General features: G+C 67.5%; 47 protein-coding genes and 2 riboswitches (2 of these 49 cut by a window edge). Of the genes, 25 read left to right on the top strand and 22 right to left on the bottom strand.

Annotation, left to right across the window (positions count from 1 at the left end; genetic code table 11):
* A protein-coding gene (locus tag ASD37_RS22400) for a sigma-70 family RNA polymerase sigma factor (RefSeq protein ID WP_056556670.1) crosses the window boundary here: on the bottom strand, positions 1-267 show its 5' portion. Its footprint begins 642 nt before the window's first position; the window shows 267 of its 909 coding nt (coding positions 1-267); its start codon is at positions 265-267; its stop codon lies beyond the left edge, outside the window.
* Positions 268-448: 181 nt separating this feature from the next.
* Here ASD37_RS22400 and ASD37_RS22405 point away from each other — a divergent pair, with 181 nt between their 5' ends.
* The 6 genes from ASD37_RS22405 (at position 449) to ASD37_RS22430 (ending at position 9,376) form a co-directional block, all read left to right on the top strand.
* Positions 449-2,155 (top strand): APC family permease, encoded by a 1,707-nt coding sequence (locus tag ASD37_RS22405; RefSeq protein WP_056556673.1) that lies wholly within the window; start codon positions 449-451, stop codon positions 2,153-2,155.
* Positions 2,156-2,215: 60 nt separating this feature from the next.
* Positions 2,216-3,727: an APC family permease gene (locus ASD37_RS22410; protein WP_056556676.1), complete on the top strand. Its 1,512-nt coding sequence runs from the start codon at positions 2,216-2,218 to the stop codon at positions 3,725-3,727.
* 26 nt (positions 3,728-3,753) lie between these two features.
* The gene (locus ASD37_RS22415) at positions 3,754-4,614 is read left to right on the top strand and encodes a universal stress protein (protein WP_056556679.1); all 861 of its coding nucleotides are present in this window, start codon (positions 3,754-3,756) and stop codon (positions 4,612-4,614) included.
* 64 nt (positions 4,615-4,678) lie between these two features.
* Positions 4,679-4,790, top strand: a riboswitch (TPP riboswitch).
* The gene (locus tag ASD37_RS22420) at positions 4,786-6,195 is read left to right on the top strand and encodes a cytosine permease (RefSeq protein ID WP_056556681.1); all 1,410 of its coding nucleotides are present in this window, start codon (positions 4,786-4,788) and stop codon (positions 6,193-6,195) included. Its footprint overlaps the riboswitch before it by 5 nt.
* Positions 6,196-6,399: 204 nt before the next feature.
* On the top strand, positions 6,400-6,891 hold the full coding sequence (locus ASD37_RS22425; RefSeq protein ID WP_156721026.1) for a hypothetical protein: 492 nt from the start codon (positions 6,400-6,402) through the stop codon (positions 6,889-6,891).
* 163 nt (positions 6,892-7,054) lie between these two features.
* The gene (locus ASD37_RS22430) at positions 7,055-9,376 is read left to right on the top strand and encodes an FdhF/YdeP family oxidoreductase (RefSeq protein ID WP_056556687.1); all 2,322 of its coding nucleotides are present in this window, start codon (positions 7,055-7,057) and stop codon (positions 9,374-9,376) included.
* Between the two features lie 3 nt (positions 9,377-9,379).
* Here ASD37_RS22430 and ASD37_RS22435 read toward each other — a convergent pair whose 3' ends face one another.
* Positions 9,380-10,309, bottom strand: a complete 930-nt coding sequence (locus ASD37_RS22435) for a histone deacetylase family protein (RefSeq protein WP_056556690.1) — start codon at positions 10,307-10,309, stop codon at positions 9,380-9,382.
* A 291-nt stretch (positions 10,310-10,600) separates the two neighbouring features.
* Here ASD37_RS22435 and ASD37_RS22440 point away from each other — a divergent pair, with 291 nt between their 5' ends.
* From ASD37_RS22440 to gcl, 3 genes are read left to right on the top strand one after another with little or no spacing between them, the layout of a single operon-like run.
* Positions 10,601-11,506 carry a hydroxypyruvate isomerase family protein gene (locus ASD37_RS22440; protein WP_235568507.1) on the top strand — a complete coding sequence of 302 codons (906 nt, stop codon included), beginning with the start codon at positions 10,601-10,603 and terminating at the stop codon, positions 11,504-11,506.
* Complete coding sequence (locus ASD37_RS22445) at positions 11,503-12,396, top strand: 2-hydroxy-3-oxopropionate reductase (RefSeq protein ID WP_056556696.1); 894 nt, start codon at positions 11,503-11,505, stop codon at positions 12,394-12,396. The genes ASD37_RS22440 and ASD37_RS22445 overlap by 4 nt, the downstream gene beginning before the upstream one ends.
* Before the next feature lie 5 nt (positions 12,397-12,401).
* Positions 12,402-14,186 carry a glyoxylate carboligase gene (gene gcl, locus ASD37_RS22450; RefSeq protein ID WP_370073086.1) on the top strand — a complete coding sequence of 595 codons (1,785 nt, stop codon included), beginning with the start codon at positions 12,402-12,404 and terminating at the stop codon, positions 14,184-14,186.
* Positions 14,187-14,213: 27 nt separating this feature from the next.
* Here gcl and ASD37_RS22455 read toward each other — a convergent pair whose 3' ends face one another.
* The 3 genes from ASD37_RS22455 to frc (ASD37_RS22465) all read right to left on the bottom strand — a co-directional run bounded on the left by ASD37_RS22455 (position 14,214) and on the right by frc (ASD37_RS22465) (position 18,107).
* A complete protein-coding gene (locus ASD37_RS22455) occupies positions 14,214-14,987 on the bottom strand; it encodes an IclR family transcriptional regulator (protein ID WP_056556703.1) in 774 nt (257 codons plus the stop codon).
* Between the two features lie 153 nt (positions 14,988-15,140).
* Positions 15,141-16,529 (bottom strand): OFA family MFS transporter, encoded by a 1,389-nt coding sequence (locus tag ASD37_RS22460; protein ID WP_056556706.1) that lies wholly within the window; start codon positions 16,527-16,529, stop codon positions 15,141-15,143.
* A 294-nt stretch (positions 16,530-16,823) separates the two neighbouring features.
* A complete protein-coding gene (gene frc, locus ASD37_RS22465) occupies positions 16,824-18,107 on the bottom strand; it encodes a formyl-CoA transferase (RefSeq protein ID WP_056557518.1) in 1,284 nt (427 codons plus the stop codon).
* Between the two features lie 582 nt (positions 18,108-18,689).
* On the opposite strand from frc (ASD37_RS22465), the gene ASD37_RS22470 reads away from it, so the two are divergent.
* Positions 18,690-20,093 carry an OFA family MFS transporter gene (locus ASD37_RS22470; protein ID WP_056557520.1) on the top strand — a complete coding sequence of 468 codons (1,404 nt, stop codon included), beginning with the start codon at positions 18,690-18,692 and terminating at the stop codon, positions 20,091-20,093.
* A 162-nt stretch (positions 20,094-20,255) separates the two neighbouring features.
* Positions 20,256-21,023, top strand: a complete 768-nt coding sequence (locus ASD37_RS22475; protein ID WP_304438727.1) for a GntR family transcriptional regulator — start codon at positions 20,256-20,258, stop codon at positions 21,021-21,023.
* 7 nt (positions 21,024-21,030) lie between these two features.
* Here the strand turns inward: ASD37_RS22475 and fdhD are convergent, their stop codons facing one another.
* Positions 21,031-21,897 carry a formate dehydrogenase accessory sulfurtransferase FdhD gene (gene fdhD, locus ASD37_RS22480; RefSeq protein ID WP_056556709.1) on the bottom strand — a complete coding sequence of 289 codons (867 nt, stop codon included), beginning with the start codon at positions 21,895-21,897 and terminating at the stop codon, positions 21,031-21,033.
* Positions 21,898-22,014: 117 nt separating this feature from the next.
* Here fdhD and ASD37_RS22485 point away from each other — a divergent pair, with 117 nt between their 5' ends.
* Both ASD37_RS22485 and ASD37_RS22490 read left to right on the top strand, forming a co-directional pair.
* Positions 22,015-23,364, top strand: coding sequence for an OFA family MFS transporter (locus tag ASD37_RS22485; protein WP_056556713.1), 1,350 nt, complete (start codon positions 22,015-22,017; stop codon positions 23,362-23,364).
* A 28-nt stretch (positions 23,365-23,392) separates the two neighbouring features.
* On the top strand, positions 23,393-23,722 hold the full coding sequence (locus ASD37_RS22490; protein ID WP_056556715.1) for a hypothetical protein: 330 nt from the start codon (positions 23,393-23,395) through the stop codon (positions 23,720-23,722).
* Between the two features lie 17 nt (positions 23,723-23,739).
* On the opposite strand, the gene ASD37_RS22495 is transcribed toward ASD37_RS22490, so the two are convergent.
* From ASD37_RS22495 to ASD37_RS22525, 7 genes are all read right to left on the bottom strand, one after another.
* On the bottom strand, positions 23,740-23,952 hold the full coding sequence (locus ASD37_RS22495; RefSeq protein ID WP_056557524.1) for a formate dehydrogenase subunit delta: 213 nt from the start codon (positions 23,950-23,952) through the stop codon (positions 23,740-23,742).
* Between the two features lie 10 nt (positions 23,953-23,962).
* Positions 23,963-26,788: a formate dehydrogenase subunit alpha gene (gene fdhF, locus ASD37_RS22500; protein ID WP_056556718.1), complete on the bottom strand. Its 2,826-nt coding sequence runs from the start codon at positions 26,786-26,788 to the stop codon at positions 23,963-23,965.
* On the bottom strand, positions 26,785-28,392 hold the full coding sequence (locus tag ASD37_RS22505) for an NADH-quinone oxidoreductase subunit NuoF (RefSeq protein WP_235568508.1): 1,608 nt from the start codon (positions 28,390-28,392) through the stop codon (positions 26,785-26,787). Before ASD37_RS22505 ends, fdhF begins: the two co-directional genes overlap by 4 nt.
* Positions 28,389-28,877 (bottom strand): formate dehydrogenase subunit gamma, encoded by a 489-nt coding sequence (locus ASD37_RS22510; protein WP_082570335.1) that lies wholly within the window; start codon positions 28,875-28,877, stop codon positions 28,389-28,391. Before ASD37_RS22510 ends, ASD37_RS22505 begins: the two co-directional genes overlap by 4 nt.
* 70 nt (positions 28,878-28,947) lie before the next feature.
* Positions 28,948-30,204 (bottom strand): formyl-CoA transferase, encoded by a 1,257-nt coding sequence (frc, locus tag ASD37_RS22515; RefSeq protein WP_056556721.1) that lies wholly within the window; start codon positions 30,202-30,204, stop codon positions 28,948-28,950.
* A 61-nt stretch (positions 30,205-30,265) separates the two neighbouring features.
* Positions 30,266-31,981, bottom strand: a complete 1,716-nt coding sequence (gene oxc / locus ASD37_RS22520; RefSeq protein ID WP_369832415.1) for an oxalyl-CoA decarboxylase — start codon at positions 31,979-31,981, stop codon at positions 30,266-30,268.
* Positions 31,982-32,144: 163 nt separating this feature from the next.
* On the bottom strand, positions 32,145-33,083 hold the full coding sequence (locus ASD37_RS22525; protein WP_056556727.1) for a LysR family transcriptional regulator: 939 nt from the start codon (positions 33,081-33,083) through the stop codon (positions 32,145-32,147).
* A 106-nt stretch (positions 33,084-33,189) separates the two neighbouring features.
* On the opposite strand from ASD37_RS22525, the gene ASD37_RS22530 reads away from it, so the two are divergent.
* Positions 33,190-33,744 (top strand): PAS domain S-box protein, encoded by a 555-nt coding sequence (locus ASD37_RS22530; RefSeq protein ID WP_156721027.1) that lies wholly within the window; start codon positions 33,190-33,192, stop codon positions 33,742-33,744.
* On the opposite strand, the gene pyk is transcribed toward ASD37_RS22530, so the two are convergent.
* Together pyk and ASD37_RS22540 are read right to left on the bottom strand one after the other, a co-directional pair.
* Positions 33,730-35,154: a pyruvate kinase gene (gene pyk / locus ASD37_RS22535; protein ID WP_056557529.1), complete on the bottom strand. Its 1,425-nt coding sequence runs from the start codon at positions 35,152-35,154 to the stop codon at positions 33,730-33,732. The two genes, ASD37_RS22530 and pyk, sit on opposite strands and share 15 nt — an antisense overlap.
* Before the next feature lie 11 nt (positions 35,155-35,165).
* The gene (locus ASD37_RS22540) at positions 35,166-36,191 is read right to left on the bottom strand and encodes a 2-dehydropantoate 2-reductase (RefSeq protein WP_056556729.1); all 1,026 of its coding nucleotides are present in this window, start codon (positions 36,189-36,191) and stop codon (positions 35,166-35,168) included.
* Positions 36,192-36,397: 206 nt separating this feature from the next.
* Between ASD37_RS22540 and ASD37_RS22545 the strand changes: the two genes are divergently transcribed.
* From ASD37_RS22545 to thiC, 4 genes are read left to right on the top strand one after another with little or no spacing between them, the layout of a single operon-like run.
* The gene (locus ASD37_RS22545; RefSeq protein WP_056556732.1) at positions 36,398-37,474 is read left to right on the top strand and encodes a Re/Si-specific NAD(P)(+) transhydrogenase subunit alpha; all 1,077 of its coding nucleotides are present in this window, start codon (positions 36,398-36,400) and stop codon (positions 37,472-37,474) included.
* A gap of 2 nt (positions 37,475-37,476) precedes the next feature.
* A complete protein-coding gene (locus ASD37_RS22550; RefSeq protein ID WP_056556735.1) occupies positions 37,477-37,800 on the top strand; it encodes an NAD(P) transhydrogenase subunit alpha in 324 nt (107 codons plus the stop codon).
* Positions 37,797-39,230 carry an NAD(P)(+) transhydrogenase (Re/Si-specific) subunit beta gene (locus ASD37_RS22555; RefSeq protein ID WP_056556739.1) on the top strand — a complete coding sequence of 478 codons (1,434 nt, stop codon included), beginning with the start codon at positions 37,797-37,799 and terminating at the stop codon, positions 39,228-39,230. Before ASD37_RS22550 ends, ASD37_RS22555 begins: the two co-directional genes overlap by 4 nt.
* Before the next feature lie 47 nt (positions 39,231-39,277).
* Positions 39,278-40,759: a phosphomethylpyrimidine synthase gene (thiC, locus tag ASD37_RS22560; RefSeq protein ID WP_082570376.1), complete on the top strand. Its 1,482-nt coding sequence runs from the start codon at positions 39,278-39,280 to the stop codon at positions 40,757-40,759.
* A gap of 9 nt (positions 40,760-40,768) precedes the next feature.
* Here thiC and ASD37_RS22565 read toward each other — a convergent pair whose 3' ends face one another.
* Positions 40,769-41,917, bottom strand: coding sequence for an FAD-dependent oxidoreductase (locus tag ASD37_RS22565; RefSeq protein WP_056556742.1), 1,149 nt, complete (start codon positions 41,915-41,917; stop codon positions 40,769-40,771).
* A gap of 26 nt (positions 41,918-41,943) precedes the next feature.
* Positions 41,944-43,419 carry a gamma-aminobutyraldehyde dehydrogenase gene (locus tag ASD37_RS22570; RefSeq protein WP_056556745.1) on the bottom strand — a complete coding sequence of 492 codons (1,476 nt, stop codon included), beginning with the start codon at positions 43,417-43,419 and terminating at the stop codon, positions 41,944-41,946.
* Positions 43,420-43,542: 123 nt separating this feature from the next.
* Here ASD37_RS22570 and ASD37_RS22575 point away from each other — a divergent pair, with 123 nt between their 5' ends.
* From ASD37_RS22575 to ASD37_RS22590, 4 genes are all read left to right on the top strand, one after another.
* Positions 43,543-44,064 carry an Lrp/AsnC family transcriptional regulator gene (locus ASD37_RS22575; RefSeq protein WP_056556748.1) on the top strand — a complete coding sequence of 174 codons (522 nt, stop codon included), beginning with the start codon at positions 43,543-43,545 and terminating at the stop codon, positions 44,062-44,064.
* On the top strand, positions 44,061-45,446 hold the full coding sequence (locus ASD37_RS22580; protein ID WP_056556752.1) for an aspartate aminotransferase family protein: 1,386 nt from the start codon (positions 44,061-44,063) through the stop codon (positions 45,444-45,446). Before ASD37_RS22575 ends, ASD37_RS22580 begins: the two co-directional genes overlap by 4 nt.
* A gap of 15 nt (positions 45,447-45,461) precedes the next feature.
* Positions 45,462-46,454 carry an SMP-30/gluconolactonase/LRE family protein gene (locus ASD37_RS22585; RefSeq protein WP_056556757.1) on the top strand — a complete coding sequence of 331 codons (993 nt, stop codon included), beginning with the start codon at positions 45,462-45,464 and terminating at the stop codon, positions 46,452-46,454.
* Positions 46,455-46,599: 145 nt separating this feature from the next.
* On the top strand, positions 46,600-47,841 hold the full coding sequence (locus tag ASD37_RS22590; protein WP_056556760.1) for a D-alanyl-D-alanine carboxypeptidase family protein: 1,242 nt from the start codon (positions 46,600-46,602) through the stop codon (positions 47,839-47,841).
* Positions 47,842-47,845: 4 nt separating this feature from the next.
* Here ASD37_RS22590 and yhjD read toward each other — a convergent pair whose 3' ends face one another.
* Genes yhjD through ASD37_RS22605 form a run of 3 tightly spaced genes read right to left on the bottom strand, consistent with a single transcriptional unit; the run spans position 47,846 to position 50,751 of the window.
* Positions 47,846-48,871 (bottom strand): inner membrane protein YhjD, encoded by a 1,026-nt coding sequence (gene yhjD / locus ASD37_RS22595; RefSeq protein WP_056556763.1) that lies wholly within the window; start codon positions 48,869-48,871, stop codon positions 47,846-47,848.
* Positions 48,872-48,888: 17 nt separating this feature from the next.
* Positions 48,889-49,905, bottom strand: coding sequence for a tryptophan--tRNA ligase (gene trpS, locus ASD37_RS22600; RefSeq protein WP_056556766.1), 1,017 nt, complete (start codon positions 49,903-49,905; stop codon positions 48,889-48,891).
* 45 nt (positions 49,906-49,950) lie between these two features.
* Positions 49,951-50,751 carry an exodeoxyribonuclease III gene (locus ASD37_RS22605; protein ID WP_056556769.1) on the bottom strand — a complete coding sequence of 267 codons (801 nt, stop codon included), beginning with the start codon at positions 50,749-50,751 and terminating at the stop codon, positions 49,951-49,953.
* A 74-nt stretch (positions 50,752-50,825) separates the two neighbouring features.
* On the opposite strand from ASD37_RS22605, the gene ASD37_RS22610 reads away from it, so the two are divergent.
* Positions 50,826-51,671 (top strand): alpha/beta fold hydrolase, encoded by an 846-nt coding sequence (locus ASD37_RS22610; protein WP_056556772.1) that lies wholly within the window; start codon positions 50,826-50,828, stop codon positions 51,669-51,671.
* 3 nt (positions 51,672-51,674) lie between these two features.
* On the opposite strand, the gene ASD37_RS22615 is transcribed toward ASD37_RS22610, so the two are convergent.
* Positions 51,675-52,892 carry an NADP-dependent isocitrate dehydrogenase gene (locus tag ASD37_RS22615; protein WP_056556776.1) on the bottom strand — a complete coding sequence of 406 codons (1,218 nt, stop codon included), beginning with the start codon at positions 52,890-52,892 and terminating at the stop codon, positions 51,675-51,677.
* Positions 52,893-52,925: 33 nt separating this feature from the next.
* Positions 52,926-55,160 (bottom strand): NADP-dependent isocitrate dehydrogenase, encoded by a 2,235-nt coding sequence (locus tag ASD37_RS22620; RefSeq protein WP_056556779.1) that lies wholly within the window; start codon positions 55,158-55,160, stop codon positions 52,926-52,928.
* Between the two features lie 150 nt (positions 55,161-55,310).
* Between ASD37_RS22620 and ASD37_RS22625 the strand changes: the two genes are divergently transcribed.
* Positions 55,311-56,369 (top strand): triacylglycerol lipase, encoded by a 1,059-nt coding sequence (locus ASD37_RS22625; RefSeq protein ID WP_056556781.1) that lies wholly within the window; start codon positions 55,311-55,313, stop codon positions 56,367-56,369.
* A gap of 44 nt (positions 56,370-56,413) precedes the next feature.
* A riboswitch (SAM riboswitch) is annotated at positions 56,414-56,533 on the top strand.
* A gap of 144 nt (positions 56,534-56,677) precedes the next feature.
* Positions 56,678-57,671, top strand: partial view of a bifunctional o-acetylhomoserine/o-acetylserine sulfhydrylase gene (locus ASD37_RS22630; protein ID WP_056556785.1) — the 5' portion only. Its footprint extends 341 nt past the window's final position; 994 of the gene's 1,335 nt are visible here — the first part of the coding sequence; its start codon is at positions 56,678-56,680; the stop codon falls past the right edge of the window.

Here is a 57,671-nt window from a genome sequence, read left to right on the forward strand (position 1 = left end):
CGGCTCGGGCAGCCACTCCCCGTAATACGCCTCGCGCCGGTGTGCGGCCGAGCGCAATCGATCCAGCCCGATCCGGCTGACCACCGTCGTCAGCCACGCCCGCAGATCGACGATCCCGTCCCGCCCCGGGCCCAGCGCCTCCCAGCGCAACCAGGCATCCTGGACCGCGTCCTCGGCATCGGCGAAGGTCCCGGTGAGCCGGTAGGCGACCGCAATCAGGTGCGAGCGCAGACGCTCGAACTCGTCGCTCCGCGGGGCGGTGGTCACCCGCTCAGCCTAGTGAGCCACGGCACAGGAGGGACCGCAGCAAACCGTTGTGAGACAGCCATTTGAAGACGAAATCCAGACTGTGAACTACCTGTGAAAACTAATTTCGTTGTCATCCAGCACTTTGACAACTAAAACCGTATTCTCCAACAGTTCGTCTTGGGTTAACGAGGGAGATGCGATGACAGCGGTCGACACGGGCAGTTCTGGCACCGCGGGGACGGTCGACAGCAAGGGCCTCAAGGGCGGATCCCTCGGACTTCTGTCCAGCATCGTGGTCGGCATGGCGTCGACCGCACCCGCCTACAGCCTCGCAGCAGTCCTCGGCTTGATCGTGGCCAGCGGTGCGGGCGTCAAGGCGGCCTCGATAGTCCTGCTGGCCTTCATCCCGATCTACCTGATCGCCGTGGCGTACCAGGAACTCAACAAGGCCGAACCCGACTGCGGCACCACCTTCACCTGGGCGTCGCGCGCGTTCGGACCGCTGATCGGCTGGATGGGCGGCTGGGGCATCATCGCCGCCGACGTCATCGTGATGGCCAACCTCGCGCAAATCGCGGGGGCGTACTCCTTCACCTTCGTCGGCGACCTCGGCTGGACGGCCGCCGCCGACCTCGCCAACAGCACCCTGTGGTCCACGGTGGCCGGGGTCATCTGGATCGCCGTGATGACCTACATCTGCTACCGCGGCATCGAGGTCTCGGCCCGCCTGCAGTACTTCCTGCTCGGCTTCGAGGTCATCATCCTCGTCGTGATCTCGATCTACGCCCTGGTCAAGGTGTACTCCAGCAATGCGCTGCCCGAGTCGATCCACCCGTCGCTGTCCTGGTTCTGGCCCGGCGGCCTGGACTTCGGCACCGTCATCGCCCCTGCCATCCTGATCGCGATCTTCATCTACTGGGGCTGGGACACCGCGGTGGCGTGCAACGAGGAGTCCGACGATCCCGGCACCACCCCCGGCAAGGCCGCCGTGCTCTCGACGTTCCTGCTGCTGGCCACCTACGCCATCGTGACCGTCGCCGCGGTGGCCTTCGCCGGCGTCGGGGAAACCGATGCCGGCCTTGGCAATCCGGACAACGCCGCCGACGTCTTCGCCGCGATCGGGCCTGCCCTGTTCGGTGACAGCGTCATCGGCCACATCGGACTGCTCGCCCTCTCGGCGACCATTCTGACCTCGGCGTCCGCGTCCACGCAGACGACGATCCTGCCGACGGCCAGGACCACGCTCTCGATGGGTGTCTACAAGGCCCTGCCGGCGTCGTTCGCGAAGATTCACCGCAAGTACCTCACCCCGACGGTCTCGACGCTGGTGATGGGCGGGGTGTCGATCTTCTTCTACGTGCTGTTCACCCTCGTCAGCAGCAGCCTGCTGCTGGCGCTGATCGGCTCGGTGGGCCTGATGATCGCCTTCTACTACGGGATGACGGGCTTCGCCTGCGTCTGGTACTACCGCAAGACGCTGACCGGATCGGCGCGCGACTTCGTCATGCGCGGGGTCGTGCCGCTGCTGGGCGCCGTCATGCTCACGGTGGTCTTTGCCTACGGCCTCATTTCCTACGCCAAGCCCGACTACCTGGTCGACGACGACGGCAACAACGTGACGATCCTCGGCTTTGGCGCGGTCGCCGTCGTCGGCATCGGGGCACTGGTGCTCGGCGTGATCATGATGTTCGTCTGGTGGGCCATGTCGCCGAGCTTCTTCAAGGGTGAAACCCTGCCGCGCCGTTCCGATCTCCTGCTCGAGCCGGCCATCGGCTCGGTCGCCCACTTCGGCCTGCCGGACTCTGGTCAGATGCCAACCGTCATCGCGCCCAATCTGTCGAACCTGCCCGCGGGCGAGCGCGCCGTCGACCCGACCACCGGTGAGGAGTTCACCAAGAGGGGCTGACCGCCCACAGGATTTGCGCAGTAACCAGCCAGGACGTTCCCAGAACCGTATATTCCTCGCATGGCTATCGCGGAACCGACGGCTGGGCCCGTCATAGGAGGCAAGGGCCTTCAGTCCGGGGCGCTCGGCCTCGTCGGCAACGTCGTGATCGGTCTCGCCGCGGTGGCGCCGGCCTACAGCCTGGCGGCGACGCTCGGGTACGTCGTGCTGGCCGTCGGGGAGAAGGCTCCCGCGATGTTCGTGCTCGCGTTCATCCCGATGCTCCTGGTCGCCTTCGGTTACAAGGAACTGTCCCAGGACACCCCCGATTGCGGCACGACGTTCACCTGGGGCACCAAGGCTTTCGGTCCCTGGATCGGTTGGATCGGCGGATGGGGCCTGGCCGTCTCGGCGATCATCGTGCTGGCCAACGTCGCCGAGGTCGCCGCGATCTACCTGTACCGGTTCCTCGGACTGGACGAACTCGCCGAAAACCTCTTGGCCAAGGTGCTTCTGGGCTCGTTCTTCATCATCTCCATGACGCTGGTCAGCGCTCGCGGCGTAGCCGTGTCAGAGAAGATGCAGAACGTCCTGATCGCCGTGCAATTCGGCGTGCTGATCTTGGTCAGCATATTCGCGCTCATCCGGGTCTTCACCGGAAATGCTGGCGCACAGGCGATCACGCCGCAATGGTCCTGGCTGTGGCCGGGTGGTCTCGACCTCTCCTCCATCGCCGCCGCGATCATCCTGTGCATCTTCATCTACTGGGGTTGGGACGCCTGCCTGGCCGTCGGCGAGGAGACCAAGGACCCCGGCAAGACACCAGGCATCGCGGCCGTCATCACCACCCTGATCCTGGTGTGCACCTACGTCCTGGTGGCCTACGCCATTCAGTCCTTCGCAGGCTTCAGCGACGTCGGCATCGGCCTGAACAACCCCAACAACACCGACGACGTCCTCACCGTTCTCGGAGAGCCGGTGGCGGGCAGCATCGTCGCCTCCCTGCTGCTACTCACGGTCGCCGTGTCGGCACTGTCCTCCACTCAGACCACCATCCTGCCGACCGCGCGCGGCACGCTGTCGATGGCGGTCTACGAGGCCATCCCCAAGCGCTTCGCGAGCGTGCACCCCAAGTACATGACGCCGGCCTTCGGAACCATCGTGATGGGTTGCGCGGCACTGTTCTTCTACCTGGTGTTGACGTTCCTCTCGGAGAACGCCCTTGCCGACTCGGTGGCATCGCTGGGGCTGGCCGTCGCGTTCTACTACGGCGTCACGGCCTACAGCTGCGTCTGGTACTTCCGCCGAACGCTCTTCACGTCGGTGCGAAACCTGTTCTTCCGCGGCATCTTTCCGCTCCTCGGCGCCATCTCGATGACGTGGGCGTTCGTGTACAGCGCGATCGAGATGATGTCACCCGACTACGGCTACACCGCGTTCGGACCGCTGGGCGGGGTCTTCGTCCTCGGCGTCGGCATGCTGGTACTCGGCATCCCGCTGATGTTGGCCTGCTTCGCGTTTGGCACCAAGCGCTTCTTCCGCGGGGAGACGCTCAACGCCTCGACCGAAGTCAAGGTCCCCGACACCTTCTGACGCACTTCGAAAGGTTGTGAACGTCAATGCACTTGACCGTGGGGTACCTGTCGACGCCGACCGGTGAGGACGGCGTCGCGCTGGCCGGCGCGCTGGCCAACACCTTCGACGCGACGGTCGACGTCGTGCTGGTCGTACGCGAGGAGTACCCCGACGGTCACCCCGGCCGGGCGGAGTACCAGCAGCTGCTGGTGCGCAAGGGCGAAGAGTGGGCCGACCAGGCCGTCGCGGCGCTCGCCAAGGTCGGCGTGACCGCCGCCTCCCACGTCCTCGTTGGCGAGTCCTACTCCGAGACGCTGATCGCGTTCGCCGAGGAGAAGCACTCCGACCTCATCGTGATCGGCGGCGCACGGGACGGCATCTTCGGCGGGCACGTCATCGGCTCGGTCGCCGGCGCGCTCCTGCACTGCTCCCCCATTCCGGTTGCGCTCGCCCCGCGCGGTTACCACGACGACCCGCCGTCCTCCATCACGTCGGTGACGGCAGCGGTCCCGACGAAGGCCGGCGACGACAATCCCCTGCCGTTCGCCATCACGCTCGCCAGCGCGGCCGGGGTGTCGATCCGCATGCTGTCGCTGGTGTCCGGCGAGAACATGGCCCACCTGGAGAGCCCGAAAGACGTTCGGCAAGCTCAAATTACGGCCGCCGAGTCGAATCTGGTCCTCGCCGCGCGGGCCTTGCCCGATGCTCCCGAGATCGAGTCCCTGGTGGCCGACGGCGCGACGCTGGAGTCGGCGCTGAAGAAGCTCAACTGGGACGACTCCGACGTGTTGGTGATCGGGTCGAGCCGGTTCGCCGCTCCCAAGCGCCTGTTCCTCGGGTCGACGGCGGCGCGCATCCTCGCCGGAGTCGACGCGCCGGTGATCGTGGTGCCCAAGGAGGAGTAGCGCCTCCCCCATGCCGACGACGGGAATCGCCAAGCACGCCCGCCGGCGATGCGCTACATTTTCGGGGCTAGAACGCGGGAGCTCGGAGATACCGGGCTGAGAGGGTGGCTGTCGAGCCACCGACCGCTTGAACCTGACCGGGTAATGCCGGCGTAGGGAGAGTGAGTTTCGATGTCCATCGTCGTACGCCGTTTGCGTCCATCCGGCCCGCGTGGTTCGGCAGGCGAGGTCCCGCCCACCCTGATCGAGCCCGCCCCCCGCGTACTGGGGGTGTTCGACCAGTTGGGTCTGTGGGGCAACCTTGGGGTGAGCCTGCTCGGATTCACCGGCGCGGCAGTCGTTCTGCAGCCTGGCGGACCCGGCACACCGCAGCTGTCGCTGATGGCGGCGCTGCTGGCCACCGTCGTCGGCACGGTGCTCGGTGCGGCCGCGATCGCGGCGTCGGCGATACCCGGTGCGCAGACCGGTGCGCCGGCGATGGTGCTGCTGCGCGGCCTGCTCGGCACGCGGGTGTCCTACCTGCCGACGGTGCTCAACATCGTGCAGATGGTCGGGTGGGGCACCTTCGAATTGGTCACCATCGCGACGGCGGCCGCCACCGTGCTCCCTGCGGTGCCGCAGTGGATATTCGTCGTCGTGGGTGGCGTCATCACGACCGGGCTGTCGCTGTATCCGCTCGGCGCGGTCCGCGTTCTCCGCAAGTACGTCACCGTCGCCGTGGTGGTCGCGTTGGCGTACTTGTTCTTTCAACTGCTGGCCAAGCCGCTGCCGCCGCTGACCGAGGGGACGTGGTCGGGGTTCAGCATCGGCATCGACACCACCGTGGCGGTGGCGGTGTCCTGGGTGCCGATGGCCGCGGACTACGCCCGGCACTCCCGCAGCTCGGCGGCGGCGTTCACCGGCGCCTTCTTCGGCTACGGCCTGACACAGATCGCCTGCTACGCGCTTGGCCTGTTGGCGCTCGTCACCGTGGCCGCCGACGGGGACCAGATCTTCGCCGCGTTCATCGCCGTCCCCCTCGGAGGGCTGGCCTTCGCCGTGCTCGCCATCCGGGAGATGGACCAGTCGTTCGCCAACGTCTACTCGGCCACCGTGTCGACGCAAAACGTGCGGCCCCGCTGGGACCGTCGCTACATCGCGGTCACGGTCGGCGTCCTCATCACCGTGCTCGCACTCGGAGTCAACATCTACGGCTACGCCAGCTTCCTGTCACTGATCGGTTCGGTGTTCGTGCCCCTGTTCGCGGTGCTCACCATCGACTACTACTGCTTCTCCGGTCGGCGTGGATGGGACCTGACGTCGGATTCGGCCTCGCGCTGGATGATGCTGGCGCCGTGGATACTGGGCTTCGTCACCTACCAACTGATCTACCCCGGCCAGGTCGACTGGTGGGCGCATGCCTGGGGCAGGCTGGCGGAGGCCATCGGCTTCGTCGCGCAGCCGTGGATGAGCGCCTCAATCTTCTCGTTCGTCGTCGCGGCCGCGCTGACCCTGGTGGTCGGCGGCGTGTCCCGGTTGGCTGGCCGACGTTCGCCGGCCCGGTCGACCGACGACGACGAATGTGACGTAACACCCATGTGAGAGATGTCGCGCTCTTGCCCCTAGCGTCGACCGGGCATGTTGCGGGAACATGGGTTTATGTATACGAGCGCCGCGGACCACGGCACCCAGCCGTCGCCGGTGACCATGACCCCCATCCGGGCGTGGGCGAAGTGTGCGTTCGGTCGTGGCCCGCTGCTTCGCGGAGCGGATCGCATACAAGCGTGGGGCCTCATCTTGGCAGTCGTGGCTATGGTCGCCGCCATCGCCCCGGCGATGTCCCTCGGTCAACTGGGGTACGCCGAGCGGGCCAAGACCATCGCCGCCGAGGCGGCCACCCGACACCAGGTCCAGGCCATCGCTCTGAGCGACAGCACCGCCGACCCGACCCAGGTCGAATCGGCCACGTCCGCGTCGTTCGTGGCGCACGTGCGCTGGACCGCCCAGAACGTCGCACACGAGGACTACTCGAAGGTCGAGCAACCCGTCAGGGCCGGACAACCGGTCCGCATCTGGCTCGACGACGCAGGCAAGGTGACCACTCCTCCGCAGACCGACGCCGACGCGCGGGTCGACTCGATGGGTACCGCCGCGATCCTCTGGCTGGGATTCGCCGCAATGATCGGCATCGCCGTGGCGATGCTCCGCACGGCCGTCGGTCGTGCCAAGGACCGCAGGTGGGACCGCGGTCTGCAGGCCCTCGTCGACGGTGGCGGATCAGCGACCCAGCGCCCCTGACGTCCACCCCCTGGCGCGACGCGTCCCGGAACCCCGCACGTCCTTCCTCAAGCCTCTCCCGTCTTGCGGTGAAGCCAGATTGCATACTGTATTTTGGTGACGGTCGCCTGGAGACGTACCCGGCGGACGCTCACCAGCAGCCCCAAGGAAGGACCCCGACGAGATGACCGCAGGCGAGGACGACCTCACCGTCAAGGCACCTCAGAAGTGGGCCACCGGAGTGCCCGCCGTGATGCACGCGCTGGAGTTCTCGCTCGGGCACACGTCGCTGCGGCGCACCGCACTCAACCTGCTGACCATCAACCAGGCCAACGGCGTCGACTGCCCTGGCTGCGCATGGCCGGAACCGAGCAAGCGACACTTCAGCGAGTACTGCGAAAACGGCGCCAAGCACGTCAACGACGAGGCGACCACGCGGCGGATCACCCGAGACTTCTTCCGTGAGCACCCCGTCTCGGTCCTCGCGACCAAGTCCGACATGTGGCTCAACGATCAGGGCCGCCTGACCGAGCCGATGGTGAAGCGCCCCGGCTCGGATCACTACGAGCCGATCGGCTGGGACGACGCATTCGACCTCCTGGCCGACGAGCTGCGTGGTCTCGACTCCCCCGACGAGTCGCTGTTCTACACCTCTGGCCGGCTGAGCAACGAGGCCGCGTTCCTGCTGCAGCTGTTCGCCCGCAGCCTCGGCACCAACAACCTCCCCGACTGCAGCAACATGTGCCACGAATCCAGCGGTTCGGGACTCGGCGAAACCCTCGGCATCGGCAAGGGCAGCGTCAGCCTCGACGACATCGAAGAATCCGATCTGATCTTCGCCGTCGGCATCAACCCCGGCACCAACATGCCGCGAATGCTCTCCTCCCTCGAGGAGACCAAGCGCAACGGCGGCCACGTCATCGCCGTCAACCCGCTCCCCGAGGCCGGGCTGATCCGCTTCAAGAACCCGCAGAAGGCCAGGGGCATCGTCGGCCGCGGGACCACGATCGCCGACCAGTTCCTGCACATCAAGCCCGGCGGCGACCTCGCCCTCTTCCAGGCGATCAACGCACTGCTTCTCGCCGCGGAGGACGCCAATCCGGGCACCGTGCTCGACCACGACTTCATCGCCAGTGACACCACCGGCTTCGCCGAGTTCGCCGAGCACACCCGTCGGATCGACTGGGAGGACATCCTTTCCGCGACCGGGCTGTCGCGCGAGGAGATCGACCAGGTCGTCGACCGCGTGCTCGCGAGCAAGAAGATCATCGTGTGCTGGGCGATGGGCGTCACGCAGCAGAAGCACGGCGTCGCCACGGTCCGCGAGATCGTCAACTTCCTCATGTTGCGCGGCAACCTGGGCCGCCCGGGAGCAGGCGTCTGCCCGGTCCGCGGGCACAGCAACGTCCAGGGCGACCGGACCATGGGCATCTGGGAGCGGATGCCGCAGCCGTTCCTCGACGCCCTCGGCCGCGAGTTCGACTTCACCCCGCCACGCCAACACGGGCTGGACGCGGTGGACGCGATCCGCGCCATGCGCGACGGCAAGGCGAAGTTCTTCATGGGCTTCGCGGGGAACTTCGCGCGGGCGACGCCGGACAGCGACCAGACCGAGGCTGCGATGCGCAAGTGCCGCCTGACCGCGCACGTGTCGACGAAGCTCAACCTGTCCCACGCCGTGTGCGGAGACACCGCGCTCATCCTCCCGACGCTCGGCCGCAGTGACCGCGACGAACAGCTCACCGGCGAGCAGTTCGTCACGGTGGAGGACTCGATGAGCATCGTCCACCAGTCGCACGGTCGTCTGCACCCCGCGTCGGAGCACTTGCTGAGCGAGGTGGCCATCGTCTCGCGGCTGGCCCGCCGCACCCTCGGCGCGGAGTCGACGATTCCGTGGGAGAGCTTCGAAGCCGATTACGACCTTATCCGCGAACGGATTTCGCGCGTCGTGCCGGATTTCCAGGACTTCAACGCACGGGTCCGCGAGCCGGGCGGCTTCCGGTTGCCCAACCCGGTCAACGAACACCGCTACCCCACCCCGTCGGGCAAGGCCGTCTTCACCAGCAACACGTTCGATCGGCTCCAGGTACCCGATGGGCATCTGGTCCTGCAGACCATGCGGTCCCACGACCAGTGGAACACCGTGCCGTACGCCCTCAACGACCGCTACCGCGGCATCCACAACGGGCGACGCGTCGTGCTGGTCAACCCGGCCGACATCGAGGCGCTCGGCCTGGCCGACCGTCAGATGGTGGACCTGGCCAGTACGTGGGAGGACGGAATCGTCAGGCGCGCGAAGGACTTTCGCATCGTGTCGTACCCGTCGGCACGCGGGTCGGCGGCGTCCTACTATCCCGAGACCAACGTACTCGTCCCACTGGACAGCGTCGCCGACACCAGCAACACGCCCACCTCGAAGGGCGTCTTCGTCCGGCTGATTCCTGCGGAGCAGGTCGACGCGACCGCGCCGGCGGAATCGGCCGAGCTGCCCGCGATGGGGCGCTGACGCTCAGCCGCGCATCAACTCGGCGACGTGCGCGCCGACGGACTCCCTGAGCCCCTGGAGGTCGTAGCCGCCTTCCAACACCGACACCAGGCGACCGTCGCAGTGCCGCTCGGCGGCCACCATCAGCTCGCGGGTCACCCAGGCAAAGTCGTCGGCGGTCATGCACAGCGAGCCGAGCGGATCACGTTCGTGGGCGTCGAAACCCGCTGAGACGATGACGAGTTCGGGTGAGAACGCGTCGAGGGCGGGCAGGATCCGGTCGGTGAACGCCGCGCGCAGTTCGGCACCACCGTCGCCGGCGGACAGCGGGGTGTTGAAGACGTTCCCGACGCCCGTCTCGCGGACTTCGCCGGTGCCGGGGAACCACGGCATCTGGTGCGTGGAGGCGTACAGCACGTCGGAATCGGAGTAGAAGATCTCCTGCGTGCCGTTGCCGTGGTGGACGTCGAAGTCCACGATCGCGACCCTGGTCAACCCGTGCTTGAGCTGGGCGTGGCGGGCGCCGATGCCGATGTTGTTGAACAGACAAAAGCCCATGGCTCGGTCGGTTTCGGCATGGTGCCCCGGCGGGCGGCAAGCGACGAAGGCGTTCTGCACACCCCCCGACATGACCTGGTCGACGGCTTGGATCGTGCCGCCGACGCCCCGCAGGACGACCTCCCACGTCGACGGTTCCATCATGGTGTCGCCGCCGTCGAGATAGACGAAACCGTCCGCCGGACGCGCGCCTTCCAAGGCGTCGACGTAGGCGTCGGTGTGCACGTAGCGCGTCGCGTCGAGGGCGCCGAGCTGAGCCTCCTCGCGGATCAGGTCGTCGAACCGCGACTGCCCGAGGGCCGACTGCACCGCGCGGTAGCGATCGGGCCGCTCGGGGTGACCCGCCGACGTCTGGTGGTTGGCGAAGGCATCGTGGTGGACCAGCAGAGTGGGCACGCCCTGGGCTCCCGTCGGGGTCGGACTGCATGAACCGGATATTGTATGCAAGACTAGCCCGTGGGGGCACGTGGGTCTACGGCGCGCCCGTCGGGCGTCGTGCTGGTCGGTGGCCGACGCGACCGACCCGCCCGCTCCCCTTGCCGCCTTCTGCGCCAGAAATCCCTGCAACGCAACGTGATTCACGGCGTTTATCGACCAATTGACACTCGGTATCGCGGCCCCAGAATTCTTGACAAGCGAATCCGGCGGGCGTTCACTCAAGTTCTCTAGTGAGAGTTCCATTCCGCATTGCGGAATGAATCCACGCCGCTCCGCATCAACGAAGGGCATGCCGTCGTGAAGGCCACCTACACCGTCAACTGCTCGATTTTGCTGACCGACCTCCCGCTGCTGGATCGGCCTGCCGCCGCCAGAGACGCCGGCTTCTCAGCCGTCGAGTTCTGGTGGCCGTTCGCCACCCCGACGCCGACCGACGCCGAGGTCACGGCATTCATCCGGGCCATTCAGGACGCTGGCGTGCAACTGACCGGCCTCAACTTCGCCGCGGGGGACATGCCGGCCGGCGATCGCGGGATCGTGTCGAATCCCGCACTGCAGAAAGCCTTTCAGGACAACGTCGCCGTCGCGGTCGACATCGCCGACACCCTCGGAACCCGCGCCTTCAACGCCCTGTACGGCAACCGCGACGACGCGTTCACCCCAGCCACTCAGGACGACGTCGCCGCCGACAACCTGGCCTTCGCCGCGGCGGCGGCCGACCGCATCGGTGCCATCGTGCTGGTGGAGCCGGTCAGCGGCGCCCCGCGCTACCCGATCAAGACGGCCGCGGACGCCATCGGCGTCATCGACCGGGTGCACGCCGAGAGCGGCACCACCAACCTGCGCTTGCTCGCCGATCTCTACCACCTCGACGTCAACGGCGACGACACCTCGGCCGTCATCCGCGACCACGGCAGCCGCATCGGGCACGTACAGATCGCCGACGCCCCCGGGCGCGGAGAACCGGGCACCGGCGGCGTGGCCCTCGCCCGCCAGTTGCACGAGCTCGCCGACGGCGGATACGCCGGCTACCTCGGACTGGAATACAAGGCCACCCGTCCCGACACCTTCGACTGGCTTCCCCGCGACGAGCGCGGCGCCAACGCAGTGAACATCGAAACCCTTTCGCAGCAACAGGAAACGAGGATCTCGTGAGCACCATCGGATTCATCGGACTGGGCATCATGGGCGGCCCGATGGCCCGCCACCTGGTGACAGCCGGCTACACCGTCATCGGATACGACCGCTCCGAGGAACGCATGCAGGCCTTGGTCGCCGCGGGCGGGTCGGCCGCCGACTCCATCGAGCAGACCGTCAAGAACGCAGACGTGGTGGCGATCATGGTCCCCGACTCCCCCGACGTCCAAGCCGTGTTGCTCCCTGAGGACGGCGTGTTCGCCAACGCCCAACCAGGCACCCTGGTGATCGACTTCTCCTCGATCCGGCCCGACGTCACCGCCGAGCTGGCCAAGACCGCAGCCGAACGCGGCCTGCGCATCGTCGACGCACCGGTCTCCGGCGGTGAGCCCGGCGCCGTCAACGCCACCCTGTCCATCATGGTCGGCGGCACCGACGCCGACTTCGCCTCGGCCAAGCCAATCTTCGACGTCGTCGGCAAGACCATCGCCCACGTCGGACCCAGCGGCGCCGGACAGACTGTCAAGGCCGCGAACCAGCTGATCGTGGCGGGCAACATCGAACTGTTGGCCGAGGCCATCACCTTCCTGCGCGCCTACGGAGTGGACATCGACGCCGCGGTCGAGGTGCTCGGCGGCGGCCTGGCGGGATCGGCGGTGCTCAACCAGAAGGCACCGAAGATGTTGTCCGGTAACTTCGATCCCGGCTTCCGAATCGCGCTGCACCACAAGGACATGGGCATCGTCACCTCGGCGGCACGCGAGGCCGGGGTCGTCATCCCGCTCGGCGCCGTCGTCGCACAGTTGATGGCGTCGGCGATCGCCAACGGTGACGGCGGCCTTGACCACTCCGCATTGTTGTTGGGCGTGGAGCGGCTGTCCGGCACGAAGGCCGAGGCGTCGAAGTGACCCGCATGCGGACGGTCGACGCGGCCGTGAGAATCCTCGAGATCGAAGGCGCGACACAGGCCTTCGGGCTGCCGGGAGCGGCGATCAACCCGTTCTACTCGGCCATGCGCGCCCACGGTGGGATCAAGCACATCCTCGCCAGGCACGTGGAGGGCGCCAGCCACATGGCCGAGGGCTACACCCGGGCAGCGGCCGGCAACATCGGCATCTGCATCGGTACGTCCGGGCCTGCCGGTACCGACATGATCACCGGGTTGTACTCCGCCTCAGCCGATTCCATCCCCATCCTGGCGATCACCGGCCAGGCGCCCGTCGCCAGGCTGCACAAGGAGGACTTCCAGGCCGTGGACATCAGCGCCATCGCCGCGCCGGTGACCAAGATGGCGATGACCGTCCTGGAACCCGGCCAGGTGCCCGGCGCCTTCGCCAAGGCGTTTCACCTGATGCGTTCCGGTCGCCCCGGTCCGGTCCTCATCGACCTGCCCATCGACGTCCAGCTCGCCGAGATCGACTTCGACCCCGAGGCCTATCAGCCGCTGCCCCTGTACAAGCCGGCGGCGACCCGCGGCCAGGCGGAGAAGGTGCTCGACATGCTGGTGACCGCCGAGCGGCCACTCATCGTCGCCGGCGGCGGCATCATCAACGCCGACGCCAGCGATCTGCTCGTCGAGTTGGCCGAGACCCTGGACATCCCCGTGATTCCGACCCTGATGGGCTGGGGCACGATCCCCGACGACCACCGGCTTGCAGCCGGGATGGCGGGGTTGCAGACCGCCCACCGCTACGGCAACGCCACCATGCTCGCCTCGGACTTCGTGCTGGGCATCGGCAACCGCTGGGCCAATCGACACACCGGCGGGCTCGAGACGTACCGCAAGGGAAAGCGATTCGTCCACGTCGACATCGAGGCCACCCAGATAGGCCGGGTCTTCTCCCCCGACCTCGGCATCGTGTCCGACGCCAAGCCCGCACTCGAGCAGCTGGTGGCAGCCGCCAAGGCGAGGACGAGCGCGGGCACCCTGCCGACGTGGACCGGCTGGGTCCAGGATTGCCAGGAGCGCAAGCGGACGATGCACCGCAAGACGCACTTCGACGACGTCCCGATCAAGCCGCAGCGGGTCTACGAGGAGATGAACCGCGTCTTCGGCCGCGACGCCCGCTACGTCACGGCGATCGGTCTGTCGCAGATCGCAGGCGGTCAGTTCCTTCAGGTGTTCAAACCACGGAACTGGATCAACTGTGGTCAGGCCGGCCCGCTGGGATGGACCATTCCCGCCGCACTCGGCGTGGTCGCCTCGGACCCGTCCGCCACCGTGGTCGGACTCTCCGGCGACTACGACTTCCAGTTCCTCATCGAGGAATTGGCCGTCGGCGCCCAGTTCAACCTGCCGTATGTTCACGTCCTGGTGAACAACTCCTACCTCGGGTTGATCCGGCAGGCGCAGCGCGGGTTCGACATGGACTACTGCGTGTCGTTGGCGTTCGACAACATCAACTCCCAGGAGACCGACAGCGACGTGCCCAAGGGCTACGGGGTCGACCACCTGCGGGTCGCGGAAGGGCTGGGCTGCAAGGCCATTCAGGTCGTCGAACCGGGCGACATCGGCCCGGCACTCGAGCGGGCGCAGCGCCTGGCCCACGAGCACAAGGTGCCCGTGATCGTCGAGATCTTCCTTGAGAAGGTCACCAACATCGCGATGGGAACCGAACTCGACAACGTCGTCGAATTCAACGATCTCGCCGAAACCCTCTCCGACGCACCGACGGCCGCCGCACTCATGCTCGACTGAGCCGACAGCGGATCGACGGGGAGGCGGCTAACCAGCCGCCTCCCCTTCGTATTCCGCTCCCAAGTCGCGGGCCACCCGCTTGAGCAGTGGCGTCACCGTCGTCCCCGACGTCAGCGTCAGGCGCGACCCCGGTCCCGACACCGAGATCGCCGTCAACGTCGGCGCGTCGGGTACCGGGACCGCGAAGCAGCGGACGCCGATCTCCTGCTCGCCCTCGTCGACGGCGTAACCACGGACGCGGCTCAGTTCGAGGTCGCGCATGAGCGACGGTGCGGTGGTGTGGGTGTTCGCGCTCGCCGCGGGCATCCCGGTGCGCTGGAGCAGCGCGAGGATCGCGTCGTCGGGTAGTTGCATCAGCAGCGCCTTGCCGACCCCGGTGGAGTGCAGGTGCACGCGCCGCCCGACCTCGGTGAACATCCGCATGGAGTGCGGTGAGGGCACCTGGGCGACGTACACCGCCATGTCGCCGTCGACTACCGCCATGTTCGCGCTCTCACCCGTGCGTTCCACCAGCCCGGCCAAATGGGGGCGCGACCACGTTCCGATCAAGCGGGCCGCGCTCTCCCCGAGTCGAATAAGCTTGGGGCCCAACGCATAGTGCCGATTGGGCAGCTGCCGCACATAGCCCAGGTTGAGGAGGGTCCGCACCAGCCGGTGAATCGTCGGTTGGGGCAGACCGGCCCGGGCCGCCAAGTCTCCGAACGCGATGGACGGGCCCGCGGCCGCGAGGATTTCCAGAAGCTCGAAGGCGCGCTCGACCGATTGAACACCACCCCGCGCCTGCGAAGTCTCCTCGGCCATTGACAGGCCCTCCCTCCCCGGCTCGGCTCGTCGGCCATTCCGCTCGGCGGCACGCTGGTTTCACGTCGCGACGTTCATTCAACCCCCACGGCCGACGACGCGACCGAGGGGATCACCCACGCGGTGATCCCCTCGGCCATTCGGCGTCGCCGGTCAGTCAGCCGCCGAGGCAGGCACCTTCGCCGACGCCGTCGTCGCGTTCGGCGCGACGGTGGGTTGCCCGGTTCGGCCCGGCTGCCGCAGGAAGAGCGCGAGGCCGGCGGAGACCAGCGCGCTCGCGGCGGCCAGCCAGTAGGCGCCGCTGTAACCCCAGGCGTCGATCACGCTGGCGCCGACACCGATGCCCACCACGGACCCCAGCAGCTTGGAGCTGTAGATGAGTCCGTAGTTGCTCGCGTTGTTGTTCTCCCCGAAGTAGTCCGGAGTCAGCGAGGCGAACATCGGGTAGAAGGCACCACCACCGAATCCCACCAGGAACGCGAAGCACAGGAACGCAATCTCGTTCTGTGCCTCGCCCGCGTAGAGCAGGCCGACCAGCGCCACCGCCGAGACCAACAGCACGATGAGCAGGGTCTGCTTGCGGCCCAGTCGGTCGGAGATGAAGCCGGTCAAAGTGCGACCGGTGCCGTTGACGACGGACAGGACACCGGCCGAGGCCGCGGCGATCAGCGGGCCGAAGCCCAGTTCCTTGGCGAAGGGAACCATGTAGCTGATGCCGAAGAGCGAGACACCCGCACTGATTCCGAGGGAGAGCCACATCAGCGGCAGCATGCCGGTCTTGATGGCCTCCATCGGCGAGTACTGCCGCACCGCAGGAGGATTGCGCTTGAGGCTGGCCGCGCCCTTCTTGCTGTCGGCCCATTCCACGGGGTCGACGTCGGCGGGCCACCAGTTCTTCGGCGGATCCCTGAAGAACATCCCGCAGGCCGCTACGACGATCAGCATGTAGACGCCGACGAGGTCGAGGACCCAGACGTAGGTGCTCGGGTGCAGGGCGTAGCTGAAGATGAAGATGAACGGAACGGCGCCGTAGGCGAACCCGCCGTTGACGAAACCGGTCTTGCCGCCGCGCCGTTCGGGATACCACTTGCCGACGATGTTGATGCACGTCGCGTAGACGAGACCAGCGCCGACGCCGCCACAGAGCGCGAAGCCGAGGAAGGCGAACACGATGCTGTCCTGGGTGAGGCTCGTGAAGCCGACCGCCGAGAGCACCGCGCCCACGAGCATGGCGGCGCGCGCCGAGACGACGCCCTTCTCACGCAGCTTTCCGGCGGGATAGGCGATCAACGCCTGGAAGAACGCCCAGATGGAGAGCAGCCAGAACGTCTCACCCATGGTCCAGCCGTGGGCTTCACGGACGGCGGCCTGAGCGGCGCCGTACCCGTACTCGTAGACGCTGACGGCCATCATGGCAGCCCAGGGCAGCCAGACCATCCAGGCCCTGGACCGTCCCAGTAGCTGGTGGTCGGTCTCCCCGATCCGATAGACGCGGTTGTTGGCGTCGGTGACCTCGCGATAACTTGCGAGCGTTGAGGACATCGTTCATTCTCTTTCTCACGGTGGGTACAGGCTCGCCCCTCGGTGCCGTCTCGCGTTGGGTTTTCGCGACGGACATTTCGGGCGGGCCCTTCGTGCACCACGCGGGGGTGGGTCCCCGCGCAGGCGATCAGGCGCGCACGCCAAAGACACGGCGCGGCGTCGCAAACCGTTCGACCTCGCGGTCGTAGGCACCAAGCGACTCGTGGCGACCGTTGAAGAAGCACGACACCTGCCGTGCCGGCTAGCCGGTTCAACTCATGGGCACCCTCACCCTTCGCTCTCGAGTCGGCATCCTCAGATGGCTCCGACGCTCCTGAACAGCTCGAGCTGATCCGGTGAATAGCCGAGCTCCGCACAGATCGAGTCCGTGTGCTCGCCGAGCATCGGGGACCTGACGATGTCGACCGGGGAGTCCGACAGCCGCAGTGGAGAGCCGACGGTCTTGAACGATCCCCGCTCCGGGTGCTCGACGGTGACGATCGAGCCGAGCTCGGCCAAGGTTTCGTCCTCGATGAGCTCCTTGGTCCCCAGCACGGGACCGCACGGGATGCCGAGGGCGTTGAGTGCCGTCAGCGCTTGCCATTTGGTGTGTTCCGCTGACCAGTCCTCGATGAGGGCGAAGACCTTGTCCAACTTGTCGAGACGGTCCTCGGGCTTGGCCCAGTCGGGATGGTCGGCCAGCTCCGGCCGTCCGATGAGAACCGCCAACGGTGCCCACACCTGAGGCTGGATGATGACGTAGATGTAGTCGTTGGGGCCGCCGCCGCTGGTGCGGACCGCCCATCCGGGCTGTCCGCCACCGGAGGCGTTGCCCGATCGCGGGACCTCGTCGGAGAAGTGCTCGTTCGGGTACTCCGGAAGGGGACCGTGTGCGAGCCGCTGCTGATCCCGCAGCTTCACCCGGCATAGGTTCAGCACGGCGTCCTGCATCGCCACCTCGACCCGCTGGCCTCGGCCGGTGTTGGTGCGCTGATAGAGCGCGGCGAGGATCCCGGTGACCAAGTGAATGCCGGTGCCCGAGTCGCCGATCTGTGCGCCGGTCGCGGTGGGCGGCCCGTGCTCGAAACCCGTGGTGGCCATCGACCCGCCCATGGCTTGGGCGATGACCTCGTAGGCCTTGAAGTTGAAGTACTTGCCCGGGCCGAATCCCTTGATGGAGGCGTAGATCAACGCGGGATTGATCTCTTGGAGTCGCTCCCAGGGGAACCCGAAGCGGTCGACGACCCCCGGACCATAGTTCTCGACGAGGATGTCCACGCGTGAGACGAGGTCGACGAAGATCTGCTTGCCCTCGTCGCTCTTCATGTTCACGGTGATGCTGCGCTTGTTGCAGTTGAGCATCGTGAAGTAGAGGCTGTCGGCGCCGGGGAGGTCGCGCAACTGGCTGCGGGTGACGTCGCCGCCCTTGGGCGCCTCCAGCTTGATGACGTCGGCCCCCAGCCAGGCGAGCAGCTGGGTGGCCGACGGCCCGGACTGGACGTGGGTCATGTCCAGGACGCGCACTCCCGACAACGCCTTGCCCTCAGGCGATTTCGGTGTCAGAGCCGGATCGTCCACGACAGTGGTGGTCTCATTCATGGTCGTCATCCCTTTCCGCGCGTCGGCGTGTGAGCCCTCCGGAACCCGGCGCGTCCATTGAACGAGAGGGACGGTGGAGGCGACTACTCGGATTGCATACCGTATGCGTTAGACCAAGAGTCTGTCCCAAGTAACAACATCTGTCTATGTTTCGGCGAGTTTTGCCCCTGGACGGCCACTGCGATGCGGCACTGCCAAGACCTCCGCCACCGCCTCGGCGCCGGCCCATGCCCAGGCCCGTCGCCCGCCTACGCTCCGGTCCGACGGCGAATCTTCGTCATTGTCAACGGCTTTCGGGAACCGCATTACAGGTGCTCAGCACGGCTAACTGACGTCGACCGGCGGGGCGTCTCAGGATCTCCAGCAGATTCCCAGGAGAATTCATGGTTGCGCTCAGAATTGTATGTAGTATACCGTCCGGTGTGACCGTAGTCACTATCCCATTCCCGAGTGATTGGTGTTACACATGTACCTGTATGCAATATTCAGCAAGCATCGAGCGTGGTCAGTGGTGATCCCGCCGAGTCGGCGATCGGCCGAACCCACCACTGCCTCGACATGGAGCCAGGGGGTTCGAGCAGCATGACCACAGCTCAGCCGGCGTACCGCGAGGTCGTCGATGAAAACGGCCGGGTGTACCGGATCGGCGAAACCGACCGCGACATCCTGGGACGGTCCAGGGTGTGGATGGTGTGGCTGCCGTGGCTTTCCATGATGGCGATCAGCTCCTCGGAGTACGCGTTCACCTCGGCTGAAGACACGCTGGCCGACGCACACGGCTGGCACGGCTCGCACATCTTCTGGCTGCTGGGCGTCTGGGTGTTCTTCCAGGCAGCGGTCGCCTTCCCGGCGGGCCGACTGCGGGAGAGCGGCAAGCTCTCGGCGCGCGCCGCGATGATGTTGGGCGGCGCCGGTTCCCTGATGGGCTACGTGGCGCTCGCCTTCGCGCCCAACGTGTTCTGGGCCTACGTGGGATTCGGCTTCTTCGGCGGTGCCGCCGCCGGCTTCGTCTACGCCACCTGCGTGAACATGGTCGGCAAGTGGTACCCCGAGCGCAAGGGCGGCAAGACCGGGTTCGTCAACGGCGGGTTCGCCTACGGGTCGGTGCCCTTCATCTTCATCTTCACCTCCTACATGGACGTCAGCAATTACACCGGGATCCTGTTCGCCACCGGTGTCTTGCTCGCAAGCCTGGTCGCCGTCAGCGGCTTCTTCTTCAAGGACCCGCCGAAGAACTGGTGGCCTGCGCACGTCGACCCGCTCGGCGCCAGCACCGATCCGCGGATCGCCAGGGCACTGCGGAAGAATCCGCCGGCGAAGAAGCAGTACACGCCGATGGAGGCAGTCAAGACCGGCATCCTGCCGCTGATGTGGTTCGTCCTGCTGTGCACCGCAGGCATCAACATCTTCGGCATCGCCATGCAGGTGCCGTTCGGCAAGGAGATGGGCTTCGCCGGTGGCATCGTGGCGCTGGCGATGAGCCTCAAGGCCATCATCAACGGCACCGGCCGCGGCGTCATCGGCTGGATCTCCGACCGGTACGGCCGTCGGGAGACGCTCGTCATCGTCTGCCTCGTGCTCGGAGCGGCCCAGTTCGCAGTGTTCTTCTCGGGGTCCATCGGCAGCATGCCGCTGTTCCTGCTGGCCTCGATGGTCTCGGGCTTCGGCGGCGGCGCCATCTTCCCGCTGTTCGCGGCGATGACCGCCGACTACTTCGGAGAGAACAACAACGCGACCAACTACGGCCTGGTCTACAGCTCCAAGGTCATCTCGGGCCTGGTGGGCGCCGGTCTCGGGTCCGTCGTGGTCAGCAACTGGGGCTACGGCACGGCGTTCGTCATCGCCGGCTCCGTCGGCATCGCCTGTGCCTTCATCACGCTGTTCCTCCGTCAGCCCAAACTGCCGGTGTCGGAACGAACCACCACGCCGACCGACCAACCGGGAAGCAAGGACCGGGAAGCGACGGCGTCACTCGCGCTGGACTAGCACCCGGGTGGGTACCGGGTAGGAAACAGCGCCCCGGGCGCGGCAGAGGCTCCAAGGACTCCGCCGCGCCCGGTTTGGCGTCTCAGGACCGGGGGATTCGGTGCCTGAAAGATATGTGGCGACGGTCTCGCCACCGGTTCTTTGCATACGAAAACCTGTAGGATGAGCACCGCCACCACGGTCAAGGAGTCACCCGCCATGTCACACCCGTTCCCAGCCAGCAAACGCAAGACCTCCTCGCGGTCCGCCATGCTGGCCGACGACTCCTCGCCACGGGTGTTGCGCCCCGCTCCCCTGCGCCAGGCCGTGTACGACGCCATCATCGAATTGATCGTGCAGGGCACCCTGGAGCGTGGCCGTCACCTCGTCGAGGCAGAACTCGCCGAATACCTCGGGGTGAGCCGCCAGCCGGTCCGGGAGGCCCTCCAGCGGCTGCAGGCCGACGGCTGGATCGAGCTCCGTCCCGCCCAGGGTGCGTTCGTCCACATTCCCTCCGAGGAGGAGGTAGACCAGCTTCTCGCGGTACGCACGGTGCTGGAGACCCACTCGGCGGGCCTGGCCGCCTCACGTGCCACACCCGAGGACGTCAACCGGCTGTGGGAACTGCAGCAGGACGGCCTGAATGCGTTGGCCGCCAACGACTCCGAGGGACTCGTCGCGGCAAACGCGGCGCTGCACGCCGCGATCACCACACTCGCGGGCAACAAGGTGTTGGCCGAGCACATCGGTCTCGTCGAACGCAAGTGGCGTTGGTACTACCTGCCCATCGCGCAACCCCGCGGCCAGGACGCGTGGAGTGAGCACGCGGAGTTGATCACCGCGATCGCCGCGGGCGACGTCACCAGGGCGACCGACATCATGCACCGGCACACCGAGCGGACCCGCGAGGTCTACCACACCGAGCGGATGGCCAAGGCCGACCAGGATTGAGCAGGGCTCAGCCCGCAGACCGCACCGCAGGCCGATCCGAGCCGGGCACGACGGCGCCGAAGCGCTGCTCCCCCGAGTAGACATTCATCGTCGTGCCGCGGAGGAAGCCGACCAGCGTCAGCCCCATCTCCCTGGCCAGGTCGACCGCAAGGGACGACGGCGCCGACACCGCCGCCAGCGCCGGTACGCCGGCCATCACCGCCTTCTGCACCAACTCGAAGGACGCCCGACCGCTCACCATCAGCGTCATGCCCGTCAGCGGAAGGCGACCCTGGCCCACCGCCCAGCCGATCACCTTGTCGACCGCGTTGTGGCGACCGACGTCCTCGCGCACGCAGGACAGCGTGCCGTCGGCGTCGAACAGGCCCGCGGCGTGCAGGCCCCCCGTCCGGTCGAACACGCGCTGGGCGGCGCGCAGCGTGTCCGGCAAGGTCGAGATCGTCGTCGCGCTCAGCCGCACGGGGTCCGCGTCGACCGACCACCGGCTGACCGTCCGCACCGCGTCCAGACTGGCCTTTCCGCACACCCCGCACGACGACGTCGTGTAGAAGTTGCGTTCGAGCGACGCGTCGGGAGCGGGGACGGCGTCGTCGAGGAGTACGTCGACCACGTTGTAGGTGTTGGCTCCCCCGACGGTTGCGCCGGCGCAGTACCGAATCGCGGTGACGTCTTCGGCGGACGTCACGACACCCTCACTGACCAGGAAACCGCGGGCCAGATCGAAGTCGTCGCCGGGTGTTCGCATGGTGACCGTCAGGGGTCGGCCTCCGACGCGAATCTCCAGCGGTTCCTCGGCGGCCAGGCTGTCTGGTCGATGGGCACCGACGCCGTCGTCGAGACGGAGCACCCGGTATCTGCTGGTGACGCGGCCCATGTGACGTCCTCTCTTCCAGTTTCACGACGTGGCGTCACGTCGGGTCGGCGCATCCCTGGACACGTGACGCACATCACGTTAATCTAACGGCATACTGTATGCAATTAGGAGTCAGCCATGCCGGTAGCCGATGCCCCACCCACCGTGGCTGAAGTACGCGACCACCGCGGCCGCTCCTACCGCGTCGGCGAACGCCCCGAAGACCTGATCGGCTGCTCCCGCACCTGGATGCTCGTATTCGCGTGGATTGCCATGGCGTGCATCGGCGTTCTGCAATACGGCTTCGGCGTCGCGCTGACCGCACTGCACGTCACCGGAGGGGGCAGCCTCACCGGCGCGCTCTGCATCCTCGCGCTCTGGGTCGTCTTCCAGGCCGGCGCCGCCGCTCCCACCGCTGTCCTGAGTCACCGCTTCGCCCTCTCCCCAGGGCGCGCCGTCCCGGTCGGGGCAGTGCTGTGCGCCGCGGGCCCACTCACCGTCGCCCTGACCGACGACTTCGCACTCGCAATCGTCGGCTACTCGGTGCTGTCGGGCATCGGCGCGGGCATCGTCTACGCCACGTGCACGGCCACCGTCGCCAAGTGGTATCCGGAGAAGCGCGCCGCCAGGGTCGGCCTCGTCACCGGCGCAATCGGTTGCGGCGCCGTGCCCTTCATCGCCGTGTTCGCCGCCATTCTCACCCCCGACAACCGCACCCCGGTCTTCCTCGCGGTGGGTGTCGTCATGCTCGTCGTGGTTGCCCAGGCCGGCGCCCTCTTGCAAGACCCACCGGCGGGATGGTGGCCGCTGGACATCGACCCAAGGCAGTGGGCGGTCGACAAGACGCTCAACCGCAGCCTGGGCAACAACGTCACCGCGATCCGCCAGTACTCCCCCTCCGAGGCCATCCGTACCCCCGCCTTCCTGGTGATGTACCTGATCATGGTGATCGCCGCGGCGGCCTCCCTCCTGACCGCCGTCTACGTGCCCATTCTTGCCATTTACCAAGGGTTTTCACTCTCCGTCGCCGCGCTCGCCGTCGGCCTGCTAGCGATCGTCAACGGCACTGGCCGCAGCATCGCAGGCCGGCTGTCGGACCGACTCGGGCGGCGGCAGACACTCAGCGTGGCGCTTCTCATCCAGGGCAGTGCGCAGCTGGGCCTCGTCTACTCGGCATCGACGGCCGTACCGGTCGCCTTCATCGGGTTCGCGGCATTGAGCGGTCTTGCCGGCGGCGCCTTCTACCCGCTGGTCGCCAGCCTCGTCGCGGACTACTTCGGTGAGCCAAGTGCGGTCCGCAACTTCGGTGCCGTCTACAGCGCCAAGCTGTTTGGCGGCGTCATCGGAATTGGGCTGCCCGCACTGCTCATCGCGACGCAGCACCTGCCGATCGCCTTCCTCGTCGCGGGCGTGGTCAGCCTCGGCGCGGCCGTCATGACGCGCCTTCTGCACCGCCCCGGCCTACCCGTCCTCGGCCTGCCCCGCTGACATGCCGAAAACCATTGAAGGAGAACCCATGAACGCCACGACCACCGTCGAGGAACTGCACCGGTTGATCCAAGAGACCCTGCGCTGCGTGGCCGCGTTGGAGGCAATCCACGGCCACGAGACGGCCATGCGCCGCGTGGCCAACGACGCCCGGCAGATCCGCAACGGCATCGACAGGCTCGAGATCGACCTCGCCGCCCTGCACGAGCACACCGCGTCGACGACGCGTTCGGCCACCGTGGAGATGGTGCAGATCTCAGATGCCTGCTACGACGCCGACTTCTGGCGCGGCGTCGACCACGAGGGCGTCGGAGCCCAGAGCCTCGCCTGCGTGCCCGCGGCCCCCCGGCGTCGCTGACGCGGGGGGCGGGGACGTCAGCTCAGCTGCGCCACCGCGGCCACGACGACCGTACTGACCGACGCCGCGTCGGCGGTGACCCGCTCCCGCAGTCGACCCGTCATCCGCGGATCCCAGAACCGTTCGATGTGACCGGCGAGCGCGCTCGCCGCCTCGTCGTCGGACAGGTACGACAGGTTGGCGAGGATGTCGTTGACCAGCCGAACCTCGGTGAACTCCGATCCGGACATCACACCACCCCTAATCCACGAGTTTCGCTGTAGCGCCGATCAATTCGGCGGCACCGCCGGCATCGGTGGCAACCACCGATCGGGCCAGCGAGACCTGGACCGCTGTCACCTTGTACTCCGGGCAGTTGGTTGCCCAGTCGGAGTTCTCCGTGGTGAGGACGTTCGTTCCCGAGATCGGGTGATGGAAGGTGGTGTAGACCACGCCCGTCGGCATGCGCTCGGAGAGCTTGGCGTGCAGGGCGGTCTCCCCCACCCGACTGGTCAGCGTCACGCGGGAGCCGTCGAGGATTCCCCGCACTTCGGCGTCGTGGGGATGGATTTCCAGGACGTCCTCGGCGTGCCAGGCCACGTTCGCGGTGCGACGGGTCTGCGCGCCGACGTTGTACTGACTGAGGATTCGGCCCGTGGTCAAGACCAACGGGTACTTCCGGGTGCTGCGCTCGCTGGTCGGCACGAACGGAGTCGGCACGAACCGGCCGAGGCCCCTCGTGAAGGAGTCCGCGTGCATGATCGGCGTACCAAGCGGCGCCTGATCGTCGCACGGCCACTGGATGCTGCCGACCCGGTCGAGCTTGTCGAACGACACCCCGGCAAACGTCGGTGTCACGGCGGCGATTTCGTCCATGATCTCCGAGGGATGGTCATAGTGCATGGGATAACCCATGGCGGTGGCGATCTCGCAGACGATCGCCCATTCGTGCTTTCCGTTCTTGGGCTTCATCACCGACCGAACGCGATTGATGCGCCGCTCGGCATTGGTGAAGGTGCCGTCCTTCTCCAGGAACGACGCCCCCGGCAGGAAGACGTGGGCGAACTTGGACGTCTCGTTGAGGAACAGATCCTGCACGACGACGAGGTCCATGGCTCCCAGCGCGGCCGACACGTGGTGAAAGTTGGGATCGGACTGGGCGATGTCCTCGCCGTGGACGAACAGTGCGCGGAACGTGCCCTCCAGCGCGGAGTCGAACATGTTGGGGATCCGCAGTCCCGGTTCGGACTGCAGCGTCGTCCCCCACAGGTCCTCGAAGATCTTGCGGGCGGCGTCGTCGGACACGTGCCGGTAGCCGGTGAGTTCGTGTGGGAAGGAACCCATGTCGCACGAGCCCTGGACGTTGTTCTGACCTCGCAGCGGGTTGACGCCGACGCCGTCGCGGCCGATGTTGCCGCACGCCATGGCGAGGTTAGCCATCCCCATCACCATCGTGGAGCCCTGGCTGTGCTCGGTGACGCCGAGCCCGTAGTAGATCGCTCCGTTGCCACCGGTCGCGTAAAGCCGTGCGGCGGCGCGCACCTCGGCGGCGGGCACGCCGGTGATGGCTTCGACGGCCTCCGGGCTGTGCTCCTCACTGGCGATGAACCGCGCCCAGTCGTCGAAGCCCTCGCACCGCGCCGCGACGAAGTCCTGGTCGACGAGACCCTCGGTGACCACGACGTGCGACATCGCGTTGACGATGGCCACGTTGGTACCCGGCTGCAGTTGCAGGTGGTGGTCCGCGGCGATGTGCGGTGAGCGCACCAAGTCGATGCGCCGGGGATCGGCGACGATCAGGCGGGCGCCCTGGCGCAGCCGCTGCTTCATGCGGGAGGCGAACACGGGATGTCCGTCGGTCGGGTTCGCGCCGATGACCATGATGACGTCGGCGCTGGCAACCGACTTGAAGTCCTGCGTGCCAGCCGATTCCCCAAAGGTCTGCTTGAGCCCGTACCCGGTCGGCGAGTGGCACACGCGTGCGCACGTGTCGACGTTGTTGTTGCCGAACGCGGCGCGCACCATCTTCTGCACGACGTAGACCTCTTCGTTGGTGCAACGCGACGAGGTGATCGCGCCGATCGACCCCGGCCCGTGGTTGCGCTTCACCTCGAGCATCCCGCGCGCGACGGCGTCGATGGCCTCGTCCCACTCGACCTCCCGCCAGGGATCGGTGATCTTCTCCCGCAGCATGGGTTTGAGGGCCCGGTCGGGATGCGAGGCGTAGCCGAACGCGAACCGCCCCTTGACGCAGGAGTGGCCGTCGTTGGCGCCGCCGTCCTTGAGCGGCACCATCCGCACCACCTCGTCGCCCCGCAGCTCGGCCTTGAATGAGCAGCCAACCCCGCAGTACGCGCACGTCGTCGTCACCGACCGGGTCGGCACACCGAGCTCGACGACCGACTTCTCCTGCAGGGTCGACGTCGGGCAGGCCTGCACGCAGGCACCGCACGACACGCACTCGGAGTCCATGAACGTCTCGCCGGCCCCCGGGGAGACCTTGGAGGCGAACCCGCGGCCCTCGATGGTCAGCGCGAACGTGCCCTGGATCTCGCCGCACGCCCGCACGCATCGCGAGCAGGAGATGCACTTGGACGGGTCGAAGTCGAAATACGGATTGCTGTGGTCGATCTCGGCGTCACCGTGATTCGCGCCGTCCTGCCCGTAGCGCACCTGGCGCAGACCGACGACGCCCGCCATGTCCTGCAGCTCGCAGTCACCGTTGGCCGGACACGTCAGGCAGTCCAGCGGGTGATCGGAGATGTAGAGCTCCATGACGCTCTCGCGCAGCTTCGCGACCTTCGGGGTCTGCGTGTGCACGACCATGCCGTCGGCGACCGGGGTGGTGCACGACGCGGGCGTCCCCCGCCTGCCGTCGATCTCGACCAGGCAGAGGCGGCAGGAGCCGAACGCGTCGAGGGAGTCGGTGGCGCACAGCTTGGGCACGTCGATGCCCGCGATGGCGGCCGCCCGCATCACCGACGTTCCCTCCGGCACCAGCACCCGCTGACCGTCGACCTCGACGCCGACCGTCGCAGGTCCGTCCAATGCCGGTGTGCCGAGGTCTCGTTCGGTGTTCAAGCTCATGTCGCGTCCGTCCGTTGGGCCGTGCTCAGCGGTAGTGGCCGCCGAGGTTGGATCCTCGGTTCGAGGAAGTCGCCGGCGAAGTGCGCGAGTGCGCTCCGTACCGGCAGTGGGGTGAGACCGCCCATGGCGCACAGGGAGCCTTCGGTCATGACCTCGCAGAGGTCTTCGAGCAGCGCCAGATTCTCGTCGGGGTTCTCGCCCGCCACGATGCGGTCGATGACCTCCACGCCCCGCGTCGAGCCGATCCGGCACGGGGTGCACTTGCCGCATGACTCCGCCGCGCAGAACTCCATCGCGAACCGCGCCTGCGCCGCCATGTCGACGGTGTCGTCGAAGACGACCACACCGCCGTGACCGACCATGGCACCGGCAGCCGCGAATTCCTCGTAGTCCATCCGGAGGCCGAAGTCCGACGGCGGCACGTAGGCGCCGAGCGGGCCGCCGACCTGGACGGCGCGCACGGGACGCCCCGTGCGCGTACCGCCGCCGTAGTGCTCGACCAACTCGCCGAGGGTGACGCCGAAGGCCTTCTCGACGACACCGCCGCGGCGGATGTTGCCGCCGAGTTGGAACACCTGTGTGCCCCTTGATCGTTCGACACCGAGTGCCTGGAATGCCGTGGCCCCGTCGGCGAGGATGGCGGGCACGCTGGTCAGCGTGAGGACGTTGTTGACCAGCGTCGGCTTACCGAACAGTCCGTGGATGGCGGGGATCGGCGGCTTGGCGCGGACCTCGCCGCGCTTGCCCTCGAGGCTCTCCAGCATGGAGGTTTCCTCGCCGCAGATGTAGGCGCCGCCGCCAACGCGCACCTGCAGCGAGAAGTTCAGCGAGGTGCCGAGCACGCCGTCGCCGAGCCAGCCGTGCCACGTGGCGATCTCGATCGCGGCGCGCATCGTGGCGACGGCGGCCGGATACTCCGACCGGATGTAGACGAAGCCCTCCGTCGCGCCGACCGCGTGGGCGGCGATCGCCATGCCCTCGACGAGCAGGAACGGATCGCCCTCCATCACCATCCGGTCGGCAAAGGTGCCGCTGTCGCCCTCGTCGGCGTTGCAGCACACGAACTTCAGCGCCTCGTCGCAGCCGAGGACGGTCTTCCACTTGATCCCGGCCGGGAAGCCCGCGCCGCCGCGGCCGCGGAGACCGGAGGCGGTCATCTCCTCGACGACCTCGTCGGGGCTCATCTCCAGTGCCCGGCGGAGGCCACGGAGGCCGCCGTGCGTGAGGAAGTCCTCGGGCGACAGCGGGTCGACGACGCCGACGCGGGCGAAGGTGAGTCGGTCCTGGCTGGTCATCCACGGGAGGTCGTCGACGACGCCGACGCGCGTGGGATGCTCTCCGCCGCTGAACAGGCCTGCGTCCACCAGGCCGTCGACGTCGGCGGCTTCGACGGGCCCGTATCCGATCCGGCCCTCCGGAGTGACCACCTCGATCAGCGGTTCCAGCCAGAGCATGCCGCGTGTTCCGTTGCGCACCAGGTGCACTGGCTGCCCGACGCGCGCACCCGCCCTCAGCACGGCCTCGGCCACGTCGTCGGCGCCGACGGACCTGGCCGCCGAGTCACCGGGCACGTACACCGTCACCGACGGGGTCACCGGGCTCACGAGGCGATCGCCGAGTCGATGAGTTGGGTCAACTTCGCCGCGTCGACTCGGCCGTGCAGCCGGGCGCCGACCTGCACGGTGGGGCCCAGCGCGCAGTTGCCGAGGCAGAACACCTGATCCACCGTCAAGGCACCGTCGCTGCGGGTCTCGCCCAGTTCCATTCCGTAGCGGTCCCGAACGTGGTCGACCAGTCGACTGCTGCCGACGGCCTGACACGCCTCCGCGCGGCAGATCTTGACCGTCGTGCGTCCCGCGGGCTCGGCGCGGAAGTCGTGATAGAAGGTGACGACGCCGTGAACGTCGGCGCGCGAGAGGTTGAGTCGTTCGGCGAGCACCGGGACTGCCTCGCGGGGAACACATCCCAGCGTTTCCTGGATCGCATGCAGGATCGGGAGCAGAGCGCCACGCTGCCCTTCCAGGGCCGCGACGGTGTCGGTGACCACCTCGGTGACGGTGCGGCCGGGCTGCGGTTCGGTGGTGGTCATGCGTGCTCCCAAACGTGTGAGGGGACAGAACGGGATTGCCGCCCCGAATCCGGGGCGGCAATCCTGCGCTCTAGACGACGATCTTCTTGCGGTGGAAGTCCTCGATCGCGTCGGCGTCGTAGCCCAACTGGGTCAGCACCTCGTCGGTGTGCTCGCCGAGCAGCGGAGCACCCACGATCTCGGGCTTGAACGACGAGAACTTGATCGGGCTGCCCACGGTGAGGAAGGTGCCGCGGCCCTTCTGATCCACCTCGACGATGCTTCCGCTCGTGCGCAGCGTCTGGTCGTTGGCGAGGTCCTTCATGGACATCACCGGCGCGCACGGCACCTCCCACGCGCGCAGCACGTCGACCGCTTCCCACTTGGTCTTGTCAGCCAGCCACTTCTCGATCTCGCCGAAGATCTCGAAGATCTTGTCCTGGCGGGCGCGAGCGGTGCTGTAGCCCTCGTCCTCGACCCATTCGGGGTGCCCGATGGCCTCGGCGGTGCGCTTCCAGTTCTGCTCCTGGATGGTGAAGTAGATGTAGGCGTTGGGGTCGGTCTCCCAGCCCTTGCACTTGACCACCCAGCCGGGCTGGCCACCGCCGCCGGCGTTGCCACCGCGGGGCACGGCGTCACTGAACTCGCCGTTCGGGTACTGCGGGTACTCCTCGAGGTAGCCAACGGCTTCCAGGCGCTGCTGGTCACGCAGCTTGACGCGGCAAAGGTTCAGTACCGAGTCCTGCATCGACGCCGAGACCTTCTGGCCCTTGCCGGTCTTGTCGCGCTGGATGATCGCGGTCAGGATGCCGATGAGCAGGTGCATGCCGGTGTTGCTGTCACCGAGGGCGGCGCCGCTGACGGTCGGCGGGCCGTCCCAGAAGCCGGTGGTCGACGCAGCACCGCCGGCACACTGGGCGACGTTCTCGTAGACCTTGAGGTCGGTGTACGAAGAGTCGTCGTTGAAGCCCTTGACCGAGCCGAAGATCAGGCGTGGGTTCCACTCCTGCAGCTTGTCCCAGGACAGGCCCATCCGGTCCATCGCACCGGGGGCGAAGTTCTCGACCAGCACGTCGGCGCCGCGAACCAGCTTCTCCATCACCTCGAGGCCCTCGGGTGACTTCGTGTCGATCGCCAGCGAACGCTTGTTGCTGTTGAGCATCGTGAAGTACAGGGCGTCGACGTCGGGGATGTCGCGCAACTGGTTTCGCGTGACGTCACCTCCGGCGGGTCGTTCGACCTTCAGCACGTCGGCGCCAAACCAGGCCAGCATCTGGGTGCAGGCCGGGCCGGCCTGCACGCCGGTGAAGTCGATCACCTTGATCCCTGCGAGGGGTAGTTCAGTCATGAGACGTTTCCTTTCATCGTGGTGTTCTCGGTTCTGTAGTTCTCGTGGTCGTGCGCGTTGCTCACTTGCCGCTGATGCCCTTGGGATTCAGGTGGGCGATGTTGCCGCTCTCGGTGCCGTCGGAGGGGTCGATGACACAGTCGATGAGGGCGGGCCGGCCCGAGGCGAGGGCCTCGCGCAGCGCCGTCTCCACCTCTTCGGGCGTCGTGGCGTGATATCCCTTGCCGCCGAACGCCTTGATCATGTATTCGTGTTGGGCCCGCAACGCCGTCGGCGCGGGGTCGGACGTCGTCGAGGGGTCGTCGCCCCGGTAGACGCCGCCGTTGTTGAGGATGACCGTCACGATCGGCAGGTTGTAGCGGCAGATCACCTCGAGCTCCATGCCGCTGAAGCCGAAGGCGCTGTCGCCCTCGATGGCGACGACCGGCTCACCGCTCTCCACCGCGGCGGCGATGGCGTAACCCATGCCGATTCCCATGACGCCCCACGTTCCGCTGTCCAGTCGGTGGCGTGGCACCTGCATGCCAATCGTGTTGCGCGCCAGGTCGAGTGCGTTCGCACCCTCGTTGACGACGTACACGTGCGGGTTGTCCGCCAGCACGTCGCGGATCGACTGCAAGGCGCCGAGGAACTTCATCGGGTGGGCGGTGAGGGCGGCCTCGAGGCGGCCGGCCATCTTGGCCACGTTCTGCGCCGACTTGGTGGTCAGCTCGTCACGCCACGTCGGCGTCACGCTGATCTGGCCGGGCTTGCTGCGTTCCAGCAGCATGTCCACCACCGACGCGATGTCACCGACCAGCGGCGCCGCGATGGGCTGGTTGCTGTCCATCTCCGAGGCCGAGATGTCGACCTGGATGAACTTGGCGTCGGCGTTCCACTGCGGTGAATCGCCATGTCCGAGCAGCCAGTTGAGCCGCGCGCCCACCAGCAGCACCACGTCGGCCCGCTTCAGCGCCACCGAGCGGGCGGTCGCCGCGGACTGCGGGTGGTCGTCGGGCAGCAGGCCCTTGGCCATCGACATCGGCACGTACGGGATGCCCGTGCTCTCGACGAACTCCCGGATCTGCTCGTCGGCCTGGGCGTATGCGGCACCCTTGCCGAGCACGATCAGCGGCCGTTCGGCACCGGCGAGCAGCGAGATGGCCGCGTCGACGGCGTCGACGCCGGGCAGTTGCTTGGGTGCGAGGTCGACGACCTTCCACAGCGTCTTGGCCGCTTCCTGGGCGTCGAGCACCTCACCGAGGACTGCGGCCGGGATGTCGAGGTAGACACCGCCGGGTCGGCCGGACGCCGCGGTGCGCAGGGCGCGGGCGATGCCGCGGCCGACGTCCTCGGCGCGGGACACCCGGAAGGCCGCCTTCGCGAAGAGCCGCGCGGCGGCGAGCTGGTCCATCTCCTCGTAGTCACCGCGCTGGAGGTCGACGAGGTGGCGCTCGCTGGACCCGGAGATCTGGACCATCGGGAAGCAGTTGGTGGTGGCGTTGGCGAGTCCGACGAGGCCGTTGAGGAAGCCGGGCGCCGACACGGTCAGGCAGATGCCCGGCTTCTGTGTGAGGAAGCCGGCCGCGGCCGCCGCGTGCGCAGCGTCGCTCTCGTGCCGGAAGCCGATGTAGCGCAGGCCGGAGGCCTGGGCCAACCGGGCCAGGTCGGTGATCGGAATGCCGACGACTCCGTAGATGGTGTGGACGTCGTTGAGCTTGAGGGCGTCGACGACCAAGTGGATCCCGTCGGTGAGTGCGACAGGCTCGTCGGTACTCGCTACCTCCGCGTCTCGCATGGGAGCGAGGGTCATGATGTGGACCTTCCTGGTGAGGGATATTCCGTTACATCTCAATACCTTTCACCGGACCGAGACCGGCGTCCAAGACCTGTCGTCAACCGGCCGATAAACGCCGGTTATCACGACGCGCGCGGTCGACGGCGATCGTCTTGGCACGGTGTCAGGGCCGGCTCAGCCCGGCGACGAGTTCGCGACGCTCGAGACCAAAGGTCTCGTCGAGTCGCGCGCCTGCGATGACGTTGACGAACGCGCGAGCGGCCACCGAGGCCGACCCGGCGTGGATGGCGATCGATATCTGGGCGGTGGCCTCGGGTTCGACGAGACGCACGGCGCGCGCCGCGCCCATGGCGGGGATGGCACGCAACCACGTGTGAGGCACCACGCTCGCCCAGGCGCCGGTCGCGACGTGGGAGTAGAGGGATGCCACCGAGTCGGTTTCCACCTGCGGTGCGGCGACCACCCCGTTGGCGGCGAAGGCCTTGTCGATGAACTGACGGAACCTCATGTGCGGCATCAGGAGTGCCAGCGGGAGCTGCGCGGCCTCGGCCCACGTGATGGTGTCGCACCCGGACGCCAAGTGGTCACCGGAGACCAGGAGCACGTACCGCTCCTGATACAGCGGCACCACCTCGAGACCCGACCGGTCGTCGGGGCCGAAGTGGGCGATGGCGGCGTCGAGTTCGAAGTCGCGCAGTTGTCGCAGCAGGTCGGTGGAGGACAACCGCGAACAGATGGTCACCTTGGCCAGCGGGTGCAACCCACAGAACGTGGCCACCGGCTGCGCGGTCGTCGTCGACACCGTGGGTCCGGTGCCGAGGCGCAACGTGCCGGAGATGCCGGTGCGCATCGCCGCGGCCTCGGCCTTGAGGCCGTCGTGCTCGGCCAGCAGGCGCTTGGCCCAGACGACCAGCCGTTCGCCCTCGAGCGTGAGGCCCTCGAAGTTCTGGCCTCGGTGGATGAGGGTGACGTTGAGCTCGCGCTCGAGCTTGGCGATCGCGGTGGAAAGCGCTGGCTGCGAGACGTAGCACGCCTCGGCGGCCCTCGCGAAGTGCCGCTCCCGGGCCACCGTGACGAAGTACTCGAGCTGGCGCAACAGCACTGGCGCTCCCCTTGCTGCCTCTTCGGCGTGATTGAACTGTGTATGCAGTATGCGTTATTCTGTAGCCCGATGCAATGAATCGGGCAACGCCGACGAAGGGGACCCCGTGAGCGAGAGCAGCAGCACCATCGACAAGGCCTGGCTCGCAAGAGCGGTGGTGGCCGAATCTCCAGAAGCCATCGTGGTCACCGACCCGCAGGGACGGATCGACCTGTGGAATGCCGGCGCCGCCAACATGTTCGGGTTCTCGGAAGAGGACGCGCTCGGCGCCAGCCTCGACCTGATCATTCCCGTCAAACTGCGCGACCGGCACTGGCGGGGCTACGAGCACACCATGGAAACCGGCGTCACCAAGTACGGCGACACGCTGCTCGGCGTACCGGCCACCCACCAGGACGGCCGCCAGCTGTCCATCGAGTTCAGCGTGGCCCTCCTACGCGACGAGGAAGGGACCATCGTCGGGATCGCGGCCGTGATGCGCGAGGTGAGCGAGCGGCGGGCGACCGAGAAGGCGTTGCGCGCCAAGCTGGCCGAGGCCGAGCGGACCGTGACCGCCTTGCGCGCCACGGTCGCCGACCTCAACGACCGCGTCACGCGTCCGACGATGTCCGTGCAGGGCTGGTCGGAACAGCCCTGCACGACAACGTCATTCGACGCGTAGCACCCGCACCGAGTCGGTGTAGCCGGCCACGCCGCTTCGGCTTCCGGAGACCACCACGACGACGTCACCGGGATGGCACACGCCCATGCCGATGAGCGCCCGGCTCACCTCGCCGGGCATCGACTCGGCCACTGCCGACGGAGCCAGCACGGCCGAGGTGATGCCCCAGGAGAACGCCATTCTGGTGCGCACCTCGTCGTCGTGGGCGAACGCCAACAGCGGAAGCGGCGACCGCTGCCGCGCCAGGCGCAGGGCGGTGTCACCCGTGCGGGTGAAGCAGCACAACGCCGCCGCCCCGAGGCGCCGCCCGACCTCACATGCGGCCACGGCGATGGCGTCGCCGAACACGGCGTCCCCGGTGGCCTCGAGCTGACCCTCCGCGACGTCACCGCGGCCGACGCCACTCTCGGCGGCTTCGACGATGCGCGCCATGGTCGCCACCGCGTGGGCGGGATGGACGCCGACACTGGTCTCGGCGGACAGCATCACCGCATCCGCGCCGTCGAAGACGGCGTTGGCCACGTCGGACACCTCGGCGCGCGTGGGGCGACGGTCCGAGATCATCGAGTCGAGCATCTGGGTCGCGACGATCACCGGTTTCGCCGCCTGGCGGCACAGGGCGATCGCCCGGCGTTGGACCAGCGGAATCTGCTCGAGCGGCATCTCGACCCCGAGATCGCCCCTGGCGACCATCAGGCCGTCGAACGCCTCGACGATCCCCGCCAGGTCCGACACCGCCTCGGGCTTCTCCAGCTTGGCGATCACCGGCACCCGGCGGCCGACCTCGTCCATGATGGCGTGGGCGAGCTTGACTTCCTCGGGCGCCCGCACGAACGACATCGCCACCATGTCGGCGCCGAGCTCGATGGCGAACTTGAGGTCCTCGATGTCCTTGTCCGACAACGGCGGAACGCTGACGTCGACGCCGGGCAGCGAGATGCCCTTGTGATCGCTGACCGGCCCGCCGTCGAGCACCTCGCAGGAGATGTCGGGACCGTCGACGCCCACGACGAGCAGATCCACCTTGCCGTCGTCGACGAGCAGGCGGTCACCGGCCCGCACGTCACCGGACAGGCCCGCGTAGGTCGTCGACACCCGGTCGTGATCGCCGCGGCAGGAGTCGGTGGTGATGACCACGCGCTCCCCCGTCGCCCACGTCACCGGGCCGTCGGCGAAACTGCCGAGTCGGATCTTCGGGCCCTGCAGGTCGGCCAGTACGCCGACCACGCGGCCGCGCTCGGCCGCGATCTCGCGCACCATGCCGTAGAGCGCCGAATGCTCGGCGCGGGTGCTGTGGCTGAAGTTCAGTCGGGCCACGTCCATTCCGGCGTCGACGAGTTCGGTCAGCACCGCCCGGGTCGCGGTGGCCGGACCCAGCGTGCAGACGATCTTTGCGCGACGGTTGGTCATCTTCTTCTCCCTCACTGCAGAACCGGCTGAGTTGCCAGCTCCGGGGTGTTCTCGACCACCGGCGCGTCCGGCACGCAGGTGCGTGCCAACAGGTCGGTGGCGGCATGGATGGTGCGCAGCGTCGGAGCGGCCGCACCGGTCAGGTCGGCCATCTCCACGACCGCGGTGACGATGGCGTCGAGTTCCAGCGGCTTGCCCGCCTCGAGGTCCTGCAGCATCGACGTCTTGTGGTGCCCGACGTTCTCGGCACCCCGCAGCCGCTTCTCGATCGAAATGTCTGGCGTGGCACCGACTCTCGCGGCGATGTCGAGCGTCTCCTCCATCAGCTGGACGACGATCTGCCTGGTACGGGGGTTCTGGCAGATCTCGACCATCGTCGCCCTGGTCAACGCGCTCAAGGGGTTGAACGCGACGTTGCCCATCAGCTTGATCCAGATGTCGCTGCGCAGGTCGGCCTCGACGGGGGCCTTCAAACCGCCGGCGACCATGGCGTCGCTCAACGCCTGGCACCGTGCCGAGATCTCTCCCGACGGCTCACCAATGGAGAACCGGGTGCCCTCCAGGTGCCGGATCACCCCTGGCGCCTCGATGGTGGTGGCGGGATACACCACGCAGCCGATCGCCCGCTCGGGCGAGAACACCGCGGTGGTGGCGCCACCCGGGTCGACGGCCTCGACGCGGCGCCCTCGATAGGGGCCCTCCAGCTCGTGGAAGTACCACCAGGGAATGCCGTTCTGCGCTGCCAATACCGCGGTGTGTTCTCCCAGAAGGGGATTCACCAACGGTCCGCTGGACGGGTAACCGTGCGCCTTGAGACCGAGGAAGACGTAGTCCACCGGCCCGATGTCGCGAGGGTCGTCGGTCGCGTGCGGGTAGGCCACGAAGTCGCCGCGGTCGCTGAGCACCCGTACCCCGTTGGTGCGCATGGCCTGCAGGTGCGCGTTGCGCGCGATCAGGTGGACTTCGGCTCCGCCGCGTTGCATGGCGGCGCCCCAGTAGGCGCCGATTGCTCCGGCGCCGACGACTGCAATCCTCACGGGACTCCTTAAATCGTATGGTGTATGCATCTGCCGTCCGCAGAAATCAAATCCCGTGCTCCAGACGGCCACGCACTCGTACCGACCAATAGTTGCATACAATATGCAGTTGGCCTAGCCTGTTTTTCGACCCGGCTCGTCGCAGCCGTCTACGCCGTCGACCGTTGCCTGGAGCTCCAGGACCACCGTCGGGCAAGAGGAGGATCATGACGCTGATCGGAGTTCCGCGGGAATCGGCCGAGGGTGAGCGCCGCGTCGCGCTGGTGCCCAAGGTGGTCGAGCGGCTATGTGCCGGCGGTCTCGAGGTGGTCGTGGAGAGCGGTGCCGGGGCGGGAGCTCTGATCGACGACGAGCACTACCTGAATGCCGGAGCGACGATCGGTGACGCCTGGCCCGCCGACGTCGTCGTGAAGGTCAACCCGCCGAACTCCGACGAGGTGACCCGGCTCAAGCCCGGCTCGGTGCTGATCGGCTTCCTCGCCCCACGCACCCGACCCGAGCTTGCCGACGAGCTGCGCCTCGCCGACGTCACAGCCTTTGCACTGGAGGCGATTCCGCGCATCTCGCGGGCGCAGGCGATGGACGCGCTGTCCTCACAGGGCAACGTGGCCGGCTACAAGTCGGTGGTGCTCGCGGCGTCCCTGTCGACGCGGTTCTTCCCGATGTTGACCACCGCCGCGGGCACGGTGAAGCCGACGAGCGCGCTGATCCTCGGTGTCGGGGTGGCGGGGTTGCAGGCGTTGGCGACCGCCAAGCGTCTCGGCGCCAAGACCACCGGCTACGACGTGCGCCCCGAGGTGGCCGACCAGGTCCGCTCGGTTGGCGCGCAGTGGCTCGACCTCGGAATCGACGCGGCGGGTGAGGGCGGATATGCCCGCGAGCTGACCGAAGACGAACGCGCTCAACAACAAACGGCGCTGGAACGGGCGATCACCAAGTTCGACGTGGTCATCACGACCGCCCTGGTGCCCGGCAGGCCGGCTCCACGCCTCGTCACCGCCGCCGCGGTGCAGGGCATGAAGGCGGGCAGCGTCGTGGTGGACCTCGCCGGGGAGACCGGCGGCAACTGCGAGCTCACCGAACCCGGGCAGACGGTGGTCAAGCACGGCGTGACGATCGCCTCGCCCCTGAACCTGCCCGCCACGATGCCCGAGCACGCCAGCGAGCTGTACGCCAAGAACGTCACCTCGCTGCTGGACCTCTTGATCACCGACGGCGCACTTGCGCCCGACTTCGACGACGAGGTCATCGCGGCCTCCTGCATCACCCGGGAGGTGTCGTAACCATGTACGACCAACTATTGGCCAATCTCGCGATCCTGGTGCTCGCCGGGTTCGTCGGATTCGCCGTCATCTCCAAGGTGCCCAACACCTTGCACACGCCGTTGATGTCGGGCACCAACGCCATTCACGGCATCGTGGTGCTCGGCGCGCTGATCGTGCTCGGTGAACTGCCCGCCGACGCCGGCTGGGGGGTGCGGATCATCGCGTTCGTCGCGCTGATCTTCGGCACCCTCAACGTGATTGGCGGCTTCCTCGTCACCGATCGGATGCTGAGCATGTTCAAGGGCCGCAAGCCCGAAGCCGAGAAGGCAGGGGCCGAGCGGTGAACTACCTCGTCAACAGTCTCTACATCGTCGCGTTCGGGCTCTTCATATTTGGGCTGTCCGGGCTGACCGGCCCCAAGACCGCGGTGCGCGGCAACCTCATCGCCGCCGCAGGCATGGCACTCGCCGTCGTCGCCACCTTGCTCAAGGTGCGGGACACCGCCTCCATCAACTGGATTCTCATCGCCGCCGGGTTGATCATCGGGGTGGTGCTCGGTGTCCCACCCGCCAAGAAGACCAAGATGACGGCGATGCCACAGCTGGTCGCGCTGTTCAACGGCGTCGGCGGCGGCACTGTCGCGCTCATCGCCTGGGCGGAGTTCATCGAGACCGACGGATTCGGCCACTTCACCCCCGACCAGTCCCCCACCGTCGCCCTCGTCATCGGCTCGCTGTTCGCGGCGGTCATCGGCTCGGTGTCGTTCTGGGGTTCGCTCGTCGCGTTCCTGAAGCTGCAGGAGTCGATCCCGAAGAACCTGGAAAAAGCACTCGTCCGCTCCGCCAAGCTGTTTCAGGCCTCCAACGCGGTGCTGTTGCTCGCCGCGGTCGCCATGGCGGTGTACATCGGCGTGCACGCCGGCACGGGCAACCCCGGTTGGACGATCGTCGTCGTGCTGGTGCTGGCCGGGATCATGGGCCTGTTCGTGGTGTTCCCGATCGGTGGCGCGGACATGCCGGTGGTCATCTCACTGCTCAACGCGATGACCGGATTGTCCGCCGCCGCAGCGGGTCTGGCGCTCAACAACACCGCGATGATCGTGGCGGGCATGATCGTCGGCGCCTCGGGCTCGATCCTGACCAACCTGATGGCGGTGGCGATGAACCGGTCGATCCCGGCGATCGTCTTCGGCTCCTTCGGGGCGGGCGGCGACGCAGCGGCTGCCGTCGCTGGAGAGCAGGGCACCGCCAAGTCGACCTCCGCGGCCGACGCGGCGATCCAGATGGCGTACGCCAACCAGGTCATCGTGGTGCCCGGCTACGGGCTGGCCGTCGCCCAGGCCCAGCACGCCGTCAAGGACATGGCCTCGATCCTGGAGTCCAAGGGCGTCGAGGTGAAGTACGCCATTCACCCCGTCGCCGGCCGCATGCCGGGACACATGAACGTGCTCCTCGCGGAAGCCGACGTCGAATACGACGCGATGAAGGAAATGGACGACGTCAACGGCGAATTCGGCCGCACCGACGTCACTCTCGTCATCGGCGCCAACGACGTGACCAACCCGGCGGCGCGCAACGACCCGAGCTCCCCCATCCACGGCATGCCAATCCTCAACGTCGACCAGTCCCGCTCGGTGATCGTGCTCAAGCGGTCGATGAGCTCGGGGTACGCGGGAATCGAGAACCCGCTGTTCTTCCTCGGCCACACCTCCATGCTCTTCGGCGACGCGAAGAAGTCGGTCAACGCCGTGACCGAGGAACTCAAGGCCCTGTGAGCACGGCCGCCCACCGGCTACCCTCCGACGGCTCGGCCGACGATCCCGTGGCGACGCCCGCGGTGACGACCGGTCCGATCGCGGGCAGCGCGAAGGGCTATCTCGACCTGGCCGACGTTCGAGGCGGCCGCGTACCGTACCGCAGGGTGCCGCTCGCCGACGGCCGGCACGTGGACCTCTACGACAGTTCGGGGCCCTACACCGATCCCGACGCCGTGCTCGACGTCGACCGCGGACTGCCGCCGCGGCCCGGCGTGATCGGTGGTGTCGGCACGCAGCTGCAGCGCGCGAGAGACGGCGTCGTCACCGCCGAGATGGCGTTCGTCGCGGCGCGAGAGGGATTGCGGCCCAAACTGGTTCGCGACGAGATCGCCGCGGGCCGGGCCGTCATCCCGGCCAACCACCGCCACCCCGAGAGCGAACCGATGATCATCGGCAAGGCATTCCGGGTGAAGGTCACCGCCAACGTCGGGACGTCGAACCTGGCCTCGGGCGACTCCACTCTGCAGGACATGGTGTGGTCCATCCGGTGGGGTGCCGACACGGTCGTGGACCTCTCCACCGGCCGGGACGGGGACCGGGTTCTGCGCAACGCGCCCGTCCCCGTCGGCACGGTGCCGCTGCACCAGACCCTGGAGACGGTGCACGGCGACCCGGCCGCGCTGACGTGGGAGGCGTTCCGCGACACCGTCGTCGAACAGGCCGAACGGGGCGTGGACTACATGACCGTGCACGCCGGGGTGCGGCTGGAGCACGTGCCGCTCACCGCGGGCCGGGTCGCGGGGATCGTCAGCCGCGGCGGCGCCATCATGGCGGCGTGGTGTCTGAGGCGCCGGTCGGAGTCCTTCCTCTACACGCACTTCGACGAACTCTGCGACATCCTCGCCCACTACGACGTGACGCTGGCACTCGGCGCCGGCCTGCAACCGGGCTCGATCGCCGACGCCGACGACGCCGCCCAGTTCGCCGAGCTCCGCACCCTCGGATCTCTGGCGAAGACGGCGAAGGCCCGCGGGGTGCAGGTGATGGTCGAAGGTCCCGGACACCTTCCGCTGCACGTGATCGCGGACAACGTGCGCCTGTTGGACCAGTTGTCCCACGGCGCCCCGTCCTACGCCTACGGTCCGCTCACCACCGACGTCGCGCCGGGTCACGACCACATCGCCTCGGCGATCGGGGCCGCGGTGACCGCCCAGGCAGGCACCGCGATGCTGTGCTGCGTCAGCCCGAAGGAGCACCTTGGGGTCCCCGACCGGGCCGGTCTCAAGGAAGCCGTCATCGCCCACAAGATCGCCGCCCACGCCGCCGATCTCGCCAAGGGCCATGCGCAGACCCAGCAGCGCGACGACGCCCTCTCCCGGGCCCGCTTCGAGTTCCACTGGTACGACCAGTTCGCGCTCTCGGTGGACCCCGACACCGCCCGACGGGCCTACGAGGTGTCGAACTCCGTCGGACCGGCCAAGCTGGCCCACTTCTACTCGTTGCGAATCAGCAACGCGCTCGGGCACATTGGCGATCAGCCGACGTAGCGCCGTTACCTAATGCCTGCCCATCACGTGCGGCCCCCGCCTCACCGGCACCCCGCCCGCGAAGCGCTCCAGCGACAGTGCCGCCACGTCGTCGTCGGGCGCGGCCCCCTCGGCGAGATCGGCCAGGACCTCGCCCATCAGCGCCGAGTACTTGAACCCTTCGCCGGAGTCGCCGCACGCGAACACCACGCCCTCGGGCAGACGGTCGACCACGAAGCTACCGTCGGGTGAGTCGGTCCAGACGCACACCTGCTCGTCGACCACCGTCGACGGCACCGACGCCAGGCCCTCACGGACGAAGTCGCGAATGGCCTTGGTGCGAGCAGGGTCTGGCACTCGATCTTCGTCGGATCGCTGGTAGTCGCGAAGCGGTGTGTCGAGGCCGATCTTGTAGCCGCGGCCGGGCGTCGGCATTCCGTAGACGCCGGGCCGGCGGTCGGTCGGACCGTCGAACAGGCCCGGAAGAGCGTCGCTCGAGTGTGGGTCGGCCGCATCGCCGAAGTGCACCACCTGCTCGAGATACGGGTGCAGGTCGACGTGCACGCCGACCCGGCTGAGCAGGGTGGCCGCACCGGGCCCCGGCGCGAGCACCGCGACGTCGGCGTCGACGAACCGGCCGTCCGAGAAGGAGATCCGGACGCCGGGCGTGCGGGCATCGACGTCGACGACGTCGTGGCCGAACAGCGTTGCGCCACCTCGCCTCTGGAACAGCAGCAGCTGAGCGCGTAGCGACGTCTCGGCGAGCACGACCCCGGCCGCCGGCTGCCACACCGCGTCTCGACCGTCGGGCCGCAGTCCGGGGAAGAACCGTCCGACGTCGTCAGCCGACACCTCGGTGTGCTGCACGTCCTGCGCCACAAGGGTCTCGAGGAGCGCGGGCAGCGACACGTCGTCGCGCCACACCAGCCCTCGCGTGAGGAACACCTCGGTGTTTGCGCGCTCGGCGAGCCGTCGCATCGCCTCCAACCCGCGACGGGCCAACCGCACCCGCGCCGGATTGGGGTCGGCGAGTCGCCACAGCCGCGTCGGACCCACCGACGACGAAAGCGCGTTGAACGGACCGTGACGGTCGACGAGCGTGACGTCGTGCCCGCGCCGGGCCATCTCCGCGGCCGCAGGCAAACCCCACGCGCCCGCACCGACCACGATGCACTTCATTGCTCGAGCCGATCGGCGACCAACGATCAGCGCTTGCTGAAGATGATTCTGTGCCAATCCTTTTCGGCCTTGGCGGTGATGTCGCTCATGACGTGCTTGATGGTGAGGTACTCCTCGAAGGAGTAGTCACTCATGTCCTTGCCGAAGCCGGACGCGCCGACGCCGCCGTGCGGCATCTCGCTGATGATCGGAATGTGGTCGTTGATCCACACGCAGCCGGCGTGGATTTCGCGCGACGCCCGCTGCGCCCGGTAGACGTCGCGGGTCCACGCCGATGCCGCCAGCCCGTACTCGGTGTCGTTGGCCTGCCGGATGCCGTCGTCGTCGTCCGTGAACCGCCGCGCGACCAGGACGGGTCCGAAGATCTCGCTGCGGTACACCTCCGACCGCTCGTCGACGTCGGCGATCAGGGTGGGCCGGTAGAACGAGCCCGGCAGGTCGGGCGCGCTGCCGCCGGTGACGATGCGGCCGCCCTCCGACGTCGCACGCTCGACGATGGCGGCGACCTTCGCCCGGTGCGCCAGGGTGATCAGCGGCCCGAGGTCGGTGTCGGGATCATGCGGATCGCCGACGACGATCTTGCTCATCAGTTCGCCGACGCCCGCGACGAAGTCGTCGTAGAGGTCGCGCGCGACGATTGCCCGCGTCGCCGCCGTGCAGTCCTGCCCGGTGTTGATCAGCGACGCGGCGACGGCCCCATGGATGGCGGCGTCGAGGTCGGCGTCGTCGAACACCAGGAACGGGGCCTTGCCACCGAGCTCCAGCTGGGTGCGGTGCCCGTGCTGGGCGGCGGCCGCCATCACCTTGCGCCCGACGGCCGTCGAGCCCGTGAACGTCACCAGGTCGACGTCGCGATGCCCGGCCAGCGCCGTGCCGACGTCGTTGCCCGCACCGGTGAGGACGTTGAGGACGCCGTCGGGCAGGCCCGCCTCACTGGCGAGCCGTGCCAGCGTCAACGTGGTCAGCGGCGTCACCTCGGCGGGCTTGATGACCACCGAACAACCGGCGGCCAGGGCGGGAATCACCTTCCACACCGCCATCTGCAGCGGATAGTTCCACGGCGTGATCGTGCCGACGACGCCGATGGCGTCTCGGCGGATGCTCGAGGTGTGGTCACCGGAGTACTCGGCGGTCGCCTTGCCTTCGAGGTGCCGCGCCGCTCCCGCGAAGAAGTCGATGTTGTCCACGCTGCCCGGGACGTCGAAGTCCGTGGCCAGCCTGACGGGCTTGCCGGTCTGACTGACCTCTTCGGCAATCAGCTCGTCGGCGTGCTCGCCGGCAAGCCGGGCCAGCGTGGCGAGGACCGCGGACCGTTCGGCGGGCGTGGCGGTGGCCCAGCCCGGAAGTGCCGCCCGCGCCGACGCCACCGCGACGTCGACGTCGTCCGGTGTCGCCAGAGCGCACTCGGCAACGACGTTTCCGGTCGCCGGGTCGACGACCTGATGCGCCGCGCCGCGGGTCGTCACCTCGGCACCGTCAATCCAACTGCTCGCGAAGGTCATGGCTTTTACGCTAGCCGACCTGCCTCGTCGCAGCTACGCATATCCCCCGTGCAAACCGGATGAAACGAACGATTTCAGCGCATTGGTTGCCCCAAACGACGGATTCCGTGCACAATCGTCGTCATGGTCGATAGGGATGCTCAGCCGGGCGTCCAAGCTGTCTCGTTGCGAATCAACCATTCTCGTCCTGGTGCGGCGTTCCAGCTGGACGAACTGTCCAAGGCGATCGTCGACAAGCTGCAGCAGGACGGGCGACGGTCCTACGCCGGCATCGGCAAGGCGGTCGGCCTGTCGGAGGCTGCGGTGCGTCAACGCGTGCAGCGGATGGTCGACGCCGGCGTCATGCAAATCGTCGCCGTCACCGATCCCATGCAACTCGGCTTCGCCCGCCAGGCGATGATCGGCATCCGGTGTACCGGTGACACCACCAAGATCGCCGACAAGCTCGCCGAAATCGAGTCCGTCGACTACGTGGTACTCACCGCGGGATCCTTCGACGCCATCGTGGAAGTCGTCTGCGAGGACGACGGCGACCTTCTCGACCTACTCAACACCAAGATCCGCGCCGTACCAGGGGTGATATCCACCGAAACTTTGGTTTACCTCAAACTCGTTAAGCAGCAATACAATTGGGGCACAAGATGACTCTCGTAGAATCAGATCCAACCGTATACTCAGACGCGGCCGCCAAGGCCAAGCGCCACATGTGGGGCCACTTCGCCCGCCATGGCGCCGACATCACCCCGACGGTCATCACCCGCGGTGAGGGTGTCCACATCTGGGACAGCGACGGCAACAAGTTCATCGACGGCCTGTCCGGGCTGTTCGTGGTGCAGGTCGGACACGGCCGCGCCGAGCTGGCCGAGGCCGCCGCCAAGCAGGCCGAGACCCTGGCGTTCTTCCCGCTGTGGTCGTTCGCCACCCCGCCCGCCGCCGAGCTGGCCGAGCGCATCGCCAATTACGCACCTGGCGACCTGAACCGGGTGTTCTTCACCACCGGCGGCGGCGAGGCCGTCGAGAGCGCGTGGAAGCTGGCCAAGCAGTTCTTCAAGCTGACCGGCAAGCCCGGCAAGTACAAGGTGATCTCGCGGTCGATCGCGTATCACGGCACGCCGCAGGGCGCCCTCGCCATCACCGGCATCCCCGACTTCAAGGCGCCGTTCGATCCGCCGACCCCCGGCGGTTTCCGGGTGCCCAACACCAACTTCTACCGGGCACCCGAGCACTTCAGCACCGACCCGAAGGCATGGGGGCGCTACTGCGCCGACCGCATCGCCGAGGCCATCGAGTTCGAGGGTCCCGACACCGTCGCCGCCGTGTTCCTGGAGCCGGTGCAGAACGCGGGCGGTTGCTTCCCGCCGCCGCCCGGATACTTCGAGCGGGTCCGCGAGATCTGCGACGAGTACGACGTTCTGTTGGTCTCCGACGAGGTGATCTGTGCCTACGGTCGGATCGGGTCGATGTTCGCGTGCGACGACTTCGGCTACGTGCCGGACATCATCACCTGCGCCAAGGGGCTCACCTCCGGCTACTCGCCCATCGGCGCGATGATCGCCAGCGACCGACTGTTCGAGCCGTTCGACGACGGCAAGACCGTCTTCGGCCACGGCTACACGTTCGGCGGGCATCCCGTCTCGGCCGCTGTGGCGTTGGCCAACCTCGACATCTTCGAGCGCGAGGGCATCAACGACCACGTCAAGCAGATGGCGCCGGCGTTCAGGTCCACCCTCGAGAAGCTTCACGACCTGCCGATCGTCGGCGACGTTCGCGGCGAGGGATTCTTCTACGGCATCGAGCTGGTGAAGGACAAGACCACCAAGGAGACCTTCAACGACGAGGAGTCCGAGCGGCTCCTGCGCGGCTTCCTCACCCCGGCGCTGTTCGAGGCCGGGCTGTACTGCCGCGCCGACGACCGCGGCGACCCAGTCGTACAGTTGGCTCCCCCGCTGATCTGCGGCCAGAAGGAATTCGACGAGATCTACGAGATCCTGCACGGCGTGTTGAGCGAGGCAAGCCGCCGGATGTAGGCGGTTCAGCCGCCGATGTCCAAGCCGCCGATCGACCCCGTCCGCTGGCAACCGTCGGTGGTTCGGCGGCTGCCCGCGCCCGACCTCGACCGTTGGCTGACGACCGTTCCCCTACCGGGCCTGGCTCCGGAGGACGTAGTCGTCGACGGCAGGGGCGGCGTGTACACCGGGGTCGTCGGTGGCGACGTCATCCGCGTCGACGCCGAATCCGGCTCGCGCGAGGTCGTCGGCAACACCGGTGGGCGACCACTCGGCCTTGCCGTCGCACGTGACGGGCGGCTGCTGATTTGCGACAGCCATCGCGGACTGTTGGCGATGAACCTCGCCACCGGTGAGATCGAGACGTTGGTCGACTCGTTTGAGGGCCGCCCTTTGACGTTCTGCTCCAACGTGGTCGAGGCGTCGGACGGCTCCGTGTTCTTCACGGAGTCGACCGACCGCTTCGGCTACGAGCACTACAAGGGCGCGGCGCTGGAAGGTCGCGGCTCTGGCTCGCTGTTCCGGCTCGACGTCGACGGCACGGTCACGCGGTTGGCGTACGGGCTGCACTTCACGAACGGGGTGACGCTCACCGCGGACGAGTCGGCGGTCGTCTTCGCCGAGACGACGGGCGCGCGGGTGTCGAAGTTCTGGCTCACCGGCCCCGAGGCGGGCACGGTGACGCCGTTGGCCGAGGGGCTGCCCGGGTATCCGGACAACATCTCGACCGGGCCCGACGGCCGCATCTGGGTGGCCATGGTGTCGGACCGCAACGCCATCGTCGAGCAATTGGCAACGAAGGCCCCCATCCTGCGAAAGCTGTTGTGGTATTTGCCCTATCGCTGGCTCCCCGACGTCAAGCCGGTCGTGTGGGTGATCGCCTTCGACCCCGACGACGGCCACGTGCTGGCGCAACTGCACGCCAGTCATTCCGGCTTCGGGTCGACGACGGGCGTCGTCCAAGACGGCAACCGGGTGTGGTTGGGCGGCATCGGAGCCTCGGCGATCGCCTACTTCGACCTGCCCTGACCGTCGACTGCACGCATGTCGTACGCATCGCCCGAGTAGGTCCGTAAACAAGCGCGCAGTCGGCGCGAGACAGAACTCACCGGCCACTCTGGTAACAGCGTGGCAACTCCGAAAACCCAAGGCAGTCGCCTAACCTGCAGACACCATGGCGACGTTCCACACCGTGTCCCGACGCGCTGCCGCGTTGGTAGCCACTCCCCTCCTGGCAGCGTTCTGCATGCTCGGCAGCCCCGCACTGGCCAACGCCGACGACGCCTGCCCCTACAAGGTGGTGACGCCTCCCGCCGTCGACTCCTCAGAGGTTCCCGAGTCCGGCGACCCGCCTGCACCCCTGCCCGTGCCGGCCAAGCCGCTTGGCGGTGACGCTCTGTCCGGGTGCGGCATCATCACCGCGCCCGGCACCCCGCCCGTCCCCGGCGACGTGTCGTCGGAGGCCTGGCTGATTGCCGACCTCGACAACGGCGACATCATCGCGGCCCGAGATCCGCACGGCAGGCACCGCCCGGCCAGCATCATCAAGGTTCTGGTGGCGATGCAGGCGCTGCGGGAGCTCCCGATCAACCGGCAGGTGATCGGCACCACCGACGACGCGGCGGCCGAAGGCACCAGGGTCGGCGTCGACCAAGGCGGCAAGTACACCGTCAACGACCTGCTGCACGGACTGCTCATGCACTCGGGCAACGACGCCGCGCACGCGCTCGCCGCCCAGCTCGGCGGCATGGACACCGCGCTGCAGAAGATCAACGACCTGGCGAGCAAGCTCGGCGGTCGCGACACCCGCGCCGCCACCCCGTCCGGCCTCGACGGCCCCGGTATGAGCACCTCGGCCTACGACCTGGGACTCTTCTACCGCTACGCCTGGCAGAACGCCGTGTTCGCCAACGTCGTGGCCACCAAGACGTTCAACTTCCCCGGCCACCCCAACCGCGACGGCGGCGAAGACAGCCCCGCCTACGAGCTGGAGAACGACAACCAGCTGCTCTACAACTACCCCGGCGCACTGGGCGGCAAGACCGGCTTCACCGACGACGCGGGACAGACGTTCGTCGGCGCGGCCGAGCGCGACGGGCGGCGGCTCGTCGTGATCATGTTGCGCGGCACCCGGATACCCATCGCGCCGTGGGAGCAGGCCGCACACCTGCTCGACTACGGATTCGCGACCGACCCTGGCACGAAGGTCGGCTCGCTGATCGATCCCGACCCGTCGTTGGTTGCGCGGGCGGCCAACCCGCTCGGTGACAACGTTCCCGCCCAGGACGTGGCCGCCTCACCCCTGCCGACCGCCGACGCCGTGCCCGTGCGGGTCGGGGTGGGCGTCGTCGGAGCGATCGTCGTATTCGGCCTCATCATGGCCGCTCGGTCGCTCAACCGGCGCCCGACCGACTAAGCGCTCAACGTCGCCGCGTCAGCCGGGAAAGGCCAAGGGCGCCAAGCGCACCGACACCCACGGCGGCAACCGCCCCGCGGACGCCGATGCCCTCGTGCATCTCCACCCGGGTGGTGATCTCGGCGGGATCCGGCGGCCCGACCGGCGCCGCCGCCAGGTTGTCCCGTGACGTCGCGGCCCACGCGGTCGCGAAGAGGATCAGGCGGGCGGTGATGTAGGCGAACACCATCAGACCGAGGACCGGACCGAAGGTGGCGCCCGCGGGCCCCCGGATCACCGAGGCCAGGTACACCGAGGCGACCAGCTTGAAGACCTCGAACGCGACGGCCGCGAGCAGCCCGGCCCGCGCGGCGCTGCGCAGGCTGACCGACTCCCGCGGCAGCCGGGCGATGATCCAGGTGAACAACAGCCAGGAGATGCCGACCGACACGACGAGCGCGGCGAGCCGCAACAACACGCCCAGCCCCGTGAACTCGGGGATGCCGAAGAACTCGACGACGCTGCGCATCACCGTCCTGTTGCCGAGCAGCGACAGCGCGACGGTGACGACGATGGCCACGAATGCCGACAGCAGCGCCAACAGGTCGGAGATCTTGGTGCTCAGGAAGCCGGCGGGCTCACCCCGCTGGTGGCCCCACATCTGGCTGAGGGCCTCCCGCAGGTTCGCCATCCAGCCGAGCCCCGCCCACGCTGCGGTGGCCAAGCCGATGACGCCAACCGAGGTGCGGGATTCGATCGCCGACTTCATCAGGTCGACGAGCTGCTTTCCGAGATCGCCCGACACCGACCCGGTGATCTTGCCCTCCACGACCGCCAGAAGGTCCGGCCTGCTGGCCAACACGAAGCCGCCCGCGGCGAAGGCGACCATGAGCAGAGGGAAGAGCGCGAAGATCGTGAAGTAGGTGATGCCCGCGGCGTAGAAGTCGCCCTTGCTCTCGTCATAGCGCCCCTGGGCAGCCATGATGCGGTCGAACCAGCGATACCTTGCTCGGAGCCGGTCCAACACGCCTGGCTCGGCCGGTTCGGTCACGCCGGCCTCCTGATGGCCTAGGAACGCTTGGTGAGGAATCCCAATTGGTCGTATACCCGCGCCAGCATCTTTGCAGACTCCTCGTTGGCCCGCGCTGCGCCCGCGCTCAGCGCGGACTCCAATTCGGCCGGGTCGGCCAGCAACTCGTCGACCCTGGCCTTGATCGGCGTGACGAATTCGACGACCGCGTCCGCGGTGTCGGCCTTGAGGTCGCCGTAACCGCGGCCGGCGTACCCCTCGACGAGCGCGTCGACGTCGGTGCCGGTGACCGCCGACTGGATCGTCAGCAGGTTGGACACCCCCGGCTTGGCCTCGCGGTCGAAGCGAATCTCACGCTCGCTGTCGGTCACGGCGGACCGAATCTTCTTGGCGGTCTTCTTCGGATCGTCGAGCAGGCTGATCAGTCCCGCGTCGGTGGCGGCCGACTTGCTCATCTTGGCCGTCGGGTCCTGCAGGTCGTAGATCTTGGCGGTCGCCTTCTGGATCATCGGCTCGGGCACCACGAACGTCTTCGGGAAGCGCGCGTTGAACCGCTGCGCCACGTCGCGGGCGAGTTCGAGGTGCTGACGCTGGTCCTCGCCGACGGGCACCAGGTCGGTGGAGTACAGCAGGACGTCCGCCGCCATCAGGACCGGGTAGGTGAACAGACCAACGGTCGTGGCGTCCGCACCCTCCTTCTGCGACTTGTCCTTGAACTGGGTCATCCGTGACGCCTGCCCGAAACCGGTGAAACAGCCCAGCACCCATGCCAATTCGGCGTGCGCGGGCACGTGGCTCTGTAGGAAGACGGTCGACCGGGCCGGGTCGATCCCCAGCGCGAGGTACTGCGCGGCGGTCACCAGGGTGCGCTTGCGCAGCAGGGCGGGGTCCTGCGCGATCGTGATCGCATGCAGGTCGACGACGCAGAAGTAGGCGTCGTACCCGTCCTGCAGTCCGATCCACTGGCTGACGGCGCCAAGCGCATTGCCGAGGTGGAGGGAGTCGGACGTGGGCTGCACGCCGGAGAAGACGACGCGCCGATTCGAGTCACTCATGATGGCGTTGATCCTTCCACCCTCGTCATCCCGGGTGATCTTGGGTCAGGCGTACTCGACGGTCACCGGGGCGTGATCGGACCAGCGCAACGCGTAGAGCTCGGCGCGCTCCACCCGGGCGGCGACGACCTTCTCGGCCAGCGTCGGGTTGGCCAGCTGATAGTCGATGCGCCACCCCGCGTCGTTGTCGAACGCCTTGCCGCGCCACGACCACCAGCTGTACGGCCCTGCGACGTCGGGATGCATCGCGCGGACCACGTCGACCCATCCCGTGGCCAGCAGGTCGGTGACCCACTGCCGTTCGGCGGGCAGGAAGCCGGCCTTCTTCTGGTTCGCCTTCCATGCCTTGATGTCGTTCTCGGTGTGACCGATGTTCCAGTCGCCGCACACCACGGCGTCACGTCCGGCGCCGTTTAGGACCTTCATCCGCGCGGCAATGGCAGCCAGGAAGCGTTCCTTCTCCCGCTGCCGCTCGGTCTCCGCCTCGCCGGTGGGGACGTAGATGCTGGCGACCGTGAGATCGGCGGTGTCGACCTCGAGGTAGCGGCCGTGCGCGGCGAACTCGTCGGCCCCGGGACCGACCAGCGCACGGGTGATCGGGTGCCGGCTGAGCACCGCAACACCGTTGCGGCCCTTGAGGTGTGGATCGGCCGACGCCAGATGCCACCCGGCATCGATGGCGGGGGCCAGCGCCTGGGCCAGCTGCTCGTCGTCGGCGCGGGTTTCCTGAAGGCAGATCACGTCGGCCGGGGTCTTTTCGAGCCAGGGCAGGAGGCCGCGATTCTCGGCGGAGCGTTCCTTGACGGCGGCGCGGATGCCGTTGACGTTGACGGTGGTGACGATCACGAGGGACAGACCCTAGCCGAGGGCGCCGGGCACGATTCTTGCGGTACCGGCGGTATCACCTTAGTGTCGGCGGCATGACGACGCGTGACCCGATCCACCTCGGCGACTCCGGCGGCGAGCCGATCGTGATGCTGCATCCGTTCCTGTGCTCGCAGGCGGTGTGGCAGACCGTTGCCGAACAACTCGCGGACACCGGCGAATACGAGGTGTTCGCGCCGACGATGGTCGGCCACAACGGAGGCCGCCCGGCGACGTCGTGGGTCATGGGCACCTCAGACCTGGTCGACGACGTGGAACGACGGATGGACGAGCTGGGCTGGGACACCGCCCACGTCGTCGGCAACTCACTGGGCGGCTGGGTCGCCTTCGAGCTGGAACGACGCGGTCGAGCCAGGTCGTTGACGGCGATCGCACCGGCCGGCGGCTGGTCGCAACACTCGCTCACCAAGTACGAGACCGTACTGAAGTTCCTCGCCGGTGGCCCCGTGCTGGCCGCGGCCCGCCTGCTGGGACCCCGGATCCTGGGCCTGCCGTTCGCCCGACGCATCGCGACGCTCGCCGTCAGCGGCCCCGCCGACGGGCCGAGTCACCCCGACCTGGTCAAGCTGATCGACGACGCCACGCATTGCACGGCGTACTTCCAGCTGCTGGTCAAGACGCTGCGACTGCCCGGACTGCTGGAGCTGGCCAACGTCGCGGTCCCCACCCAACTCGTCCTGTGCGAGAAGGACAGGGTCTTCCCTACCCCGCGGGGCAACCGCTACCTGATCGACAACCTGCCCCGGGACACCCGGGTGGTTCGCCTGGACGGCCTCGGCCACATCCCGATGCTCGAGGCGCCGGGCCGGGTCACCGAGCTAATCGCCGACTTCGTCGGAGCCCATGCCGAACGCGAACGGCAGATCCCGCCTGCGGGCTGAGCCCTAGGCGAGTGCCTTCCTGAGGTGATCGGCGATGGTGCCGAGGTACTCCTCACTGGTCTGCCAGCTCTGCTCCGGCCCTATCAGCAGCGCGAGGTCCTTGGTCATGTGGCCACCCTCGACCGTGCCGATCACGACCTCCTCGAGCGTCTCGGCGAACTCGACGACCGCCGGCGTGCCGTCCAACTTGCCCCGGTGCGCCAACCCACGGGTCCACGCGAAGATCGAGGCGATCGGGTTGGTCGAGGTCGGCTTGCCCGCCTGGTGCTGCCGGTAGTGCCTGGTGACGGTGCCGTGCGCGGCCTCGGCTTCGACGGTCTGCCCGTCAGGGGTCATCAACACCGAGGTCATCAACCCCAGTGAGCCGTAACCCTGTGCGACGGTGTCGGATTGAACGTCGCCGTCGTAGTTCTTGCAGGCCCAGACGTAGCCGCCCTCCCACTTGAGGCAGGAGGCCACCATGTCGTCGATGAGCCGGTGCTCGTAGGTCAGCCCCTTGGCGTCGAACTCCGCCTTGAACTCCTCGTCGAAGATGCGCTGGAACTCGTCCTTGAACATGCCGTCGTAGCCCTTGAGGATGGTGTTCTTCGTCGACAGGTAAACCGGATAGTTCTGCTGCAGGCCGTATTTGAACGACGACCGGGCGAAGTCCTGGATCGACTTCTTGAAGTTGTACATCCCCATGATGACGCCGCCCTCGTCGGGGATCTGCACCACGTCGTGCACCATCGGTTCACCGCCGTCGGCCGGGGTGAACGTGACGGTGAAGGTACCGGGCCCGTCGACCTTCGTGTTGAAGGCGCGGTATTGGTCACCGAACGCGTGGCGGCCGATGATGATCGGCTTGGTCCAGCCGGGCACCAATCGTGGCACGTTGTGTATCACGATTGGCGCTCGGAAGATGGTGCCGCCGAGGATGTTTCGGATGGTGCCGTTGGGCGACAACCACATCTGCTTGAGCCCGAACTCCTCGACCCTGGCCTCGTCGGGCGTGATCGTGGCGCACTTGACGCCGACGTGGTGCCGCTTGATGGCGTTGGCCGCGTCGACGGTGACCTGGTCGTCGGTCGCGTCGCGGTGCTCGATGCCCAGGTCGTAGTACTCGAGGTCGACGTCGAGATACGGAAGGATCAACGTCTGCTTGATCAGCGTCCAGATGATGCGAGTCATCTCGTCGCCGTCGAGTTCTACGACCGTGCCGTCGACCTTGATCTTGGACATGTGAGCCACATTACAAGGGCACCCGCGGGTGCGTCAGCCGTGAGCGGACTCCAGCGCCTCGTTGAACGTCTTGCTCGGACGCATCACGGCCGTGACCTTCTCGGGATCCGGGTAGTAGTAGCCGCCGATGTCGACCGAATCACCCTGCACCCCATTGAGTTCGGAGACGATGGTCTCCTCGTTCTCGGCCAACGCCTTGGCCAGCGGTCCGAAGTACGCGGAGAGCTCGGAGTCCTCGGTCTGCGCCGCCAGCTCCTGCGCCCAGTACATGGCGAGGTAGAACTGGCTGCCACGGTTGTCCAGCTCACCGGTCTTGCGCGACGGATTCTTGTTCTCGTCCAACAGCTTTCCGGTCGCCGAGTCCAACGTCTTGGCGAGGATCCTGGCCTTCTGGTTGTCCTCCTTGGCGCCAAGACCGTCGAAGCTGGCGGCCAGCGCGAGGAATTCGCCGAGCGAATCCCAGCGCAGGTGGTTCTCCTCCACCAGCTGGCTGACGTGCTTGGGTGCCGATCCGCCTGCGCCAGTCTCGTACAACCCACCGCCGGCCATCAGCGGCACGATGGACAGCATCTTGGCGCTGGTGCCCAGTTCCAGGATGGGGAACAGGTCGGTCAGGTAGTCGCGCAGGATGTTGCCGGTCGCGGCGATGGTGTCCTGGCCGCGCATGGCCCGCTCGATGGTGTGCCGCATCGCGCGCTCTTGGCTCATGATCGAGATGTCGAGGCCGTCGGTGTCGTAGTCCTGGAGGTACTTGTTGACCAGCGTGCGCAACTCGTTCTCGTGCGGCCGCTCCTGGTCGAGCCAGAACACCACCGGCATGCCGGACTCGCGGGCCCTGGTGACGGCCAGCTTCACCCAGTCGCGGATCGGAGCGTCCTTCACCACCGGCATGCGCCAGATGTCGCCCTCTTCCACGTTCTGTGTGAGCAGCACCTCGCCGGTGTCGACGTCGACGATGTCGGCGACGCCGTCCTCGGGAATCTCGAAGGTCTTGTCGTGGCTGCCGTACTCCTCGGCCTTCTGCGCCATCAGGCCGACGTTGGGAACGGTGCCCATCGTCGTCGGGTCGAACTGGCCGTGGGTCTTACAGAAGTTCACGATCTCCTGGTAGATCCGGGAGAACGTCGACTCGGGGTTGACCGCCTTGGTGTCCTTGAGCTTGCCGTCGGCGCCGTACATCTTGCCGCCGGCGCGGATCATCGCGGGCATGGACGCGTCGACGATCACGTCGCTTGGCGAGTGGAAGTTGGTGATGCCCTTCGCCGAGTCGACCATCGCCAGCTCGGGACGGTGCTCGTGGCAGGCGTGCAGGTCGCGGATGACCTCTTCGTGCTGCGTCGCGGACAGCGACTCGATCTTGGCGTAGAGGTCGCTCAGACCGTTGTTGACGTTGACGCCCAGCTCGTCGAACAGCTGCTGATGCTTGGCGAACGCATCCTTGTAGAACACCTTCACCGCGTGTCCGAAGACGATGGGGTGGCTGACCTTCATCATCGTGGCCTTGACGTGCAGCGAGAACATCACGCCGGTCTCGTAGGCGTCCTGCATCTCCGTCTCGAAGAATTCACAGAGCGCCTTCTTGCTCATGAACATGCTGTCGATGACGTCGCCCGCGTCGAGCTTGACCTCGGGCTTGAGGACCAGGGTTTCGCCGTCCTTGGTCTTCAGCTCCATCCGCACGGTGTGGGCCTTGTCCAGCGTCAACGACTTCTCACCGTGGTAGAAGTCGCCGTGCCGCATCGTCGCCACGTGCGTGCGCGACGCCTGCGACCACTTGCCCATGCTGTGCGGGTGCTTGCGGGCGTACTCCTTGACGGCCTTCGGGGCACGGCGGTCCGAGTTGCCTTCGCGCAGCACCGGATTCACCGCGCTGCCGAGGCACGTGCCGTAGCGCTGCTTGATCGTCTTCTCTTCGTCGGTCTTCGGCTCGCCCGGGTAGTCCGGAAGGTCGTAGCCCTTGGCCTTGAGCTCCTTGATGGCGGCCAGCAGCTGCGGCACCGAGGCGCTGATGTTCGGAAGCTTGATGATGTTGGTGTCCGGCAGCTGCGTGAGCTTGCCGAGCGCGGCGAGGTTGTCCGGCACCCGCTGCTCTTCGGTCAGGTAGTCGGAGAATTCGGCCAGGATCCGGGCCGCGACGGAGATGTCGCTGGTCTCGACGTCGATGCCGGCGGCGCCCGCGAACGCGCGCACCACGGGAAGGAAGGCGTGCGTCGCCAACAGCGGCGCTTCGTCGGTCAGGGTGTAGATGATGGTCGGCTGCTCAGTCACTTATCTGTCTCCCGGCGTCACGGTCTATCTGCGTTCAAGGTCATTATCGCGTCGAGTACGAACCTACGCGTAGCTCTCCTGCCACGGATGGCGTGGGTGACTCGGCCAATCATGATCTGTTGACGCTGGGGACAGTTACGCTGCGGCCTCGTGAGGCAAATACTGGCAGCGGCGGCGGCAATCCTCACGACGGTGCTGACGGCCGGCTGCGGCAGCGAACCCGCCGCGCCGACCGAACCCGAGAAGCGCCCCTCATCCCAGGCCGTCGTGATCGTCTCCGGCGGGGACGCGACCAGCCCGTTCACCACCCCGGACCAGGCGTGCGCCACGGGCCTGGCCGCCGGGAACACCGACACGTCACTGCGCGAACACCTGCTCGAGCAGGGCTACACCGTCTACACCTCACCAGCCATGGCCGGCCGCGGACAGGTGGTCGACCAGACCGGTTTCGGACCCTTCGGAATCTGCCCCGTCACCCTGCCGGAGAACATGACGGTCGACTCGACCGCCAGCATCGACACCGCCGGCGAACACTTGGCGCGCTTCCTGAATTGGCTGCATACCGAGAAGGGCGTCACCGACGTCGACTTCGTCGCCCATTCGATGGGCGGGCTGTACTCCCGCTCGGCCATCCGCGTGCTGACCAGCACCAGCTCGCCGGTGCACATCCGCTCGCTGACCACGCTCGGCACCCCGTGGCAGGGCTCCTACCTGTCGGACTACGCCAACGGCAACCTGCCCCTGACCGACTGCCTGGGCAACGCGCTCTGCGAGACCGCCATGAAGGGCATGAAGGACGAAGTCCTCCGCCTGATGTCGGGCAGCGGCCGCGAGGTCAACAGGGCCTACCTGATGGGTGCCACGGGCTGGAACGAGTTCCAGTCCGGCGTATTGGACGACATCCCCGTCGTCCTGATCGCCGGGAAGCGGTTCACCATGCCCGGCCAGGCCAATCCCGTGGTGTGGCCCAACGACGGATTGGTCGCCCTGTCCAGCGCACACGCCGTCGACGTCGCCGACTCCGTGCTTCCGCACCGTCGCTGCTACACCGTCGACGACACCCACAGCATCTTCGTCTCCAACGCCGCCAAACTGGAGCGGAACACCGCGCTCACGTGGGACCCGCAGGTCCTCGACCTGGTGCACCAGTCGATCGAGGACGCGCCAAAGGCGCTCGAGTCAGCCAACCGCCAGGGTTGCCCGAGCTAGATCACACTGGCACCCACACGACGTCGTGGGATACGCTTCGTTTCGGTCATGAGTGCCAGCGTCAAGCCCCGGCTTGCTGGCCGGCAACCCTCCAACCGCGGTGGGGTGCCCTGGGTGATGACCAGGTTGAGTAGCCGCAGTCGGCTACACGGCAAGCGCGGGCCCGCCATGACGGGCCCCTTAGTAGACAGGGAAACCTGATGCGGAGGCCCCCGTTGTGTTGTTGACGCTGAACCATTTCCAGGCTTGATTCGTGCCCTGCTGACATCCCAGTGGCACCCCATTCTCATTTTCAGGAGACATCCTCAATGACCGACATCATCGATCCGACCGCTTCGTGGGCGTTCGAGACCAAGCAGGTCCACGCCGGCCAGAGCCCCGACGTCGCCACCGGCGCGCGGGCGTTGCCGATCTACCAGACCACCTCGTATGCGTTCAGGGACACCGACCATGCCGCGGCGCTGTTCGGCCTCGCCGAGCCGGGCAACATCTACACCCGCATCATGAACCCCACGCAGGACGTCGTCGAGCAACGCATCGCGGCCCTCGAAGGTGGCGTGGCCGCGCTGTTCCTGTCCTCCGGTCAGGCGGCCGAGACGTTCGCGATCCTCAACCTCGCAGGCGCCGGTGACCACATCGTCTCCAGCCCGCGCCTCTACGGCGGCACGTACAACCTCTTCCACTACACGCTTCCCAAGCTGGGCATCGAGACCACCTTCGTCGACGACCCCGACGACTTGGATTCCTGGCGAGCGGCCGTGCGGCCCAACACCAAGGCGTTCTTCGGCGAGACGATCTCCAACCCCCAGATCGACGTCCTGAACATCCCAGGGGTCTCCTCGGTGGCCCATGAAAACGGCGTCCCGCTGATCGTGGACAACACCATTGCCACGCCGTACCTCATCCAGCCGATCGCCCATGGCGCCGACATCGTGGTGCACTCGGCGACGAAGTACCTCGGTGGGCACGGCACGGCGATCGCCGGTGTGATCGTCGACTCGGGCAACTTCGACTGGACTCAAGGCCGCCATCCCGGCTTCACCACCCCGGACCCGAGTTACCACGGTGTGGTGTTCTCCGAGCTCGGGCCGCCCGCGTACGCGCTCAAGGCCAGGGTGCAGCTGCTGCGCGACCTCGGTTCGGCGGGGGCACCGTTCAACGCCTTCCTCGTCGCTCAGGGTCTCGAGACACTGAGCCTGCGCATCGAGCGCCATGTCGCAAACGCGCAGAGAGTCGCCGAATTCCTCAGCGCCCACGACGGCGTGGTGTCGGTCAACTACGCGGGCCTTCCCTCGTCGCCGT

Source organism: Mycobacterium sp. Root135, from assembly GCF_001426545.1.
Lineage (GTDB): Bacteria > Actinomycetota > Actinomycetes > Mycobacteriales > Mycobacteriaceae > Mycobacterium.

Bases quoted from the DNA above. Each gene is read 5' to 3' on its own strand.
- frc (WP_056557518.1), bottom strand. From the start codon at position 18,107: ATGAATGAGACCACCACTGTCGTGGACGATCCGGCTCTGACACCGAAA.
- ASD37_RS22575 (WP_056556748.1), top strand. From the start codon at position 43,543: ATGGTCGATAGGGATGCTCAGCCGGGCGTCCAAGCTGTCTCGTTGCGA.
- ASD37_RS22510 (WP_082570335.1), bottom strand. From the start codon at position 28,877: ATGACCACCACCGAACCGCAGCCCGGCCGCACCGTCACCGAGGTGGTC.
- ASD37_RS22545 (WP_056556732.1), top strand. From the start codon at position 36,398: ATGACGCTGATCGGAGTTCCGCGGGAATCGGCCGAGGGTGAGCGCCGC.
- ASD37_RS22585 (WP_056556757.1), top strand. From the start codon at position 45,462: ATGTCCAAGCCGCCGATCGACCCCGTCCGCTGGCAACCGTCGGTGGTT.
- ASD37_RS22610 (WP_056556772.1), top strand. From the start codon at position 50,826: ATGACGACGCGTGACCCGATCCACCTCGGCGACTCCGGCGGCGAGCCG.
- ASD37_RS22405 (WP_056556673.1), top strand. From the start codon at position 449: ATGACAGCGGTCGACACGGGCAGTTCTGGCACCGCGGGGACGGTCGAC.
- ASD37_RS22420 (WP_056556681.1), top strand. From the start codon at position 4,786: ATGTCCATCGTCGTACGCCGTTTGCGTCCATCCGGCCCGCGTGGTTCG.
- ASD37_RS22550 (WP_056556735.1), top strand. From the start codon at position 37,477: ATGTACGACCAACTATTGGCCAATCTCGCGATCCTGGTGCTCGCCGGG.
- pyk (WP_056557529.1), bottom strand. From the start codon at position 35,154: ATGACCAACCGTCGCGCAAAGATCGTCTGCACGCTGGGTCCGGCCACC.
- trpS (WP_056556766.1), bottom strand. From the start codon at position 49,905: ATGAGTGACTCGAATCGGCGCGTCGTCTTCTCCGGCGTGCAGCCCACG.
- fdhF (WP_056556718.1), bottom strand. From the start codon at position 26,788: ATGAGCTTGAACACCGAACGAGACCTCGGCACACCGGCATTGGACGGA.
- ASD37_RS22615 (WP_056556776.1), bottom strand. From the start codon at position 52,892: ATGTCCAAGATCAAGGTCGACGGCACGGTCGTAGAACTCGACGGCGAC.
- ASD37_RS22410 (WP_056556676.1), top strand. From the start codon at position 2,216: ATGGCTATCGCGGAACCGACGGCTGGGCCCGTCATAGGAGGCAAGGGC.
- ASD37_RS22495 (WP_056557524.1), bottom strand. From the start codon at position 23,952: ATGTCCGGATCGGAGTTCACCGAGGTTCGGCTGGTCAACGACATCCTC.
- ASD37_RS22490 (WP_056556715.1), top strand. From the start codon at position 23,393: ATGAACGCCACGACCACCGTCGAGGAACTGCACCGGTTGATCCAAGAG.
- ASD37_RS22580 (WP_056556752.1), top strand. From the start codon at position 44,061: ATGACTCTCGTAGAATCAGATCCAACCGTATACTCAGACGCGGCCGCC.
- ASD37_RS22470 (WP_056557520.1), top strand. From the start codon at position 18,690: ATGACCACAGCTCAGCCGGCGTACCGCGAGGTCGTCGATGAAAACGGC.
- ASD37_RS22485 (WP_056556713.1), top strand. From the start codon at position 22,015: ATGCCGGTAGCCGATGCCCCACCCACCGTGGCTGAAGTACGCGACCAC.
- fdhD (WP_056556709.1), bottom strand. From the start codon at position 21,897: ATGGGCCGCGTCACCAGCAGATACCGGGTGCTCCGTCTCGACGACGGC.
- ASD37_RS22455 (WP_056556703.1), bottom strand. From the start codon at position 14,987: ATGGCCGAGGAGACTTCGCAGGCGCGGGGTGGTGTTCAATCGGTCGAG.
- ASD37_RS22475 (WP_304438727.1), top strand. From the start codon at position 20,256: ATGAGCACCGCCACCACGGTCAAGGAGTCACCCGCCATGTCACACCCG.
- ASD37_RS22430 (WP_056556687.1), top strand. From the start codon at position 7,055: ATGACCGCAGGCGAGGACGACCTCACCGTCAAGGCACCTCAGAAGTGG.
- ASD37_RS22565 (WP_056556742.1), bottom strand. From the start codon at position 41,917: ATGAAGTGCATCGTGGTCGGTGCGGGCGCGTGGGGTTTGCCTGCGGCC.
- oxc (WP_369832415.1), bottom strand. From the start codon at position 31,981: ATGCGAGACGCGGAGGTAGCGAGTACCGACGAGCCTGTCGCACTCACC.
- ASD37_RS22590 (WP_056556760.1), top strand. From the start codon at position 46,600: ATGGCGACGTTCCACACCGTGTCCCGACGCGCTGCCGCGTTGGTAGCC.
- ASD37_RS22415 (WP_056556679.1), top strand. From the start codon at position 3,754: ATGCACTTGACCGTGGGGTACCTGTCGACGCCGACCGGTGAGGACGGC.
- frc (WP_056556721.1), bottom strand. From the start codon at position 30,204: ATGACTGAACTACCCCTCGCAGGGATCAAGGTGATCGACTTCACCGGC.
- ASD37_RS22460 (WP_056556706.1), bottom strand. From the start codon at position 16,529: ATGTCCTCAACGCTCGCAAGTTATCGCGAGGTCACCGACGCCAACAAC.
- ASD37_RS22570 (WP_056556745.1), bottom strand. From the start codon at position 43,419: ATGACCTTCGCGAGCAGTTGGATTGACGGTGCCGAGGTGACGACCCGC.
- gcl (WP_370073086.1), top strand. From the start codon at position 12,402: ATGCGGACGGTCGACGCGGCCGTGAGAATCCTCGAGATCGAAGGCGCG.